This is a genomic window from Pseudomonas baetica, assembly GCF_051216495.1.
GTDB classification, from domain to species: domain Bacteria; phylum Pseudomonadota; class Gammaproteobacteria; order Pseudomonadales; family Pseudomonadaceae; genus Aquipseudomonas; species Aquipseudomonas baetica_B.
Window position 1 is genome coordinate 1 of the sequence record NZ_JBPKAM010000023.1, and the last position, 56,591, is coordinate 56,591.

The window sequence follows — 56,591 nt, forward strand, 5'->3', positions numbered from 1 at the left end:
CCCCCCCCCCCCCCCCCCCCCCCCCCCCCCCCCCCCCCCCCCCCCCCCTCCCCCCCCCCCCCCCCCCCCCCCCCCCCCCCCCCCCCCTCCCACAGGGAATCAGTGGTGTATTGGAGATTGAGGTTCAGCCATAAAAAAGCATCCTGAAGGGCAACCAATAACAAGTGCTCATCAGTCACAAGGCCCGCTGTCCGCTTCAAAGCCCATTCGCCAGCTGACCGCGCGAGTGGCAGACAGCAAGCGTTGGGCCGCCGGGCCATTTTCGTCGGCATGGAACAGCGACGTCGGGCCTACTACCGTCAGTACCGCCACAACACGCCCCATCGCGTTGAATACCGGCGCCGACAAGGCATCCACCCCCGGCATCAGCAAGCCGTGCACATGGTGCAAGCCACGTGTGCGTATCTGTTCGCACAGGTCGGCATAGGCTTGATCGTCCGTCAGCGCGTGACTGGTCTGAGCCTGCAGTTCCTGCTCACGCAACTCGACGGTTTCGCGCTTGGGCAGATACGCACCAAACACCAGGCCAGTCGAAGAACTGAGCAGCGGCAGCACCGAGCCCAACTGAGTCACCACCGTAACCGCCCGTACCGCCGGCTCGATGTGGACCACGGTCGCGCCCTGATTGCCCCATACAGCCAAAAAGCAGGTCTCGTTCAGGTCGTCGCGCAACTCGGCCAAGGGCAGGGCAGCGACTTTCAGCACGTCCATACTGTTGAGTGCCGCCAGCCCCACGCGCAAGGCTTCGCGGCCCAGCCCGTAATGGTTGGTCGCGGGATTCTGTTCGGCAAAGCCGCTGGCGATCAGTGCCTGCAAATAACGGTGAACCTTGCTGGCCGGCATCTGCACGTGTTCGGCCAGGCGCGAGAGTGAGGTCGACGGCGACAATTCAGCCAGCGCCTTGAGGATGTCGGTACCCACCTCGGCGGAGCGGACTTTCTGTTTACCGGTGCTGTCGCTGGGCTTTTCCATGGTGGCGCCGTCTTTCAAGGGGGAGATCCGGGGATGAGTGGGCGTCTTTATAGCTTGACGGTCAATACCAATCAAATTACGTTATTCGTAATTGAATTACGATAAAAACAACTCCGGCGTGCCAAGACCTCTGATGCAGAGCGACAGGCCACGGCCAACTCCCTGTTCAGGAGGCACCATGAACCTCGATTCAACGGCGCCAGCGCTGGCTTATCAGTCAGGCTTCGGCAACGAATTCAGCAGTGAAGCGTTGCCCGGCGCATTGCCGGTCGGCCAGAACTCGCCGCAAAAAGCCCCTTACGGCCTCTACACCGAGCTGTTATCCGGCACCGCTTTCACCATGGCCCGCAGCGAAGCGCGGCGGACCTGGATGTACCGCATCCAGCCATCGGCCAATCACCCGGCGTTCGTTAAACTCGATCGGCAACTGGCCGGAGGGCCATTGGGTGAAGTAACCCCTAATCGCCTGCGCTGGAATGCCTTGGATGTTCCCGCTGAGCCAACGGATTTCATCGACGGCCTGGTGAGCATGGCCGCCAACGCCGGTGCGGATAAACCGTCGGGGATCAGCATCCACCAATACCGCGCCAATCGTTCCATGGAGCGAGTGTTCTTCAATGCCGACGGCGAAATGCTGCTGGTGCCGCAGCTGGGCCGTCTGCGCATCGCCACCGAACTCGGTGTGCTGGAGCTGGAACCGCTGGAAATTGCCGTACTGCCACGGGGTTTGAAATTCCGCGTCGAGTTGCTCGACCCGCAAGCCCGTGGCTACATCGCCGAGAACCATGGTGCACCGCTGCGCCTGCCGGATCTGGGGCCGATCGGCAGCAACGGCCTGGCCAACCCTAGGGACTTCCTGACGCCGGTTGCTCATTACGAGCACCTTGCGCAACCAACGACCCTGGTGCAGAAATTCCTCGGTCAGTTGTGGGCCACCGAACTCGATCATTCGCCACTGAACGTGGTCGCCTGGCATGGCAACAACGTGCCGTACAAATACGATCTGCGTCGTTTCAACACGATTGGCACCGTCAGCTTCGATCATCCGGACCCGTCGATCTTCACCGTGTTGACTTCGCCCACCAGCGTCCACGGCCTGGCCAACCTCGACTTCGTGATCTTCCCGCCACGCTGGATGGTCGCCGAGAACACCTTCCGTCCGCCGTGGTTCCACCGCAACTTGATGAACGAATTCATGGGCCTGATCCAGGGCGAGTACGACGCCAAGGCCGAAGGCTTTGTCCCTGGCGGCGCCTCCTTGCACAGTTGCATGAGCGCCCATGGCCCGGATGGCGAGACCTGCACCAAAGCGATCAACGCGGATCTCTTGCCTGCAAAAATCGACAACACCATGGCCTTCATGTTCGAGACCAGCCAAGTGCTGCGTCCGAGCCGTTTCGCCCTCGATTGCCCGCAACTGCAAACCAACTACGACGCCTGCTGGGCCACGTTGCCCGCTACTTTCGACCCGACCCGGAGATAACCCATGACGCAGACTTCCATCACTCGCAGCTGGGTTGCCTCCGCCAACGGCCATGCTGATTTCCCGCTGCAAAACCTGCCGCTGGGCGTGTTCAGCGTGAAAGGCTCGGCGCCACGCAGCGGCGTGGCTATCGGCGAACATATCTTTGATCTGGAGGCCGCACTCGATGCCGGCCTGTTCGACGGTGCAGCAAAAACAGCCGTCGAAGCCGCCCGTGGCGGCCAGCTCAATGCGTTTTTCGAACTGGGCCGCGAGGCACGCGTGGCCTTGCGCGAGCGCTTGCTGGAACTGCTGAGCGAGGGCAGCACCCTGCACGGCAAGATCGAGGCCCAGGGTGCAAAACTGCTGCCACTGGCGGCGGATTGCCAGATGCACCTGCCGGCGAAAATCAACGACTACACCGACTTCTACGTCGGCATCGAGCACGCGCAGAACGTCGGCAAACTGTTCCGCCCCGACAACCCGCTGCTGCCGAACTATAAGTACGTGCCCATCGGCTACCACGGTCGCGCCTCGACCATTCGTCCGTCCGGCACCGATGTGCGTCGCCCGAAAGGCCAGACCTTGCCGGCCGGCCAAACCGAGCCGACCTTTGGTCCGTGCGCGCGACTGGACTACGAACTGGAGCTGGGCATCTGGATCGGCCAGGGCAATGACATGGGCGACTCGATCGCCATCGGTGACGCCGCCGATCACATTGCCGGTTTCTGCCTGCTCAATGACTGGTCGGCGCGGGACATCCAGGCCTGGGAATACCAGCCGCTGGGTCCGTTCCTGTCGAAGAGCTTCATCACCAGCATTTCCCCGTGGGTGGTGACCGCCGAAGCGCTTGAGCCGTTCCGCCGTGCCCAGCCTGCGCGCCCGGAAGGTGATCCGCAGCCACTGCCATATCTGTTCGACAAGCGCGATCAGGCCGCCGGTGCCTTCGACATCGAACTGGAAGTGCTGCTGCTGACCGAAGCCATGCGCGAGCAGAATCTGCCAGCCCATCGCCTGACCTTGAGCAATTCGAAACACATGTACTGGACCGTGGCGCAAATGGTTGCGCACCACAGCGTCAACGGCTGTCAGTTGCAGGCCGGTGACCTGTTCGGATCGGGCACGCTGTCGGGGCCGGAAAGCGGCCAGTTCGGCAGCCTGCTGGAAATCACCGAAGGCGGCAAAAAGCCGGTCGAGTTGGCCTCGGGTGAGGTGCGCAAGTTCCTGGAAGACGGTGACGAAATCATCCTGCGCGGCCGTTGCAGCCGAGAAGGTTTTGCCTCAATCGGTTTCGGCGAATGCCGCGGCAAAGTGTTGCCGGCGCGCTAAGGGGAACGGGTCATGGAACTCTATACCTACTACCGCTCGACCTCGTCCTATCGGGTACGCATCGCGCTGGCGTTGAAGGGGCTGGATTACCAGGCGCTGCCGATCAACCTGATCGCACCGCAAGGTGGCGAACACCGCCAGCCACCGTACCTGAGCATCAATCCGCAAGGCCGGGTGCCGGCCTTGCGCACCGATGAAGGTGACTTGCTGATCCAGTCACCGGCGATCATCGAGTATCTGGAAGAACGTTATCCACAGGTGCCGCTGCTATCCACAGATCTCGCTGCCCGTGCCTGTGAGCGCGGTGTGGCGGCGGTCATCGGTTGTGATGTGCATCCATTGCACAACGTTAGCGTGCTCAACCGGCTGCGTCAGTTGGGGCACGATGAAACGCAGGTGGTCGAATGGATCGGTCATTGGATCGGCCAAGGACTGGCGACGGTGGAGCAACTGATCGGTGACGATGGGTATTGCTTCGGGTCGCAGCCAGGGTTGGCGGATGTGTACCTGATTCCACAGTTATATGCGGCGGAGCGCTTCAACATTTCCCTGGAAGCGTATCCACGGATTCGTCGCGTGGCGGCACTGGCGGCCGCGCATCCGGCGTTCATCAAGGCGCACCCGGCTAACCAGCCAGACACCCCTTGATCACCCTCACGATCCATCCCTGTAGGAGCGAGCATGCTCGCTCCTACAGAGATCGTGTTCAGTGAACGATGGAATTGGGCGGCAAATGCCCGAGCCGCTCCGTCAGGCGTATGCGCTGGATCGGGTCGTCGCTGAGCAGCAGGGCATGTTCCAGGTCGAAGCGCTCGGCGTTGGGGCAATCCAGTCGTTGATAGAGGCTGGCCCTGGCCAGGTAGTCGGCGGCGGTGCCGTTGCCCAGCTCCAGCACGCGTTCGGCGTCGACCAGGGCGCCGATGTAGTCATCGTTGGAAAGATGTAATTGGCGCAAGTTACGCGACAGGCGTTGCAGCATTTGCACGGGCTCGGCGGTGACCAGGTGTTCGGCGCTGAGTTTCATGTTCGGGCCGTACTGGCGGTGCAGCAGTTCCCGGCAATCGTTGGGGTAGAGGCGGCGACCGCCGCACGGATCAAGCAGGTGATCGGCGCCTGGCACGCGCAATAGAAAGTGGCCGGGGAAGTTGACCCCGACCAAGGGGATTTCCAGTCTTGCGGCCAACTCCAGTGCAATCAGGGCCAGGGCCAGCGGTTGTCCCCGCCGACGCTCCAGCACGCGATTGAGCAGCGCCACCTGTGGGCGCAACGGGGTGAAGTCGTCCTGGGCGAACCCCAGGTCATTCATGCGCCGCAGCAGGGGTTGCGCCAGTTCACTGACCGGCAACATCGGCAAACTGCCACTGATTCGCTGTTGCAGCGACTTGAAGTTCTCCAGCAACGCCTCGGGGTTCAACTCGCTGTCATGTTCGGCGGCAATCCACAGTCCCGCCTCGAACAGCGCGGGCGGTGAACGTTGCAGGCAGGCGAAGAACGATTGGCGCGGGGTCATCAAAATCTCCGGTCAATGCCTCGTTTTAGCCCGGTCTCTGCCATTCGTCCAGTGCTGCGCAGGGGACTCCTCGGGTTATTTCCGAATACCTGAATGGCCGCTACGCTTATTCCGGTGCGCTTCTGCAATTTTTGGGCGCAAGCCTATACTGGCGACTACAAGAAGTGATTCGGGAGCCTTACGATGTTCGCTCTCATGCAAAGCACTCGCCTTGAATCGCTGCATCTGAGCGTCGACCCGGCCACCGGGTTGAAGGCGGTCATTGCCATTCATAACAGTCGCCTGGGGCCTGCCCTGGGTGGTTGTCGTTACCTTGCCTACCCCAGCGACGAGTCCGCGGTCGAGGATGCCGTGCGCCTTGCCCAAGGCATGAGTTACAAGGCTGCACTGGCCGGTCTGGCGCAGGGCGGCGGGGTGGCGGTGATCGTACGCCCCGCGCATGTGGCCAATCGCGCTGCGCTTTTCGAAGCCTTCGGGCGCTGCATTCAGCAGCTCGACGGGCGCTACATCACCGCCATTGACAGCGGTACTTCCGTGGCGGACATGGATTGCATCGCTCAGCAAACCCAACACGTCACCAGCACCACCTCCGCGGGAGATCCTGCGCCCCATGCGGCGATGGGCGTGTTCACCGGCATTCGCGCTACTGCTATGGCGCGGCTGGGCAGCGATAACCTCGAAGGCCTGCGCGTGGCCATTCAAGGTCTGGGAAATGTCGGCTATGCCCTTGCGGAACAGTTGCATGCCGCCGGTGCCGAACTGCTGGTCAGCGACATCGACCACGGCAAGGTGCAACTGGCGATGGAACAACTCGGTGCTCACCCGATTGCCAATGACGCACTGCTTAGCACGCCGTGCGACATTCTCGCGCCGTGCGGCCTGGGGGGCGTGCTCAACAGCCATAGCGTGACGCAATTGCGCTGTTCGGCAGTGGCCGGTTCGGCGAACAACCAGCTGACTCACCTGGACGTCGCCGATCAGTTGGAGCGGCGGGGCATCCTGTATGCACCGGATTATGTGATCAATGCCGGCGGGCTGATCTACGTTTCACTCAAGCATCGTGGTGAGGAACTGACGACCATCACCGCGCACCTGTCGAAAATCAGCTCGCGACTGACCGAAGTGTTTGCCCACGCCCAGGCGGAAAAGCGTTCGCCGGCGCGAGTAGCGGACGAACTCGCGGAAAAAGTCCTGTACCGCTGATGTACCGGTTTTTTCACTCGGCATGAAAAAGGCCCTGAGCCATTCGACTCAGGGCCTATTCAATTCGGCTGTCGCTTACTTTGCTGCTTTGGCGGCCTTGGCTGGCTTGGCCGGCGCAATCGGCTCGACAATGGCCTCCTCAACAGGGGCGGCGACTTCTACCGGTTGCGGCACTTCAACAGGTGCGTTGAGCAACTCGGACAGGGCGTCCGGCTGGCTCTTGAACGCCTTGGCGAACACATCGCGATTTTTCGCCATGTAGATCCCGGCTTCTTCCACTTGCTGTTCGGTCAGGGACGGAACGGCTTTTTGCAACACTTCAGCCAGCAACTCGGCCAGCTCGAGCATTTTGTCATGACGGTCAGCTTCGGCTTTATCCATGAACAAGCGCTCCAGATCTCGGCTGCTGCGGTATACCACTTCGACGGCCATTCACCACCTCACATGCCTTCACATTGGGTTGTCTGATTCGACTACTGTATTTATATACAGCGAAAGGATAAGCGAATCGCTGGAGTTTGGGTAGTGGCTTTTTAATGTAGCTGCAATCGGGTTTTTGTCAGCCCTACCGAGTCGCCCATTTCGTGAGCAGGCTCGCTCCCACAGGAAAAGGCAGGTGCGACCAAACGCCACGGGGCGCAATGATCAGCGGCTCGCCATGATGGCGTGGCCTTGATTCTGCATGCAGAACAAACGTCACGTCCAACCCGCATTATCCGGTCGAACCGACCTAAGGAAGCATCATCGTGAAAATCAACTGGGCCGAAAACCTGCGGCAGAACGTGCACCAGCTGGCGGAGTCCCTGGGCAACCTGTTCGTCGAGACCTTTCACTACCTGGCACTGTTCGCCATCGGTGCCGTGACCGCGTGGGCGGCGGTGATGGAGTTTCTCGGGATGATCGAACAGGGGCACATCAAGATCGATGACATCCTGCTGCTGTTCATCTACCTGGAACTGGGGGCGATGGTCGGGATTTACTTCAAGACCAACCACATGCCGGTGCGCTTCCTGATCTACGTGGCGATCACCGCGCTGACGCGCTTGCTGATTTCCAACGTGTCGCACCACAACCCGCCGGATCTGGGGATCATTTACCTGTGTGGCGGGATTCTGCTGCTGGCGTTCGCGATCTTGGTGGTGCGTTACGCTTCGTCGCAATTTCCATCGGTGAAAATTGAAAACCCGCATCGCAAGACCGGTACGGGTTCCAGTGAACATCCGGAAGTGGAGAAGGGTGAGATTTAAAGGCCCATGGCGGGTCGGGGGCGGCCTTTGGTCGTCGGTGGCGGCAGGTTGCGCGTGCCGCCGTCGGTCATGGATTCAAGGATGGCCACCGCGCTGTGGCCCTGTTCGATGGCGATGCCGAACTGAATGCTTTGCACCAGGCGCTTGAGGCGCGCGGGGTCATTGCGTTGTTCGGCGCTGATCATGCGTTTGGCCACTATTCGACCACCGTTGGACAGGGTCAGCATGATGCTGCCATCGAGTCCCTGAATGCTCAGGTTGATTTGATAATCCGCTGCAAAAGCATCGGTAATGAGCTGAAAAGGGTTGTCCATGATGCGTCACCGCCTGATTGAACGTGCAGTTGTTGACCGGTCGTGATCGGGATTAGTTCGCAACAGCAGACCATCGGCCTCCATGGCCACATCGCCATCAATGCTTGCAACAGGGGTGAAGCAAGGGGCATGCCGGATAGATTGTCGGACAATAGTCGCGGAGCCCAAAAACTTGTGGGAGCGAGCCTGCTCGCGATAGCGGACTGTCAGACAAGCAGATGTTGACTGTGTAGCCGTCATCGCGAGCAGGCTCGCTCCCACAGGTTTTGCGCCCGTTTCAGGGCAATTAAGCGTGTCGTGCCTCCAAACCGGTCAGCATTCCACCCAGCTCACCGCCAGACCGCCCCGTGATGTCTCTTTGTATTTGTCATGCATGTCGGCACCGGTATCGCGCATGGTGCGGATCACCCGATCCAGGGAAATGAAGTGTTTGCCATCACCGCGCAGGGCCATTTGCGTGGCGTTGATCGCCTTTACTGCGGCAATTGCGTTGCGCTCGATGCACGGCACCTGAACCAGCCCGCCCACCGGGTCGCAAGTCAGGCCAAGGTTGTGTTCCAGACCGATTTCCGCAGCGTTTTCCAGTTGCTCCGGCGTCGCGCCCAGCACTTCGGCCAGACCGGCAGCAGCCATGGCGCAGGCCGAGCCGACTTCGCCCTGGCAGCCGACTTCGGCACCGGAGATCGAGGCGTTCTTCTTGCAGAGAATGCCGACGGCCGCCGCGCCCAGAAAGAACGCCACCACATCATCGTCCGACGCGTCCGGATTGAATTTCATGTAGTAATGCAGCACTGCCGGAATGATCCCCGCCGCGCCGTTGGTCGGGGCCGTGACCATGCGTCCGCCGGCGGCGTTTTCTTCGTTCACCGCCAGGGCGTACAGGTTGACCCACTCCATGGCCGACAGGGTGGAGGTGATGACGTTCGGCTTGCCGATTGCCAACAGGTTGCGATGCAATTTCGCTGCGCGACGCGGAACATTCAGACCGCCGGGCAGGATGCCTTCGTGGTGCAGCCCTTGCTCGACGCACTCGCGCATCACCGACCAGATGTGCAGCAGGCCCTGGCGAATGTCTTCGTCGCTGCGCCAGGCCCGTTCGTTAGCCATCATCAATTCGGAAACCCGCAAACCGTGCTGATCACAGAGCTGAAGCAATTCGACAGCGCTGGAAAAATCGTACGGCAACACCACGTCGCTGGCGGGTGCGACACCGGACTCGGCCTCGGCCGCTTCGATGATGAAACCGCCGCCGATCGAGTAATAGGTTTGTTCGAACAGCTGGCCGGTTTCGCCGAAAGCTGTCAGAGACATGGCATTGGGGTGGTAGGGCAGACTCTCATCGAGCAGCAGGAGGTCGCGGGACCATTGGAAGGGGATCGTTGCCTGCCCGGCCAGGGACAGTTCGCCGGTTTCACGCAAGGTGTGGATGCGACTGTCGATGGTGGTGGGGTCGATACGGTCCGGCCACTCACCCATCAAGCCCATGACACAGGCGCGGTCGGTGGCGTGACCGACGCCGGTCGCCGACAGCGAGCCATAGAGTCGGATTTCTACGCGCCGCACGTCGGAAACCAAACCCTGATCGACCAGTGCCTGGGCGAAGGTCGCCGCTGCCCGCATGGGACCTACGGTATGGGAACTGGACGGACCGATGCCGACTTTGAAGAGATCGAAAACACTGATAGCCATGCTAAAGCCTATGCCTGCAATGGAAGATGAATCGCTGCCATTTTTGTAGGACAAGCGCACTTTCAGCGATACTGCCAACCTCGGTCCTACGTGACCAACGAAACTTCCTAAGACAGCCTTTAGCAGGACTAAACAATGAGCCGTCAATTGCACGCCCAGACTTATGTGTGGTTGCAGGTGTTTTCCTGCGCTGCCCGGCACTTGTCGTTCACCCGTTGCGCCGAAGAACTGCACATCACGCCGGGTGCGGTCAGCCAGCAGATCCGGCAACTGGAGGAACGCCTGGGCTTTCGCCTGTTTCATCGACGTGCCCGGGGCGTAGAGTTGAGCGCTGAAGGGCAGCGACTGGCCATCACTGTCAACGAAGCCTATGGCAGCATCGATGCGGAGTTGCGCAGGCTGGATGCGGGCATGATCAGCGGCACGCTGCGGGTGCGTTCGATTCCGTCGTTCCTGAGCAAATGGCTAACCCCGCGCCTGCCGCGTTTGCAGCAGCGTTTTCCGGATATCCAGTTGCGCCTGGTGGCCGAGGACAGCAGCGTGCCGCTGCATGAGGGCGACTTCGATCTGGCCATCGACCTCAACGACGGCAGTTATCCCGGGTTGTTATCCACAGCCTTGCTCGATGAACAGATCTTTCCGGTCTGCGCACCGGGTCTGTTGCGCGGACGTCCGCCGCTGCATGGCCCCGCGGACCTGATGCATTTTCCGTTGCTGCACGACATTACCGCCTGGCGCGGCAGTTACGAATACGCGGAATGGGAGTTCTATCTAAATGCCATCGGTTTCGAAGGCGCGGATGTGCGACGTGGGCACACGTTCAACCGCAATCACCTGACCATCGAAGCGGCCATCGCCGGCATGGGCGTGGCCATTGCGCGGCGCACGCTGTTGAACGACGAGTTGGAGCGCGGAGCGCTGATCGTGCCGTTTGGCCTGGCGGTGCCCAATCACAAGCGCTACATGGTGCTCTACGCGCCGGGTGCGCTGAGCCATCCCGGCGTGCGCGCCGTGCATGATTGGCTGGTGGAAGAGGCGGGGATTTTTCGCGGTCTGCACCCGCTGGGGGAAGGGCAGATGTGAGAATTTGTGACAAGGGAGCAGGGCGACCCAACTCCCGACCTTACCAGCGCTTTTACCGGTTGTCCGGCTTTTTTTGCGATTACAAATTTATCTTTTTTCAGGGGTTGAATTGTTCAGCGTACAGACCGATTGTGTAACCAAGAGGTCACGGTGACGACGCCCAAGGGCTTAGCTGACCGGCCTCTCGCGAGCTAGCTGAAATAAGGGATGAACTATGCAAATCCAAGTCAATAGCGATAACCATATTCAAAGCAGTAAACGACTGGAGGAGTGGGTACGAACCACCATTGAGAGCACGCTCGAACGTTATGAGGAGGACTTGACCCGCGTCGAGGTTCACCTGCGGGATGAGAACGGCGACAAGCCCGGTCCCCATGATTTGCGCTGCCTACTGGAAGCGCGGCCAAAAGGCCATCAACCGATTTCCGTCACCCATAAAGCCGCCAACCTGGAACTGGCAATTGACGGTGCCGCCGAGAAACTCGAGCATGCGCTTGAGCACCTGTTCGGCAAACTGCGCGGCAAACCGCGCGCCGCCTTGGTGCCATTCGAGCGCAGTGCCGATAGGCAACTGGAAGAAGAGTTTCTGGAAAACCAACAGGCTGCGCAATTCGGCTGAAGCCTGATTTAACCCCCCAATGAAAACGGGCCTGCAATGCAGGCCCGTTTTGTTTCTGGGACTTGCCAAGATCACTCAGAATTCCCTCGCCACAAAAGCTTCCCCGCGCAGAACTCTTCCAACAGCTTTGCGCATGAGAATATTTATCATTACTATCACGCCTCGCTGACCGCCCGATTGCCCTTTGCGCAGTACCGAACCGATGATCATGAGTCCTCCCGAACCCCACGATCTTGCGCACGAAGAACCGCGCGGCGACCGTGCCCATTTTCTTCAGGTGTTTCTCTCGCAACGCTCGCAAATGGAGGCACTGGTGAGCCGTCGCGTCGGTTGTCGGGCGACCGCCGCCGACCTGGTGCAGGACTTGTTCTTGCGTTTCTGGCGGCGGCCGCTGGTGCAGGTCGAGGAACTCAGCACCTACCTGTTGCGTTGCGCCGGCAACATCGCCATCGACCATTTGCGCAGCGAAGGCACGCGGGCGCGGGCCAGCGAAGGCCTGATGGTGGAACCTTCGGACGGCGTTGGCAGTGAACCGCAAGCAGCGCTCGAAGCAGGCAATGATTTGCGGCATGTCGAAGCAGCGTTGCGCGCATTGCCCGAGCGTACGCGGCAGATCTTTTTGCTCAATCGCATCCATGGCCGCAAGTACGCCGAAATCGCCAAGGCCATGGGCTTGTCCCAAAGTGCCGTGGAAAAACATATGATGCGCGCCCTCGAGGCCTGCAAAGCCAGCCTGCGGGAGCCGCAACCGCGTACGCCAGGGACAGCACCGTGAACAACCTTCAAAGCGTCACCCCGACGCCCGCCCAGGAACAGGCCGCGCTGGCCTGGCTGAGCTTGTTGCATGACCAGCCGAGCAGTGGCGATCAGGCCACGTTCAGTCAGTGGTTGCAGGCTGACCCGGCACATGCCGAGGCCTACGCCCGTGCCCAGGTACTGTGGGAGTTGAGCGAAGTGCCGGCGCGGACCCTGGCCGACGAAGACGCGTTGGCCCTGCAGCGTTACCTCAACGTCATGAATCGCTCGCGCGGCAACCGTGTCCGGCGTTGGTCCGGTGCTTTGGCGATGGCGGCTTGCTTGCTGTTGATGATCAGTCTCGGCACGGGCTGGCAGCCCTTGCGATGGATCGATGACCTGGGCGCCGACTACGTATCGGCACCGGGGGAAATTCGCACCGTCACCTTGGCCGACCAATCGCAAGTCACCCTCGACGCCGACAGTGCCATTGCCGTGGATTTCAGCGGTGGTGAACGGCATGTGCAGGTGCGACGCGGTGCCGGATTCTTCAGTGTGACCCACACCGGCGAGCCGTTTGTAGTCGATGCCGAGAAGGGCCAGGCGCGGGTACTGGGCACACAATTCGAAGTGCGCCTGCAACCCCGTGGTGCGCAGGTCACGGTGTTGTCCGGTCGGGTCGCGGTGACGGCGGATAAAAACGCTACACAACAAATCCTCACCGCCGGCCAGCAAGTGGCGTATGGCGAAGGCGCGGCGCAACCGCTGCACGGGGTGGACAGCGAGGCGCAATTGGCTTGGCGTCAGGGTTGGCTCAATTACTACAGGGCGACATTGGCCGATGTGGTTGAGGATCTGCGGCGGTACTACCCAGGGCGCATTGTGCTGCTCAATGATGAGCTGTCGCAGCGAAAAGTCAGTGGCAGTTTTCCGAGCAAGGATCCGCAGGCGGTGTTGAGTTCGCTGCAGGGCGTTTTGGGGTTTGAGCAGCATCAGGTTCTGGGGCATCTGATTATTTTGCGGTGACGGTGCCGGCCCTTTCGCGAGCAGGGGGAATGCATTCCAAAATGTGGGAGCGAGCCTGCTCGCGAAGGGGCCTGATCAGACACCACTTTCGTCTGAGCAGAAATATTTTCAACTTTCTGCTGAGGTAAAACCGAACGCCATTCGTGTAGTGACTGAAACTGCGAGTCATTCGCATCCGTTGCGGTTCTACACAGGTCATGAGTCATGAAGTCCAGGGCAAAATCGGGTTCGGTCAATCAGTGGTTGGTTGCGTCTACATTCAAGGTTTCTGCGCTGAGTTTTTCGGCGATGGTCATGCTGCCGCTGAACGTGGCGATAGCCGCACAAGGCAGTGCCCAGCAACCGGCGCAATTCAGCTTTTCAATGGCCGCCAAACCGCTGCCCCAGGCCCTGAGCGACTTCAGCCGCGTCACCGGCATCAGCGTGGTCTACACCGATGAAGCGCCGTATGGCCTCAATGCGCCAGCCATCAGCGGCCAGATGAGCGCCGAACAGGCGTTGCAACGTTTGCTTGCAGGTTCCGGTTTTACTTTCCGCCGAACCAACGACCACACCCTGGTGCTGGAACCGCTGCCCACCGAGGGCGCTCTGAACCTGGGCGCGACCACCATCACCTCGACGGTGGATCAGTCCACAAGCTACCAACCACCGCCCACCAGTTCGGTGATGCGCAGCTCGGCACCCATTCAGGAAATTCCGCAAACCGTTAACGTGGTCGCAGCCCAGGTCATTCGCGATCAGGCGCCGCGCAATCTGGACGATGCCCTGGCCAATGTCAGCGGCATCACTCAGGGCAATACCTTGGGCAGTACCCAGGATTCGGTGATGACCCGCGGCTTCGGCGATAACCGCAACGGCTCGATCATGCGCGATGGCATGCCGATCGTGCAGGGGCGCGGCATGAACGCCACGGTGGACCGGGTCGAAGTGCTCAAGGGGCCGGCCTCGCTGCTCTACGGGATTCAGGACCCGGGTGGCGTGGTGAACATGGTCAGCAAGAAGCCGGAATTGGAGCAATACAACGCCTTGAGCCTGCGCGGTTCCACCTATGGCGATGGCAAGAACGGCAGCGGCGGCACCTTCGACAGCACTGGCGCCTTGGGCACTTCCGGGTTCGCCTATCGCATGGTGCTGGACCACGAGGACGAAGATTACTGGCGCAACTACGGCGTGCACCGCGAGACCCTGGTCGCGCCGTCGCTGGCCTGGTTCGGCGAGAGCACCAAGTTGCTGTTCGCCTACGAACACCGCGAGTTCCTGACCCCGTTCGACCGTGGCACGGTGATCGACCCGCGTGACAACCACCCGCTGGACATCCCCCGTGAGCGGCGGCTCGACGAACCCTTCAACAACATGGAAGGGCGCTCGGACCTCTATCACTTCGAGGCCGATCACGAGCTCAACGACAACTGGACAGCCCATTTCGGCTACAGCTGGAACCGCGAGACCTACGACGCCAGCCAGGTGCGTGTGACCGCCATCGACACCAAGAAAGGCACGCTGACCCGAAGCATGGACGGCACGCAGAACGCGATCAGTACCGACCGCTTCACCACGGTCAGTCTTGAAGGCAACATCGACGTCCTGGGCATGCGCCATGACCTGGTGTTCGGCATCGATGACGAGTACCGCAAGATCTACCGCGAAGACCTGATCCGCCAGAAAAGCCTGACCACTTTCAGCTACCTCAATCCCGTGTATGGCCGGGAAATCGAGGGCACCACTGTCAGCCCGGCGGACAGTGCGCAGACCGATAAGCTGCGCAGCGACTCGGTCTTCCTGCAAGACTCCATTCACCTCACTGACCAGTGGATTCTGGTGGCGGGTGGACGTTTCCAGGAATACGACCAGTACGCCGGCAAAGGCGTGCCGTTCCATGCCAACACCGACAGCAACGGCCAGAAATGGGTGCCGCGCGCCGGCCTGGTGTATCGCTATACCGATGCGCTGTCGTTCTACGGCAGCTACACCGAATCGTTCAAACCCAACTCGACCATTGCGCCATTGAGCGGCAGTACCGTGGTGCTGGACGGCAGTGTCGCGCCGGAGGAAGCCAAGTCCTGGGAAATTGGCGCCAAGCTCGATCTGCCTGGGCGTGTAACGGGCAACGTCGCACTGTTCGATATCAAGAAACAGAATGTGCTGATCGCCAACTCCGAAGGCCCGGTGACCCTCTACAGCGCTGCCGGTGAAGTGCGTTCCCGTGGCCTGGAAGTGGATGTGAGCGGTCAGCTCAGCGACCGCTGGAGCATGATCGGCAGCTACGCCTATACCGATGCGGAGGTGACCGAGGACCCGGACTACAAAGGCAAAAAACTGCAAAACGTGGCGAAGAACAGCGGCTCGCTGTCGGCGGTGTATGACTTCGGCAGGATCATCGGCGGCGATCAACTGCGGGTTGGCGCGGGAGCGCGTTATGTCGGTGAGCGGGCGGGCAATGCGGTGAACGATTTCGAGCTGCCGAGCTACACCGTCGCCGATGCCTTCGCGACCTATGACACCCAACTCGACGGGCAGAAGGTCAAGTTCCAGCTCAACGTGAAAAACCTGTTCGACCGCACGTACTACACCTCGGCGGCGAGTCGGTTCTTCGTATCGATGGGGGATTCGCGGCAGGTGATCCTGTCGAGCACCCTGGAGTTCTGACGGGACACCGCGTCATCGTTCATCGCTGGCAAGCCAGCTCCCACAGGGTTTTCGACACCCAAAAACTGTGGGAGCTGGCTTGCCAGCGATGACGGTCTGACTGGCGCCGAAAATGTTGGGGCTACCGCAAAAACGCCTGCCGATACTCCCCCGGCGTCCCGCCCAACGTCTGCCGAAACCGATTGGTAAAGTGACTGGCACTGGCAAAGCCGCAGGCCAGCGCAATCTCCCCCAGCGGCTGCGATGTCGAGCGCAACAAATCCCGCGCCCGGTTCAACCGCCGCGCCAATACATACTGATGCGGCGGCAAGCCGAAGCTTTCGCGGAACATCCGCGCAAAGTGGTACTCCGACAGCGCACACAGCGCCGCCAGTTGACCCAGGCTTATCGCATCGGCCAGATGAGCGTCGATGTACTCCACCAACAGCCGTCGCTGATGCGCCGCTAACCCGCCCTTGAGGCGCAGGCCCGGTCGAGCGCTGACCTGGCTGAGCAGGGCATGGCCGAGCATTTCGTGGGCCAGGCTGCTGGTGAGCAGGCGCTCACCCGGTTCGTCCCAGTTGAGGGCGATCAGTTGTCGAAAACGCATCGCCTGCTGCGGGTCCTCCAGGAAGGTTTGCTCGCGCAACTGCAACTCCCGTGGTTCACGATCGAGCAGTGTGACGCAGCCAAGGGCAAACTGTTCGGGGCTGAAATACAGGTGAGCCAGGCGAATGTCGCCGTTGATCACCCAGCCGGACTGGTGATCCGCCGGCAGAATGCACAACTTGTCCGGACCGCCCTTGGTCCCGGGCTGGTCGCGACGGAAGGTGCCGGTGCCACCGGCGATGTAGCACGACAGCGTGTGGTGGCTCGGGGCTTCGTAGTCCTGGGCGTCGTGATGGTTGCTCCACAAGGCTGCAGAGAGGCCGTCACCGAGCTCGGCGCTGTGCTCCAGGCGAGCATTGGGCGAGCGGTTGAGGGCTTGAAAAACTTGCAGGGTTTCCAGTGCGGACATGTTCGGTGCTCTCTGATGCCTGCATCCTACTCCGTAGGCTCTCGCCTGCCAGCCTGTCGTGCGACAAAAGCGCAAGTTTATGCAAGTGCGCCAGGTTGCTGCGCGGGACACTGGGCCCCTATCGAGGAGCCTTTGCCATGAACCTTTCTTTGTACCTGCTGACCGTGCTGATCTGGGGCACCACCTGGATTGCCCTCAAATGGCAATTGGGTTTGGTGGCGATTCCCGTATCGATCGTCTATCGCTTCGGCCTCGCCGCGCTGGTGCTGTTCGTGATCTTGCTGCTCAGCCGAAAACTGCAAGTGATGAATCGGCGTGGGCATCTGATCTGCCTGGCACAGGGCCTGTGCCTGTTTTGCGTGAACTTCATGTGCTTCCTGACTGCCAGCCAATGGATTCCCAGTGGACTGGTCGCCGTGGTGTTTTCCACCGCTACGCTGTGGAATGCGCTGAATGCGCGGGTGTTCTTCGGCCAGAAAATCGCCCGCAATGTATTGATGGGCGGTGCGTTGGGCCTGCTCGGCCTGGGTCTGTTGTTCTGGCCCGAACTGGCTGGCCACACCGCCAGCCCGCAAACCTTGCTCGGCCTGGGGCTGGCGCTGTGCGGTACCTTGTGTTTCTCGGCGGGTAACATGCTGTCGAGTCTGCAACAGAAAGCCGGCCTTAAACCGTTGACGACCAACGCCTGGGGTATGACTTACGGCGCGGCAATGCTGTCGGTGTGGTGCCTGGTCAAAGGCATTCCGTTCGACATGGAGTGGAATGCCCGCTACATCGGCTCGCTGCTGTACCTGGTGATTCCAGGTTCGGTGATTGGTTTCACTGCTTACCTGACGCTGGTCGGTCGCATGGGGCCGGAGCGTGCCGCCTATTGCACCGTGCTGTTCCCGGTGGTGGCGCTGAATGTCTCGGCGTTTGCCGAAGGTTACCAGTGGACCGCTCCGGCGCTGGCGGGATTGGTGATGGTCATGCTGGGGAATGTGCTGGTGTTCCGCAAACCAAAGCCGAGCGTGAGTTCGGTAGCAGGCAAGTTGGCATGAACAAAAAGCTATTCAATTGTCCTTCGCCACTAATAGATATATGAGACCAAGGAACATGTATTCAATGTTGGTTCTTGCCCACTCAAATGCATTGCGTTGGGCAGAATACTCCATGTCGAACCACTCGTTGAGAATGATGACGTATAAAGTCTGGTAAACAAAAAGTGCGGTACTGAAACCAATAATGGCAAACTTTTTGGCTTCATGAAACTCACGGCGTGATGCTGTGAGTTTCCGATAAAGCTGATAAGTGCCTGCCAGGAAACTGAACGTGAAAATGATCTCGAACGTGATGATTGCCCAGTAAAAGCGGTGATGGAAAATCGTGGAGGTGACGGCCCGGTAACGTCGGGAATCGTTGCCAATGGTATCGCTCATGCTGAGTATTCGCCCGATGTAGTCGGAGTATGCCGCGTAATCGGTAAAGTTGTTGATGAGTGTCATGAGTCCGAACAACGCCGCCATCGAGACAATCAACACTTTGCTCCGCCTGATGACGCCGGCGGTGGTGAAGTTATTCATGCAGGTTTTCTCCGAGTGCACGATCGGTGCTTTTGTTTGTCGGAGTTTATAGACGTTTTTTGTAAGCCTGCCGAAGACTGAGTTGCAAGTTATGTATTGCTTGACGCCCCAGTAGGAGCTGCCAAAGGCTGCGATGTTTTGACCTTAAAAACAAGATCAAAAGATCGCAGCCTTCGGCAACTCCTACAAAGAAATAAGTCTTTTGGAAATCAGCCTTTCCAGACCTGTGGGTTGACCAGGTCCTGAGGTCGTTCGCCCAGCAAGGCGCTGCGCAAGTTGCTCAGGGCACGGTTGGCCATCGCGTCGCGGGTTTCCTGGGTGGCCGAGCCGATGTGCGGCAAGGTCACGGCATTTTTCAATTGGAACAGTGGCGACTCGGCCAGCGGTTCCTTTTCGTACACATCCAGCCCGGCACCGCGAATCCGATTGCTTTGCAGCGCTTCGATCAGCGCCGGCTCGTCCACCACCGGGCCGCGTGCAATGTTGATCAGGATCGCACTTGGCTTCATCAACGCCAGTTCGCGGTGGCTGATCAGGTGTTTGGTTTTCTCGCTGAGCGGCACCACCAGGCACACGAAGTCGGCTTCGGCCAGCAGTTGATCCAGGCTGCGGAACTGCGCACCGAGTTCCTGTTCCAGCTCGGTCTTGCGACTGTTGCCGCTGTAGATGACTGGCATGTTGAAGCCCAGGCGGCCACGGCGGGCGATGGCCGCACCGATGTTGCCCATGCCGACGATGCCCAGGGTCTTGCCATGCACGTCGCAACCGAACAGCGGGGCGCCGACCGTGGCTTGCCATTGGCCGGCCTTGGTCCAGGCATCGAGTTCGGCCACGCGTCGGGCGCTGCTCATCAACAGGGCGAAGGCCAGGTCGGCCGTACTTTCGGTGAGCACGTCAGGTGTATTGGTCAGCATGATCCCGCGTTCGTTGAAGTACGCGACGTCGTAGTTGTCGTAACCCACCGAGACGCTGGAGACGACTTCCAGTTTGGCGGCGTTCTCCAATTGCGCACGACCGAGTTTTCGGCCGACACCGATCAAGCCGTGGGCATGGGGCAGGGCTTCGTTGAACTGGGCATTGATGTCGCCGTTTTTCGGGTTCGGCACGATGACGTCGAAATCCTGTTGCAGGCGTTCGACCATTTCAGGCGTGACACGGCTGAAGGCGAGGACGGTTTTTTTCATGGGTGCAGGCTCGTCGGGCGGAGGAGAATGCTTAGCAAGCTACAAGTTTCGAGCGGCAAGCTGCAAGTTTTAAAGCGTCCGACTTGTAGCTTGCCGCTTGAAGCTTGTAGCTGCCCCTCAGCTATACTGGCGCCTTTCGCGGCTCGCTGACCGGGCCCGACACTTTACGTATCACCCGGAGCTTTCATGACTTCCCCGAAACAACCGCCGGTTGCCGAAACCTTGAGCGACGAGCAGTCCGCGCTGCCGGATGGCGTCGAGTCCAGCGCCGATAGCGAAACCAAGGCCGTGATCCCGGCGTTCAAGTTCCCGTTCAAACCGGGTGAGCTTCAAGGCGCCAAAGGCTCCAGCCAGCCCTGGTACAAGAACGGCGCCAAGAACGGCCACACCAAGACGCCGGGCATGGCACCGCCGGGGACTCGGCGGTCGATGGGCAAGCGCTGAGTTTTTTACAAGGTGTCTGATCTACCGCTTTCGCGAGCAGGCTCGCTCCCACAGTGGATCCAAGTCGTACACAGCATCTGTGCTCACTGGAGATTCCTTGTGGGAGCGAGCCTGCTCGCGAAGAGGCCATCAGAGGCAGCACCTCTTCTGAATCAAGCCGCCCGTAACGAAATAAACCCATAGTTCACAGGCGCCTCTGTCACTACCTGCGCGCCAGCCGCCACAACCTGCTCGGCGATATCCTCACCCGAGACGTGAAACTGCCATTCGCTGCTCCACTGCGGCAAGGTCTGCCCATTCAATTCGTCGAAGATCGTGACGAACTCATTCATGTCCGGCAGGTAGGCGGTAAACCCGTCACCCTTCAGCGCAGTCGTGCGAATACCCAGCAACGCGCAAATTGCATCCTTATGCAAAATGTCATCGCGATCCGCCTGACGGGAGCGCTGGATCAATTCCGAGAGTTCCCGATCAACCAGTTCACCGCCGACAATCAGGTCCGGACCTTTTTGCCACGACTCGGGCGGACATTCCTTCACCGCCGTGTTCAGGGGGATGTGCGGATTGATTTCCATCGGATAAATACGGCACACCAATGGCCGACGTTCGTAGATGCGGCAGCGATTGTCTTCGTCAAGATTTCGGCAGGCGCCAGTGTTGTAGGCGGCGAAGGTAATGGCGACGAATGCCTCGGCATCGGCGCTTCGAACCAGCGCGGAACGGCGTTGGGCGTGTTCACGTTGTTCTGCCGGCAGACCCAGGCCGTTGCTCAAAAAGGCTTCCACCAGCACGATCAGCTGACCACCGTCGGCGGCCCACATGCGGGCTTCGGACAGGGTCAGCGAGACATTGTGGTCATTGCAGCATTTGCCGCAGCCTACACAGGAAAAGGTTGTATTCATTGAGCGGTCAATCGCATTCGAGGGCGTGAAACGGCGACAGAAAGTTGCCGCAAAGGCTGCTAACGAAGCAAGTTATGCGCCACTCACTGCGCCTTGGCGGCCGGGCGGATGGAGTCCCATTCGGTCACGTACGCGGTTTTGCTTTGCTTGTTGTAAAGGCACAGCTCGGTGCCCTGGGCGCCTTTCATGTGTTTTTGCGGGTACTGGCCTTGGAGCAGGACGGCGGTGTAACCGACACGATCATCGAACTGCGCCGCGTTGCCGACGGGGCCGGCGTTCTTCAGGCCGCTGGCTTTGGTGCAACTGGCCAGGACGGTTTTGTCGTAGGCGGCCCAGGCATCGGGGCTGGAGGCGTGGGCCAGGGTGGTGAGGGCGGTGAGGCAGAGGACGGTCAGGGTGGCGGCTTTCATGCTTAAGGATCCTTGGGTGATGTCCAAGGTTGGAGTATGCCAGACGGTTTGATGGGGTTTGTATGGGCCTCTTCGCGAGCAGGCTCGCTCCCACAGGGGGAGTGCATTCCAGATGTGGGAGCGAGCCTGCTCGCGAAAGCGCTGGATCAGGTTGGCACAAGTTCCCGGCGGACCTCATACATCCCGACACTTTCGTACAACCGCCGCGCCCGGAGGTTGTCTTCCAGTACCTTCAGATCCACAAACCCTTCCCGGCGCTGCTGAAACACGTTGAACGCATGCAACAGCAACGCACGTCCCAGTCCTTGTCGCCGGGCCCGCGGGTGTACCACCAGGTTCTTGATGTAGGCACTGGTCCAGCACTGGCACACCGCAACCAGGCCTTCGGCATCCACGAGAACAAAGCACAGGTCCGGGTCGTGTTCAGGATCGGTTTCATATTGCTGCTGCCAGACTTCCAGCGACGGCACGCGCCCGCCGCCCTCTTGGTAACCCAGTTCCATCAGTTGATGCACGGCAGCAGCGAGTTCGGGGCGGTAATGGGTCAACTGATTGCCGGTTGGCCAGTGGATGGCCGGCACAACCTTGGTGAGGTCGCGCCGCATTAGCCAGCAATAGGCCCCGGCCAAGGCTTAATGTCCTTGTTCGGCCACAGCCTTGGCCGCGGTGATCAGGCACTGGGTCAGTTCCGGCGATGAGAACTTGGTGAGCACCGCGTTCGCGCCGGCCAGGCGTGCCTTCTCGCTGTTCATCGCACTGTCCAAGGAGGTGTGCAACAGGACATAGAGATGCGCGAAGTCCGGGGTCTCACGCAAGGTGCGGGTGAAGGCGTAGCCATCCATCTCGGACATTTCGATGTCGGAAACGATCAGGTTGATTTGCTGGGCGGTGCCTTGCAGATCCAGCAGGCAGTCGATGGCTTCCTTGGCACTGCGGGCCGTGTGACATTGCAGGCCGAGGTTGCGCAGGGTGTGCACCGATTGCTGCAACGCCACCTGGCTGTCATCGACCACCAGAATCCGCGCATTGCCCAGTACTTCGGCGTCTTCCATGCTCAGTTCGGTCGGTGCCGTTTCGATTTGCACGGGGGCAATGCCATGGATGACTTTTTCGATGTCCAGCACTTGCACCAGGGTGCCATCGACCGAAGCCACGCCGGTGATGTAGGCGCGCACGCCGCCGGAACCGAAGGGCGGCGGACGGATGTCGGTGGTCAGGCAGTGGACGATCTTGCTGACCGCCTGGACGTGCAAGCCCTGCTTGGAGCGACTGACGTCGGTGACGATCAGGCAACCACCGTTCGGATCCTCCAGCGGACGCTCGCCGATGGCACGGCTCAGGTCGATCACCGACAGCGAGGCACCGCGCAACGTCGCGATGCCTTTTACGTGCGGGTGCGACTCCGGCAGCTTGGTCAACGGCGGGCAGGGAATGATTTCACTGACTTTGAGCAGGTTGATCGCCATCAGCTTGCCACTGCGCAAGGTGAACAGCAAAAGCGAAAGTGAATCCGCGCGGGCTTTGGTGGTGGACATAGAAACCTTCTTTGGAAAAAGGTGAGGGGCAACCACAAGGATCGCCAACCGCTATCGATGCCGGGTTATCGACTTGTTGGGGGCAGGCTTTAGAAAATCGGTTGAATGGTAGTCCGTCTTCGCGAGCAGGCTCGCTCCCACAAAGGCAACGACAATCCCTGTGGGAGCGAGCCTGCTCGCGAAGGGGGCCTCACTTCATGCCCAGTCTCTTGGCCATCCGCCCAAGATTCGCCCGATCCAGCCCCAACTCCCGCGCCGCACTGGCCCAATTGTTGTTGTGCCGCTCCAGGCATGCGCCAATCAACTGCCGTTGATAGTTTTCGGTGGCCTCGCGCAAATCCCCGGTCACCATCGCCGCAGCTGCCACGGCCGGTTGTTCGGCGGTGATTTCAATGCTGCCGTCGGGCAGGTCGAGGTCGGCAGCGCTCAAGCTGAGGATTTTCGGCCGTTCCTTGCAATTGCCCAGAGCCTTCAAGGCGCTGCGACCGATCAAGTGTTCCAGTTCCCGCACGTTGCCCGGCCAGTCGTACGCCAGCAAGGCCACTTGGGCATCGCTGCTCAGGCGCAGGCTGTTGAGGCCCATGCGCGAGCGGTTCTGCTCCAGGAAGTAACCGCTGAGCAGCAGCACATCGCGACCACGGTCACGCAGGGCCGGAACCCGCAACGGGTAAACGCTGAGGCGGTGATAGAAGTCGGCGCGGTATCGGCCGCTGCGTACTTCTTCCGCCAGGTCGCGGTTGGTCGCCGCGATCAGCCGCACATCGACCTGATGCTCCTTGTCCGACCCCAGGCGCTGCAACTGGCCGCTTTGTAGCACACGCAGCAATTTGGCCTGTACCGTCAGCGACAGTTCACCGACTTCATCGAGAAACAGCGTGCCGCCGTTGGCCAGTTCAAACTTGCCGCGTCGTTCGTTAAGCGCTCCGGTGAAGGCGCCGCGCACATGGCCAAACAACTCGCTTTCCACCAGCGTATCGGGCAGCGCCGCACAGTTGAGGCTGATGATCGGTTTGTCGGCCCGGGGCGAGGCGGCGTGGATGGCCTGGGCCACCAACTCCTTGCCGACCCCGGTTTCCCCGGTGATCAGCACGGTCAGGTCGCTGCCGCCCACCAGACTGATTTCTTCCACCAGCCGTTTGTGGGCCTTGCTCTGGCCGATCATTTCACGGTTCTGCTGGCCGCTGGCCTGGCGGTACACCTCGGCGCGCTGGTGTTCGTCCTCGACACGATTGTTCAGGCGTTCGATGCGTTCTGCGGCATTGACCGTGGCGGCGGCAAGGCTGGCGAAGGCTTCCAGGGCATCCAGTTCGATCGGTTCGAATCGCTCGGGATCGAGGGCGTCGAGGGTCAGCAACCCCCATGGACGCTCGTCGATGAACAGCGGACAACCCATGCAGTCGTGGACTTCCAGATGGTCTTCGAGACCGTCGACCAGGCCATCGTAAGGGTCCGGCATGTCGCTGTCGGCAGCGAATCGGGTCGGGCCGGGGCTGCTGAGCAAGGCCTTGAAGCGGGGGTGTTCACTGACCTTGAAACGTCGACCGAGGGTGTCGGTGCTCAAACCGTCGACAGCCAGTGGCACCAGCCATTCGCCATCGAGACGCAGCAGGGCGGCGGCATCGCAGGGCAGCAGGGCGCGCATGGCTTCGAGCAAGCGTCGATAACGCTCGCCTTCGGGGAGTTCGCGGGACAGGTCCGAGACCAGTGGCAACAGGGCGGTAAGCAGGGATTTTGCAGTCATAGTGACTCCGTGTAGTCGGTATGACTATAAGGCAAACTGTGTCGATATGACTATAATGTTATTAAGTTATTGATTTATAAGAAAATAAATTTTGGCACGGAACCTGATAAGCATAGGGCAATAGTTAAGAAACCCTCGTTACTCAGGAGTCACTTTATGCTTAGCGTCCAAGACCGTGCCATCGTCAAATCCACCGTGCCGCTGCTGGAAAGCGGCGGCGAAGCCCTGATCACCCATTTCTACCGGATGATGCTGTCCGAGTACCCGGAAGTGCGCCCGCTGTTCAACCAGGCCCACCAGGCCACGGGCGATCAGCCACGGGCATTGGCCAACGGCGTACTGATGTATGCGCGCCACATTGACCAGCTCGACCAGTTGGGCGATCTGGTGGCCAAGATCATCAACAAGCACGTGGCCCTGCAAATCCTGCCGGAACACTACCCGATCGTCGGTTCCTGCCTGCTGCGTGCCATCGCAGAAGTCTTGGGCGAAGAAATTGCCACCCCGGAAGTGATTGCGGCTTGGGGGGCGGCTTACGGCCAACTGGCGGACATCCTGATCGGCGCTGAAGCCAGCATCTACGACCAGAAAGAACAGGCACCGGGCGGCTGGCGCGGGGCGCGGGAATTCATCGTCGCGGCGAAAGTCGAGGAAAGCGCTGAAATCACCTCGTTCTACTTCGAGCCGGTGGACAAAGGCCTGATTCTCGAGGCAGAGCCAGGTCAGTACATTGGTATGAAACTGATCCTCGATGGCGAAGAAATTCGTCGCAATTACTCGCTGTCGGCCCTGGCGAACAAAGGCCAGTACCGCATCAGCGTCAAACGTGAAGAAGGTGGCCGGGCTTCGAACTTCCTGCACGATCAATTGCACGTGGGTTCCAGCATCCAGTTGTTCCCGCCGGCAGGTGATTTCACGCTGGCTGCCAGTGACAAGCCACTGGTGCTGATCAGTGGCGGCGTCGGCATCACCCCGACCCTGGCGATGCTTGAAGCGGCGCTGGAAACCAAGCGTCCGGTGCACTTCATCCACTGCGCGCGCAACGGCAAGGTCCACGCGTTCCGCGATTGGATCGACGGTCTCGCCGAGCGTCATCCGCAACTCAAACGCTTCTACTGCTATGACGAAGACGACGGCGTGAGTCCGGCGGCGCACAAGGTTGGCTTGCTGAGCCAGGAACAATTGGGCGAGTGGATGCCTGCCGAGCGCGACGTGGATGCCTACTTCCTTGGGCCGAAAGGTTTCATGACAGCGATCAAGCGTCACCTCAAGGCGCTGGGTGTGCCTGAGAAGCAAAGCCGTTACGAGTTCTTCGGGCCGGCTGCGGCGCTGGAGTAAACGATCAGGCGCGGTGAGTCAGGCTCACTGCGTCGCTTTCATCGCGGTCTTGACCTGAAAAACGCTCGAAAGTTAATCCCTTCTTAACCCGCCTATCGTCTATTCCCCCGATATCCCCCGGCTCTCTCCAAGAGCAAACTCAGCGTGTAGACTGGCGGGCAATCGATACTTTGAAGGGAAACGCGATGAGCGAGGAAACAATGCGGTTGGGGCGTGAGCGGCGCTATCTGGTGTTGCTGGGCATTATCTGTCTGGCGCTGATCGGCGGCGCGCTGTACATGCAAATCGTGCTGGGCGAGGCGCCATGCCCGCTGTGTATCCTGCAACGTTATGCCCTGCTGTTGATCGCGATCTTCGCCTTTATTGGCGCAGCCATGCGCAGCCGTCGCAGTATCACGGTGTTTGAAACCCTGGTGGTGATCTGCGCCCTGGCAGGCGTCGGGGTGGCGGGGCATCACGTCTATACACAGTTCTATCCTGCGGTCAGTTGCGGCATCGATGTGTTGCAGCCGATTGTCGATGATTTGCCGCTGGCGAAGATCTTCCCGCTGGGCTTCCAGGTCGATGGTTTCTGTTCGACGCCGTACCCACCGATCCTCGGTTTGTCCCTGGCGCAATGGGCGCTGGTGGCTTTCGTGCTGGTAGTGATTCTGGTGCCGCTGCTCACTGTGCGTAACCGCAAAGCGCTGCGCTGAGATCATCGGCAAGCGCTTAAAGGCATCAAAAAACGCCCCGGTCCTTCAGCAGAGGACCGGGGCGTTTTGCGTTTTCAGAGGCCAGGTAAAAAGTCCGTGATATGCGGCAACGAAGGGTGCGACAGGTGTGCGACATGTTGTCACATCTTGAGTGTCGCACCGACTTTCACGGCGCCGGATTGGCACGTGATCAAGCAATGAAATTGGCCTGTTTTTCAGCGAGTCCATTTCACCGTCGCCAGGCTGGAGCAGGCAGTTTTAACAGGGCCTGGCGATTTGCCAGAGCCCTTGTCATATGGGGACTTTAGCCAGGTTTGGAGCAGGCGCTCGGCGCTCGATGCTGTCTGAAATGCGGACGGTAGGCCTACTATTTTTGGTGTTTTTGTTGAGAATCAATTTCGTTAAGATGCGCCACTTTTACACGTTCGGCGAAGCATTGTTGCCGCTTGGGATATAAATTATTTCGGGATGAGACATGGTTTATAAAACGTTACATATCTACAATCGCCCGCACTGAAAATCCCGACGCTGCTCTTCCTCGCTGAGGAGCATGAGCAGATGCAGGGTGTCGAGAGGCCAAGGTGGCTTCATGCGACTCCAGGTGTCGGTGCCTCCAACTATCCGCACCAAATGGAATTGGTCTGTAACAAGGCCTTTGACCACGAATTCGAATAAGAACTCAACGCTAGCCCAGGATTTGTCGAAACGCGTCTGACGCACGACGGGACAGCCCTTATTCAATCCAAGAAAAATGCCAACCCTTGGCAGGGTGAAGTGTTGGCGATCAAAACCCAACTGCATGGCGCAAGCTGCTTTAGAGGTCGTGAGATGATTAAAAACAGGTACCCCAGACTACTAGGCTTATTGCCGCTGATCGGCACGCTGTTGCTGTCAGGCTGCAACATGACCTTGCTCAATCCCAAGGGCCAGGTAGGCCTGGACGAGAGAAACCTGATCATCACCGCAACGCTGCTGATGCTGTTGGTCGTGATTCCGGTCATCGTGATGACCTTCCTGTTCGCCTGGAAATACCGCGCATCCAACACCAGCGCCACCTACACGCCGAAGTGGAACCACTCCACCAAGATCGAGATCGCGGTGTGGGCGGTGCCAATCATGATCATCATTGCCCTGGGTTACGTCACCTACAAGTCGACTCACGCCCTGGACCCGTACAAGCCGCTGGAATCCGACGTCAAGCCTGTGACCATCGAAGTGGTCGCACTGGACTGGAAGTGGCTGTTCATCTACCCGGAACAAGGCATCGCCACGGTCAACAAGATCGTGTTCCCGGCGCACACGCCAATCAACTTCCGCATCACCTCTGACGCAGTGATGAACTCGTTCTTCATCCCGGCGCTGGGCGGCCAGATCTACGCGATGGCGGGCATGCAGACCAAGCTGCACCTGATCGCCAACGAAAACGCTGAAATGGATGGTATCTCTGCCAACTACAGCGGTGCCGGTTTCACCGGTATGAAATTCAAAGCGATCTCAACCACTCAGGAAGAATTCGACGCCTGGGTAAGTGAAGTCAAAAAGGCACCTAAAAAGCTTGAACAGGCTGAATACACAGAGCTTGCCAAGCAGAGCCAGAACAACCCAGTCGAGCTCTACTCCTCGGTTACACCAAACCTGTTCCAGATCATCGTCGACAAGTACGAAGGCATGAAACCGGGTCCGAAGGTGCACCACGAGAAGAAAGAGAAAGAGAAAGAAGTGGCCTCTACGGACATGACTTCGCATTCAGCTGCCGGGGCAGAGGAGTAAACGATGTTTGGTAAATTAAGTTGGGAAGCGGTCCCGTTCCACGAGCCGATCGTAATGGTGACCATCGCCATGATCGCGCTCGGTGGCGTGGCACTGTTCGCGGGTATCACCTATTTCAAGAAGTGGACCTACCTGTGGACCGAGTGGTTGACGTCGGTCGACCACAAGAAAATCGGCGTGATGTACATCATCGTCGCCATGGTCATGCTGCTGCGCGGTTTTGCCGACGCCATCATGATGCGTTCCCAGTTGGCCATGGCCACCGAGGGTTCGCCGGGCTACCTGCCTCCTGAACACTATGACCAGATCTTCACCGCTCACGGTGTGATCATGATCATCTTCATGGCGATGCCATTCTTCACCGGCCTGATGAACCTTGCAGTGCCGTTGCAGATCGGCGCGCGTGACGTTGCCTTCCCGTTCCTGAACTCCCTCAGCTTCTGGCTGCTGGTGTCCGGCGTGGTGCTGATCAACCTGTCCCTGGGTGTTGGTGAGTTCGCCAAGACCGGTTGGGTTGCCTATCCGCCTTTGTCGGGCCTGCAATACAGTCCGGGCGTGGGTGTGGATTACTACATCTGGGCGCTACAGCTATCCGGGCTAGGTACGACGCTAACGGGGGTCAACTTCCTGGCCACCGTGCTGAAAATGCGTACCCCTGGCATGAAGCTGATGGACATGCCGATCTTTACCTGGACCTGCACCTGGGCCAACGTCCTGATCGTGGCTTCGTTCCCGATCCTGACCGCTACCCTGGCACTGCTGACGCTTGACCGTTACATGGATTTCCACATTTTCACCAATGAACTTGGTGGCAATCCGATGATGTACGTCAACCTGTTCTGGGCGTGGGGTCACCCTGAGGTTTACATCCTGATTCTGCCGGCGTTCGGTATCTTCTCCGAAGTCGTTTCGACTTTCTCGGGCAAGAAACTGTTCGGCCACCACTCCATGATCTACGCATCGGGCGCGATTTCGATCCTGGGCTTCATGGTTTGGCTGCACCACTTCTTCACCATGGGCTCGGGTGCCAGCGTTAACGCCTTCTTCGGTCTGGCGACGATGCTGATTTCCATCCCGACGGGTGTGAAGCTATTTAACTGGCTGTTCACCATTTACCAAGGCCGTCTGCGCTTCACCAGCCAGGTGATGTGGACCCTGGGCTTCATGGTGACCTTCGCCATCGGCGGCATGACCGGCGTACTGCTGGCCATCCCGGGTGCCGACTTCGTTCTGCACAACAGCCTGTTCGTGATCGCGCACTTCCACAACGTGATCATCGGCGGTGCGGTATTCGGTTACATCGCCGGCTTCGGCTTCTACTTCCCTAAAGCGTTCGGCTTCAAGCTGCACGAAGGTTGGGGCAAGGCAGCGTTCTGGTTCTGGATCACCGGCTTCTTCGTTGCGTTCATGCCGCTCTATGTACTGGGCTTCATGGGCATGACCCGTCGTCTGAACGCCACTACCAACCCTGAGTGGGTGCCGTACCTGTACGTCGCCATGTTCGGTGCGATCCTGATCGCCGTGGGTATCGCTTGCCAGCTGATCCAGCTCTACGTGAGTGTGCGTGACCGCAACAAGCCAGAGAACATGTGCGAACACGGCGACCCGTGGAATGCACACACCCTGGAATGGTCGACCTCGTCGCCACCTCCGTTCTACAACTTCGCCGTGCTGCCAAAAGCCGATGGCGTCGATCCGTTCACCGAAGCCAAGGAAAACGGTACCGCGTACCAGACTCCGGCCAAGTACGAACCGATCCACATGCCGAACAACACCGCGACCGGTGTGGTCATGGGTGCACTGCTGACCGTGTTCGGTTTCGCGATGATCTGGCACATCTGGTGGCTGGCAATCGCGAGCCTCGCTGGCACCGTGATCTATTTCGCGATCCACGCGGCCCGTGATGATCAAGGCTACTACGTGCCGGTCGACGTGATCGAGCGCATCGAAGCCGAGCAGCACAAGCGTCTGGTAGCGGCCGGTAAAGTCCGCGCCACCACCACCCGTGTTGAAAAATCGTTGGAACAGGCTTAAACCATGTCGAACTTAGTGACCAATGTTGGACACGCCCATGGTCATGACCATGGGCACGATGACCACCACCACGACTCGGGCGAGATGACCGTATACGGTTTCTGGCTCTACCTGATGACCGACTGCATTCTGTTTGCGTCGATCTTCGCGGTGTACGCGGTGCTGGTTAACAACGTAGCCGGTGGCCCGTCGGGCCACGACATCTTCGAACTGCCTTACGTACTGGGCGAAACCGCTCTGCTGCTGTTCAGTTCGATCACCTACGGCTTCGCCATGCTGGCGTTCTTCCGTGGCAACAAGAAGCAGGTCCTGGGCTGGCTGGCCATGACCTTCCTGTTCGGTGCCGGCTTCATCGGCATGGAGATCAACGAGTTCCACCTGCTGATCTCCGAGGGCTTCGGTCCTAGCCGTTCGGGCTTCCTGTCCGGCTTCTTCACCCTGGTCGGTACCCACGGTCTGCACGTGACCAGCGGTCTGATCTGGATGGCGATCATGATGTATCAGGTCAACAAGCATGGCCTGACGGCGACCAACAAGACTCGCCTGAGCTGCCTGAGCCTGTTCTGGCACTTCCTGGACGTGGTGTGGATCTGCGTATTCACCGTTGTTTACCTGATGGGGACTATGTAAATGGCTAACGCTCATTCCCACAATGGCCACGACGACGGCAGCCACGGCAGCGTCAAGTCCTACGCCATTGGCTTCATCCTGTCGGTCATCCTCACCCTGATTCCGTTCGGTCTGGTGATGTACCCGACACTGCCGAAGTCGATCACGCTGATGATCGTCCTGGCTTTCGCCGTGATCCAGGTGCTGGTGCACCTGGTGTACTTCCTGCACCTGGACCGTTCGGCCGCGCAGCGTAACAACGTGATTGCGTTTGTCTTTGCCGCGATTGTGATTGTCCTGCTGGTTGGCCTGTCGATCTGGATCATGTTCAGCATCCACACGTTCATGATGGCGAAGTGAGGTAAGTCCGGATGTCCTTTAAGCACTTTATCCAAATCACCAAACCGGGGATCATTTTCGGTAACGTGCTTTCTGTGGCAGGCGGATTTTTCCTGGCCTCCAAAGGGCATGTCGATCTGGCCATCTTCCTGGCCGCCATGATCGGCACGTCCCTGGTGGTTGCCTCCGGTTGCGTGTTCAACAACTGCATCGACCGCGACATCGACCTGAAGATGGAACGCACCAAGAACCGGGTGCTGGTCCAGGGCCTTATCTCCCTGAAACTGGCCCTGGCCTATGCGACCGTCCTGGGTGTCGTCGGCGTTGCGCTGTTGTACAAGGTGGCCAACCCGTTGGCCGCGTTGTTCGCGGTGATCGGTTTCGTCATCTACGTCGGCTTCTACAGCCTGTACCTCAAGCGCAAGTCGGTTCACGGCACGCTGGTGGGCAGCCTGTCGGGCGCCATGCCGCCGGTGATCGGTTACGTCGCGGTGAGCAACACCTTCGACATGGCCGCGCTGACCCTGCTGGTGATGTTCAGCCTGTGGCAGATGCCGCACTCCTACGCCATCGCGATCTTCCGCTTCAACGATTACCTGGCCGCATCGATTCCGGTGCTGCCAGTGAAGCGCGGAATCCAGGTGGCCAAGAAGCACATCCTGATCTACATCCTGGCCTTCCTCGTGGCGACCTTGATGCTGACCTTCAGCGGCTACGCCGGCATGAGCTACCTCGCCGTCGCAGCGGCCATGGGCATGTACTGGCTGTACATGGCCTGGACCGGCTACAAGGCAGTGGATGATACGGTCTGGGCACGCAAGCTGTTCGTGTTCTCGATCTTCACCATTACCGCGTTGAGCGTGGCGATGTCCCTGGACTTCAAAGTGCCGACCGAGTTGCTGCTGACGTACGCGCCTTAAGCGTCGGATGCTGAAAAGAAAAACCCCGCCCTTCGAGAGAAGGTGCGGGGTTTTTTGTTGGGGGATTTCTGGAGGACCGAGTTGCCAAGACGGTTCGTCAGGTAGGTGACTCCTCAGTTGCTTGACTATAGGCAAATTGCATATAGTTTGCCGATGCGAACTGTATTCTTTGAAACCTCCTCCTTCACTGCCACCGTTGGCAATTATCTGACGGACGATGAGTATCGTGCACTGCAAACCCATATGCAGCTGAATCCACAGGCGGGGGATGTCATGCCTCGCACTGGTGGCTTTCGAAAATTGCGCTGGGCGGATGGGCGTAGAGGTAAAGGTAGGCGAGGTGGCTTGCGGGTTATCTATTATTGGCTTATGAATGATGGCCAGTTCTGGATGTTTGCAATTTATGACAAAGATGAGCTTGAGAATTTGACTGCTGACCAAGAGAAAGCGCTCAAGAAAGCCATAGAAACAGAGTTGAAAGTACGAGGTACCCCATGAAAAAACGCGACCTGTTTGCAGAATTGATGCAGGGCGTTGATGAGATGGCGGCTCAACGCGAAGGCAAGATTACGTTGCGCAACACGTCCATTGAGGACATTCCTGCGCCAGAGGTGGGGGCGCAAGAGATCGTTGCATTACGAGAAAAATTACACATGTCCCAAGCTGTTTTCGCCAAGCGGATTCGAACGAGTCCCAGCACCTTGAGAAACTGGGAGCAGGAAAAATCCAAGCCTAATGCTCAGGCTGCCTTGTTGATCAGGCTGGTAGAGAAATTCCCGGATATGGTTGATCGCTTGGCAGTCGTCTAGTCGAGCATCGAAGACTTGCAAGACCCCGCTCTTCGAAAGAAAAGCGGGGTTTTTTATTCGGTTTTTCCGGTGGGTCGAGTCACCGCCTTTGCGAACAGGCTCGCTTCCACAATGATTTGTGCCGTGCACGCCCCAGGCAACGACACGTAAGCCCTGTAGGAGCTTCCGAAGGCTGCGATCTTTTGATCTTCGGCAATCTCAAATGCGCCAAGAATGCAGAGCAGAAGATCGCAGCCTCGTTGCACTCGACAGCTCCTACAGTGGGGCAGTCGGTTAATTGAGTGGGGTATCAAGCAACCGCAAAAACCGTTCGCGCACCAAGGTGTTATCGCTGTGGCCGACGTTGAAGCGCAGAAACTGACTGGCATTCGGGGCTTTGCTCAGCAAGGTGCCGGGGGCCAGTACCAGGTCGATGTCCAGGCCTTTTCTGGCCAGGGTTTCGGCGTGAAACCCTTCGGGCAATTGCGTCCAGATAAACAGCCCTTCGTGGGGCAGCGATGAAACCGAGCAACCGGCCTCCACCAGCCAGTTCGTCACCCGGCTGCTCGACTCGTACAGCCGATCCACCGTGCGCCGGGTGTGCTTGGCGTAGCTGCCATCGCTGAGCATGGCGCAGATGATCTGCTCCGCCAGTTCCGAGGTCATGCCGCCGCAGGCCATTTTCAGGGTGACCATGCGGGCTGCCAGTTGTGGTGAAAGCACCGCGAAGCTGACTCGGCTGTTGGCCGTCAGGGTCTTGGAGAATCCGGAAACGTAGCTGACATTGTCCAGCCCGCCCGCGGCCAGGCGTGGTGTCATTCGTTGTTGCAGGTCGCAGTACAGATCGTCCTCGACGATGTGGAAACCATAGCGGTGGCTCAGCTCCAGCAAGCGATAGACCTGCGCCGGTGAAAACGAATGTCCGGTCGGGTTGTGCAGGACGTTGTTGGTCATGTAGAGCACCGGGCGATGGGTGTTGACCAATTGCTCGAAGGCTTCCATGTCCATGCCATCAGCGCCACGGGCAATGGTGATGACCCTGGCGCCATGCAACGCCAGATTGGTGTGCATGGTGAAGTAGCATGGGTCGTCGAGCAGCACGGTGTCGCCGGGTTTGACCAGCAGGCGCATCAGCAGGTCGATGGCCTGTACGGTGTTGGCCGTGGTGACGATCTGCTCCACTGGCACTTCGATGCCCAAGGCCGATAGCTTGACCCGCAGCGCCTCGCGCAGTGGCAGGTAACCGGCGGCAACGCCGTATTCGCCCATTTGCAGCGAGGCTGCGCGCAGGGTGCCGCGCACAGCCTTGAGCAGCTCTTCGGCGGGCAGCCAGGAGGAGGGCAGGAAGCCGGCGCCGGGACGCAGTGCCCCCGTGTCCTGCAGCACCGCGCGACGGACCACGCTGAGGGTGTCTTGAGGTTGCAGGTCCGGGCCGCTCTCGGTCTTGAACGGGGTGCTGGAACGGTGCACGAAATGCCCCGACCCCTGGCGTGATACCACCAGGCCCTTGGCCCGCAAGCGGTCCAGGGCATCCACCACCGTGGACTTGCCCACGTTCATCAGCTCGGAGAGTTCGCGGATCGGTGGCAGTCGCGAGCCGTGGGGCAGGCCGCCCTGGCTGATCGCCGTCGACAACTGATCAACGATTTGCTGGACCAGCGGCACTCCCGGCTGGAACTCGATGGCGGCGATCACTGCGCGCTGAACCTGCATTTTACTGGTCTCTCCGGCAGTAAAGTTCGTTTGATTCTATACGAACTTGCTCTGATGAAATCAAGCGTCCCTCTCTACCATCACCTTACAGACTTTCCTGATTGTTCGTGCGCAACGCCCGGACAATCGCTGGTTCCAGAGGTGCTGCATGAGTGTTCAAACAACGGCCGCCGTTGCCAAACCGGTGATCAACATCCGCCTGTTCATGATCCGGATCATCACCGCCGTGTCGCTGTTCGCGGTATTGGGCAAGGCCAACGTCTGGCTCGACACGGCGACCAACAGCATCCTCGCCCTCGGTTATCGGGCCTTGCTGTTGCTGCTGCCGCTGACCTTGCTGGTGCTGGGGCGTCGCTCCTTGAGCGTGACCTTGCTGTGCGCCGCCCTCGGGCTGGTGTTGCTGGCGGTCACCCACAATCAGGGCGTGGTGATGTTTGCCGCGGCGTTGTTTGCCTACGGCATCGCGATTGCCGGTTACCTGATCAAGAGCGAAGCGGCGCAGACCAAGGAAGGCGCAGCGTACAACCGCGTCGCCATGAACATGGGCAGCCTGATTGCCGGCTTGATTTTGCTGTCGCCGCTGTTGACCCCGACCATGTTCTTTCTCGGTGCCGCGAGTTTCGTCCTGCTGTGCCTGCCCATCGCCATGGGCGCGACCTTCACTTCGGAACCGGTGGCGGCCAGTCCGGTCAGTCACGACGGCAGTGGCTGGCGCAACAAACTGCCGTGGGTGATCGCCGGGGTCATCATGGGCATCAAGTTGTTTGGGGTGTTTTCGATCCTGCCGCAAGCGATCCTGCTCGAGACCGGTGAATTGCCCGCCTGGTACGGCCTGATGCTGATCCTCAACAGCGCCGTGGTGGTGTTCGCCCAGGTGCCGGTGATGAAACTGATCGAGCGCACGGGGCGCTTCAAGGTGCTGGCGGTGATCGGGATTATCGCCGCAGGCTTTGCCGTGCTGTCGTCACCGGCCGCGTTCCATGTCGACACCCTGGTCGGCGCGCTGATCTGGGTGGCGTTGCTGTCCATCGCCGAATGCGCCTTCAGCTACCTCGATTACTTCTCGGTCAAGCAGAACAACATGTTCGTCAAGGAAGTGTCCCTGGGCGTCGGTGCCGGGCTGACCGTGTTGCTCATGCGGGTCGTGCCGCCACCCTATAACGCCTTGGTACTGGCTGCCATCGGTGCCGGCGGGATCCTGGCCTGGTACTGGTTCAACCGTAAATCCATTGCATCGCTACACGATTGAGATATCGCAACTTCGGTTTTCACTTTGCAGGTCGGGGGCATCATGAATACGACTTCTTGTGTCGTAGTGGTCGGTTACAACGGCAGTCGGGTCAACGACATCCAGAAACTGCGCGACCTGTGCAAGTCGCTCTACAACGCCCGGCTAATCTTGCTGGTCGAGCAGATTCAGCCCCATGACGATCAGGTGGCCGATCACGTTTGCAGCACGTCGTTCGCCGAGAAAGACGTGGCGGCTTCTCTTGAATTGGTGGTCGGTTGCCTGAACGCTGACCGCTGGAAATTGATCGGCGTGCTGCCGTTTTCCGACCGCGGCGTGTTGCTCGGTGCGGCCCTGGCCACTCATTTCGGTTTGCCCGGCATTACCCGGGCCGAGGCGCGGGCGGGGCTGGACAAGCAGATTTTCCGTCACCTCGAAGCGACGGCTGAAACCTCGCCGGAGGATTACCGCCGGGTGTATTCCGAACGGGTCGAGAGCCTGTCGCAATTGCGCGAACGGGTGGTCGAGCTGGGCGGCAAGGCGTTCATCAAACCGGCGTGCGAAGGGGCCAGCCGTGGCTGTCGGGTGATCAATCACCCCTCCGAATGCGATGAAGTCTGGCAAGCACTCAAGCCTTACCGCGAGGGCGGCATCGTCCTCGAAGAGTTGATTCAGGATGCCCGGGAATACAGCTGGGATTGCGTGGCCGGCAGCACCTGGGTCACCGAAAAGACCACCACCGAAGGTGCTTACCGCGCCGAGATCCAGCAAGTGGTGCCCGCACCGTTGGCGCCCGATGTGCAGCAGCGACTGATGTCCGCCGGCCGGCACATGGCCGATCTGGTCAGTGAGACCAATGGTGCATGGCACAACGAAGTGTTCCACAGGGCCGACCAACTCACCTCGGCCGTGGAAACCAACATGCGCCCTGGCGGCATGCACATCTGGGATCTGGCCAAACGCGCATTCGTCGATTTCAACCCCTGGGAGCGCTGGGTGCGCTGGGCCGTGGAAGGCCGGATCGAGCACCACGAACCGGTGGCGCGCGGCTATTGCGGCATTCGTCTGCTCAGGGCGCCGGGAGGCGGAATCCTGCGCTCTACACCCGATATCGAAGCACTGGCCCGCGCGCTGGACATCGAGGTGGTGGAAGCCACCTTCGCCAAGCGCATCGGTGATTCGGTCAGCGCGTTGGTGAAAGACAACTTCTCGTTCATCGGCCACATCGTGCTGTTCAACGAGCACTACGGGCAACTCAGCAATGACCTGTTGCGCCTGGCCGAGGCCGTCGAGTCCAGGGTCGGGATCAACGCACCCGTGAGGGCCGTGGGTTAAGTCGGGTGCTGGGTAGCGGCGATCGAAGTTTTTTGCAGTATTGATCTAGAGGATTCTGACAATGATTGAACCCATGACCTGTGATGAGCGCTTCATCGCCCTGGCGAAGGAATTCGGTTTCGACATCTACGGCGAGAACACCGTTGGCGGGCATTACGCACCTCTGATTCGCCACCACGATGAACTGTACATCAGCGGCCTGGTGCCGCGCATGGAAGGCAAGATCCACTACCCCGGCCGGGTCGGGCTGGACCTCAGCCTGGCGGATGCCCAAGCGGCCGCCAGCATCAGCGCGTTGCGCGGTCTGGCGCTGATCGTCGATGCCATCGGTTCGCTGGATAAAATCAAGGCGTTGATCCGGATAACGGTGTATGTGAAATCCACGGCGGACTTCGTTGATCTCAGTGAAGTGGCCAACGGTGCCTCGGATGTCTTCAGCCATGTATTGGGCGACGTCGGCAAACATACTCGCACCACTGTGGGAGTCTATCAGTTACCGAAAAACGCGGCAGTGGAAGTTGATATGATCGCGGCGTTGCGACCTTCGGCTGTATAAACATGAATAGCCTGGCTTTACAGTTTTTAATTGTTCGCCTAGTGTCTGCTGACTTAAATCGCCAGGCAGTTGGAATTTGCGGATGAATAACATTCAAGGTGGTTTTTTTTCCTATAAGGGTTTTCGCCAGAGTTTGCAGCAACCCACTCCAAGTGCCCGGGTATGGAAAGACAGTGAACTAACGGATATGCGTCAGCGCCTGTCGGCCAGCGAGGTGGATATTGTCGCGCTGGCCCATGACAACAGCCTCGAAGGTTGCCGGCTGACCCCTGGGATGGCGGTGTCCATGCAATGGTTGATTCCGGGTGCAGTGCTCAATGGCCATGCCCATTCCTGGTGGCATTTGTTCATCATTCAGTCCGGCTGCGGCGAGTTGACCCTGGGCGATGCCGATGCGGTCAGCGTGAGCCCGGGCGACGTTTTGCTGGTTCCAGCCTGGACCCGCCACGGCTTCGTCAACACCAGCACCACCGAGCCACTGGCCATGCTGAACATGAGCAACATGCCGCAAATGGCGCAGCTGTCCAACCTGGCGACCGCCCCGGACTGATCTCCTTTTCCCAATATTCCCCTCCCCCTGTAGGAGCGAGCACGCTCGCGATGGTCGTTAACGATAACGCTGGGTGCCTGATACTCCGCGGCGTTATCGGTTCCATCGCGAGCGTGCTCGCTCCTACAGGGACGCAGGTTTTCCTGCGTCATCAACTTTCTGTATCCGTATAAACAGATAATTTCTGTATCTGTTCAGCGTTTAAACACCTAACTACGATCGCTTTCAATGCAACGGATTAGTGTGGTTAATGCAAGGGAGCGTTCTATGGAAAGTACGAAAATGCAATTGTACGTGGGTGCGGATTTTGTCAGTGCTTTTGCAATGTCGGCATTTGTGGCATTGAAAGAAAAGAAACTTTCATTTGATTTGGTAAAGGTGGATTTGAAAACGCGGGAAAACTACCAAGGTTTTTATCGTGATCTTTCTCTGACTTGCAAAATTCCAACGCTGGTTCATGAAAGTTTCGCGCTGTCGGAGTCCTCTGCCATCGCCGAATACTTGGATGAACTCTCACCAGGGCATAAAAAGCTGTTCCCCCAAGACATCCAGCAACGCGCCCGTGCCCGTCAACTGCAGGCCTGGTTGCGCAGTGATCTGCTGGTGGTGCGCAAGGAGCGTCCATTTGACCTGGTGTACTTCGGCAAGAAAGACAACCCGCTGTCCGATGACGCCAAGGCGGCGGTCGACCGTTTGTTCTTCGTGGCGGACCGCTTGCTGGAGGAGGGCGCCGAGCATCTGTTCGGCGACTGGAGCATCGCCGACACCGACCTGGCAATCATGCTCAACCGCCTGGTCGCCAACGGCGATCCGGTACCTGCGCGACTCGCGGCGTATGTGCGCCGGCAATGGGATCGCGACAGCGTTCGGGCATGGATGGACATAGAGCGCGTAGCGCCAGCCATCCTGTGATAACTGCCAGCCAGCACCAGGAGCGCTGCCATGCAAGGAATGTCGGAGCAGGAACGCTACAAGCCCTATAACTCACGCACCATCCGCGACACGCCGTACTGGCACAGGCTGACACCGGCCTTGCAGGAAGCCATGACGGTCGTGGCCCGGGTCATGCCGTTTCGCACCAATGAATATGTACTGGGAACGCTGATCGACTGGAACAACATCCCGGACGATCCGATGTTCCGTATGACCTTTCCCCACAAAGACATGTTGCTGCCGGATGAATATGTATCGCTCAAGCAACTGATCGAAGAGGATGACGCCGCGGCCATCAAGCGTCGGATCGAGGCGATCTGGCTGCGCATGAACCCGCATCCGGCCGGACAGCTGACGCACAACAACGCCATGCTCGACGGAAAAATCCTGCCGGGCCTTCAGCACAAGTACCGCGAGACCGTGCTGTTTTTCCCCGGTGCCGGTCAGACCTGTCATGCGTACTGCACCTTCTGTTTCCGTTGGGCGCAGTTCATCGGCGAGGAAGAACTGAAGTTCAACGCCCGGGAATCCCAGGAGTTGGTGAGCTACCTGCGGGTGCACTCGGAAGTGACCGATGTGCTGATCACAGGCGGCGATCCGCTGATCATGAACAGCCGTTCATTGGCCGGTTACATCGAGCCGCTGCTGGAGCTGCCCCACCTGAAAAGCATCCGCATCGGTACCAAGTCCGTGGCGTACTGGCCGCAGCGGTTTGTCAGCGACAAGGACGCGCCGGAGTTGCTCGAGCTGTTTCGGCGGATCGTCGCAGCGGGGAAAAACCTGTCGATCATGGGGCACTACAACCACCCGGTGGAAATCCGCCAGGACATCGCCCGGCAAGCGGTCGAACGCATTCGGTCCACAGGCGCGACCCTGCGCATGCAGGCGCCGGTGATCCGTCACATCAACGAAAACCCTGCCGATTGGGCCGACTTGTGGGCCGAAGGCGTGCGGCTCGGGGCGGTGCCGTATTACATGTTCGTCGAGCGCGACACCGGCCCCAGCCATTACTTCGCGATGCCATTGGCTCGGGCGTTCGAGATCTTCCAGGCGGCCTACCGCACGGTATCCGGGCTGGCACGCACGGTGCGCGGGCCGTCCATGAGCACCTTCTACGGCAAGGTGTTGATCAACGGCATCGAGACCGTGGCGGGGGAGAAAGTCTTCGTGCTGCAGTTTCTCCAGGCCCGGGATCCGCAGTGGGTGTTGCGCACCTTCTATGCGCGATTTGATCCGCAGGCCACCTGGTTCGACCAGTTGCGCCCGGCCTTTGGCGAGAGAGCGTTTTTCTTTCAGAACGAACCTGAGCTGTTGCTGGCTTCAGCGCCGGAATTGATACCGGTCCTGCTGCAAACGGCGTAGGGAGCTATTTGGAAACTGAGTCATGAAAACTGGGGAGACAAGGACATGAGCGGTATCCCGTTTGATCAACGCGAAGGATGGATCTGGCTCGACGGCGAGTTCGTCGAGTGGTCCCAGGCGCGCCTGCATGTACTGACCCATGGTTTGCATTACGCAAGCACGGTCTACGAAGGGGAGCGTGTGTACAACGGCAAGGTCTTCAAGTTGCGCGAGCACACCGAGCGGCTGTATCGCTCGGCGCAGTTGATGGATTTCGCCATCCCGTTCGAACCCGCGGAACTGGAAGCGGCCAGCCATGAACTGTTGCAACGTAACGATGTGGTGGAGGGTTATTTGCGGCCGGTGGCCTGGCGCGGCAGCGAGATGATTTCCACCTCGGCGCGTTTCAACAAGGTGCATGTGGCGATTGCCTGTTGGCAATGGCCGAGCTATTTCGACCCGGCGGCGCGAATGGCCGGCATTCGCTTGAAGACGGCGACATGGCGCCGTCCGCCACCGAGCAGCAGCCCCTTCGAAGCCAAGGCGTCAGGGCATTACCAGATCGCCACGCTGAGCAAGCACGATGCGGAAAACAACGGCTACCACGATGCCTTGATGCTGGACTGGCGCGGGCACGTCGCCGAAGCCACCAGCGCCAACGTGTTCTTCGTCAAGGGTCGGAATCTGTACACCCCGGTGCCCGATTGCTTCCTCAACGGCATTACCCGGCAGACCGTCATCGAACTGGCCAAGGCTCTGGATTACCAGGTGATCGAAACCACGATTCTGCCTGCGCAACTGGGGGACTTCGACGAGTGTTTCCTGACGGGTACCGCCGCCGAAATTACGCCTGTACAGAGCATCGACGAGCAGCACTACCGACCGGGCAACGCTTGCCGCGAACTGATTGCCGCTTACACCTCCACCGTCAACGCCTGATAAAAACAGCCAGGAATCTCACCATGCCAAATCAAGGGATTGTTGCGTCCACACCTTACGTTTCGCTGGGCCATCGTCATGAAGAATTATCGAGCCGCGGCTGGACTGTGCTGACCCCCGGCGAATTCGCCCACGATGTTGTCGGCACACTGCGCGAGTTCGGCCCGGTCATTCCGCAATTCAACGGCCAGACCGCTTTCGCCATCACCCGCAAGCCGGGCTATGAAGACCTGCCGTACTCCCAGAGCATGAACGGCATCGGTCCGCATACCGAAGCGCCGGTGTATGGGCCGCCACCGCGTTATCTGGCGTTGCATTGTCATCATCAAGCCACGTGCGGTGGCGGTCACACGGGATTGGTAGACGGCTATCAGTTTTTAAAGTCGCTGGAACGCAGTGAACCTGAACTGCGCGAATGGCTCGATGACACGCCGGTGGAATTCGTTGCCACCGCCAAACCCGGCGAACCCGACCAGACCCGGGTCAAGGAATACATCCTGACGCCTACCGAGGACGGTGACATTTTCCGCTTCAGCTACAACCAGTTTCACTACGGCGACGTGAACCCGTCGAAGGATGACCTGCAGCAATCCCGGGTCGAAAACAGCACCTCGCCGCTGGCCAAATTTGCCGTGCTCGGTGAAGCGTATTTCGTCGAGCACAACATCCCGATTCTGATTCCCGATGGCTGCATGCTGATTTGGGACAATTGGCGAATGATCCACGCCCGCAGTCGGTACACTGACCCGGCGCGCCACCTGACCCGCTACTGGCTGGCCTGATTCTTCTCCCTTCATTTCATTGGCGTACCCGGCAGCGGGTACGCGTTCAACAGGTATCGCGTCATGCAAACAGCAATCGAGATCGCCAAGGTCGATCATCAACTGGTCGTGCGGCTCAATCAGGCCTGGACCCGGCGCGCCACGGTTTGCTCGCCGGAAAAGACAGCGGTCGATGACGTGTTCGACCCGTCGCGCCCGGACTACCCGGAGCGCATGGTGCCGTTTTTTAACCACCCGAAATTCCAGGCCTTGAGCGAAGAGCTCAAGAGCAGCGTGGTGACCTGGGGCTGGATCGGTTACAACCTGCGCACCGTGACCGCTGAGGAACACGTGGTCAATCCGGCGCTCAGTGTCATTGCCAATCAGTACCTGGGCAAGGACGACTGGCATTTCCGCGAGGCCATGCAACAGACCTTGATCGACGAGCACTACCACACGCTCATGCACCTGCGGGCCATCGAACGGACCAAGCTGGAGCGCGCCCTCGATCAGGATCTGGACTTGCCGCCGTCAGTCACGTACCTGCGACTACTGGCCTTGCGAGAAACCCTGGCCGAGCAATGGCAGAAGGACCTGGCGGCAATCACCTTTGCGGTGGTGGCCGAGATCAGCGTCAACGCCTATCTGGATCTATTGGCCGATGACCAGAGCATCCAGCCGCAAAACCGCCGTGTCGCCGAGCTGCACAACCGCGACGAATATGCCCATAGCAAAGTGCTCGCCGAAGTGGCCAAGGTCATGTACGCCAACATGCAGCCCACGCAGCGGGAATTTTTCGCACGTACCCTGTCGGTGGCGCTGAGCGCGTTTGTCGCCCAGGACTACTCGATGTGGGAAGCGATCCTGACGCAGCTCGGGGTGGCGGACGCTGCGCTGATCATGGCCGACACCCGCGAGAGCAACAAGAACGCGACGATCATGCGCGACTACAGTGGCCTGCATAAATTGGCGCAGGACCTGGGGATCAGCGAACTGATCGATTTCGATTTTCGCCCGACCCTCAAAGCCAACGCGGCGGCCTGAATCAGGAGGTGGCTATGTCAGTTCCCGTGTACGAAGTGTTCGCCATCCGTGTCGGCGCCAATGCCCAGCGCACCGCGAAGGAGAATTTTCTCTATGACGCCTGCTGCGGTGATCCGAATGCGCCGATGCCGCTGGATTACTATTTCTGGGTCATACGCAACGAGCAGCAAGTGATTGTCGTCGACACCTGTTTTCAACCCGCCACGGCAGATCGACGCAACCGCCAGATGTATCGCCTGCCGGAAGAATCCCTGCGCCAGTTGGACATCGATCCGACGCAAGTCGAGCACCTGATCCTCACGCATTTGCACTGGGATCATGCCGGTAACCTGGGGTTGTTTCCCAAGGCCACGGTGCATTTGCAGGAAGCGGAACTGCGTTTCTGCACCGGGCCGAAAATGACCCATCGCGCGGTGAACAAAACCTACGAAGTCGAGGACGTGATGTCCGCGCTGCCACCGCTGTTCGAAGGGCGCATGCGCTTGCACAACGGCACGGCCCAAGTGCTGCCGGGCGTCACGGTGCACGGGGTGGGTGGTCACACGCCCGGCAGTCAGGTGGTGCGGGTCAACACCGAACGTGGCTGGATCGTGCTTGCCTCGGACGCTGCGCACCTGTGGGTCAACATCCGTGAACGCAGTCCGTTTCCGATTCTCGATGACCTGGCGCAAACCCTCGAAGCGTTCACCGAAATCGATCGCCTGGCCGACAGTGAAGAACACGTCATTCCCGGTCACGATCCGCTGATCGCCGAGCGCTTCCCGCATTGGAATGATGACCCGCATATCATCTGCCTGCACCAATCCCCCTGGTAAACCCCTGTAGGAGCGAGCTTGCTCGCGATGGTCGTCAACGATAACGCTGGTAGCCTGATGCCCCGCGGTGTTCTGTCGTCCATCGCGAGCAAGCTCGCTCCTACAGGGAATGGGGTCAGCTTTGGTGTTTGAGGATTTGGCCAAGGGTTCGCAGCGCCTCGTCGATACGAGGCGAATACGGCGCCCCGCACCCAATCCGCACACAATGATCAAAGCGCTTGGCATTGGAAAAGATATCCCCAGGCGAGATCAGAATGCCGGCTTTTAGGGCGTCGTGGAAAAGGGCCATGGACGAATGTTCACGGGGCAACTCCACCCACAACAACGTCCCGCCCTGGGGATGGTTGACGCGTGTGCCTTGGGGAAAGTGGTGCAAGATCGCGGCGCTCATCTGCAGGCGCTGTTGCGTCAGGGTGTTCCTCAAGCGCCGTAGGTAACGTTCGTAGGACGGTGTGCCCATGAACGCGCTGACCGCCAGTTGCGACAAGGCTTCGCAGCCACGGGACTGGGTGTGCTTGAGCATTTCCACGCGTTCGTGCCATTTGCCGGCGCTGATCCAGCCCAGGCGCATGCCCGGCGCCAGGGTTTTGTTCAGCGACGCACAGTAGATCAGGCTGTCGTTGCGGTCCCAGTGCTTGAGCGTGGACAAGGGTTGCTCGGTGTCCACCAGGTCGCCGTAGGTATCGTCCTCGATCAGCACGGTGTCGTGGTCGGCACACAGTTGCACCAGTTGTGCCTTGTTGGCGTCGGGCATGATGCTGCCCAAGGGGTTGTGCAGGTTGGGCATGACGATCAGCGCCTTGATCCGTCCCGGACCTTGCAGCAATTGTTCGAGAGCCTGCAGGTTGATACCGCTGTGGATCGAGGCCGGGATCTCCAGTACCCGCAGGTTCAGGCTTTCGAGAATCTGCAGCAAACCGTAGAAGGTCGGCGACTCCACAGCCACGGTATCGCCCGGACAAGTCACCGCGCGCAACGCCAGATTGATCGCCTCGGTCGCCCCGTTGGTGATCACGATGCGTTCGGCGCTCAGATGGGTTTTGCTGGTCAGCGCTCGGCGGGCAAGGATGTTGCGCAGGGCGAGGTTGCCGCAGGTCGGCATCGCCGCATCGAGCAGATGCGGATCCTGACGCAGTGCCTTGATCATGTTGTCCTGCAAGGTCTTGAGCGGGTACAGCTGCGGCGCACAGTAGGCGCTGGCGAGATTGACCTTGATCGCTGCACGCTGACTGGCCTTGAGCACCGATGACACCTGCTCGTGAAGGCCCGCGTAGACCCCGTTATCCAATGGTGGCGGCGGGGCAATCAAGACAGGTTTGGCTGGTGTGTCGGGCTGACGAATGTAGTTGCCCGAACGCGGTCGGGCCTCCAGCACGCCATGGTCCTCCAGCTCCCGACAGACCTGCACGGCGGTCGACAGGCTGACCGCATGTTTCTCCATCATCAGCCGAATGGAAGGAAAGCGCTCGCCGGCTTTCAGGGTGCCGCTGCGGATGGCGTCCAGGTAGTGGTTGGCCAGCTGACGGTAGAGCGGAGTGCTGTTCATGATGACCTCGGCAGTCGCACCACTGAGGTCATTGGCTGGAAAGTGAGTAGGCGCTCCCCAACTTCATTCAGAGCAGGCTGACCCGTGGTGCTGTTGGGTGAAGGGAAGTACTGCCGTCGATACTGGAAGATTAATCGCCGATTTGCCCGAATCGCAGGCAATAAAAAAGCCCCGCGCTGGGCGGGGCTCGATGTTGGGTGCTTCGGAGAAATTAGTGGCGAGGGAGCTTGCTCCCGCTTGAGTGCGTAGCACTCACAAAAATCGGTAATAGCCGTCAGATTTTTGGGGCCGCTTCGCAGCCCAACGCGAGCAAGCTCGCTCGCCACAATTTGGCGTGCAGTCTGTTATTGAGCCGCAATGCTGTACCCATCAAACGCCGTCTGCTGTTGCAGCGCGGTGATGATGTTCTTGCGGTTGACGGCTTGTTCGGCGCCGCTGTTGTCCAGGAAGGTTTCGCTTTCAAGCTCGGCTTCTTCGCCTTCGCCAACAAAGCTAAACCCGAGGAACTCCAGGGCTTCGCGGTCAACGTTCAGGCGCGAACGCGGTGTGCGCAGGGGCAGGGTGACGCTGATGCCGTCCTTGCTGATGGTGAACACTTCGGCTTCTTTCTTGGCACGCGCCGCCTTGCTCTTGCCGCCGCCCGGATTGCTGATCGCCTGGTGCGTCTGGTTCAGCACCTTCAGCGCCAAACCGTAAACGATTTCCTGAAACGCCGGGTCGTCCTTGAAACTGGAGAGAATACGGCCAATGGAGAACTTGCTGCTCAAGTCTTCCAGGGCGGCGGTGTCGGCCGCTTCGGCATCCTTGAGTTGCTTGAGCTGACCCATCAGTTCATAGGCCTTGTCATCGTCGAAGCTGTCATGCGCCTGGCGGATCGCGGCGCGCAGCTCGCGGATCTGGTCGCTTTCGCGGCTGGATTGAAAGGCGTCCAGCACCATCTCGCTGATGGTTTTCGCCTGGGGTACGTGTTGTGAAAGATTGATGGAGTTTTCGTATTCCGCTTTGGACGACAGGGTGACGATGGTTTCAGCGGTGTTGGAATCGGACATTGAAATTTCACTACTTCGTTGAGCTTGAATAGGGGGAAAAAGCGTAGGGGCTTTTTCGGGCCGACTAATCTATTGGACCGGGGCGGCAATGTCACGACCCGGCTGGCCGCCGGTCAAGATTTTGCCTTTCTGTAGGAGCGAGCATGCTCGCGATGGACGAAAGAACAACGCGGGGTGTCAGGTTGCCAGCGTCATCGTTGACGACCATCGCGAGCATGCTCGCTCCTACAGGTTTTCGGTGTGCAAAAAAAGCCCCGCGTTCATGACGAAGCGGGGCTTTGTGTTGAGACCTGATCAGGAGTGCTGCAGCTTCTGCGCCCGCTTATCCGCCAGATGCTGAACCACCAACCGCCCGATCAGCACCAGCAGCGTCAGCGAGATCAACAACACCGAAATCGCCGCGACACTCGGGTCGACGTTGTCGCGCAGGCCGCTCCAGATGCGTTTTGGCAGGGTGTCGACGTCGACGCTGGTGATGAACAGTGTCACCGCGACCTCTTCCCACGACAGCGCGAAACTCAGCAGCGCGGTAGAGGCCAGGCCCAGTTTCAGGTTGGGCAGGATCACCATGAAGGTGGTCTGCATCAGGCTGGCGCCGAGGTTGCGCGAGGCCAGTTCGATGCGTCGGTCAATCTGGCTCAGGGCAACCAGCATGGTCACCACGCCGTAGGGTACGACCATGATCACGTGGGCGATCACCACGCCGGTCAGGGTGTCGTAGCCCATGCCCGGTGCCAGGCGACCGAGTTTGGTTTCCATGAAGTACAGCACCAGCGCGGAAATCACCGGCGGAATCGCCATCGGCAGCAGCACCAGGCCAATCAGCGCCGTGGCCAGTTTCGAGCGCATGTACCAGATGCCGAGGCTGAAGCTGGCTGCCAGCAAGGTGGCGATCACGCTGGTGGCGAAGGCGATGGTCAGGCTCTGGCTGATGGCATGGAACCAGTCAGGGTTGCTGACCAGCGCTTCGTAGTGACGCAGCGACCAGTTGCCTTCGGGCATCGACAGGAAGCGTTTGCTGGTGAACGACACCGGAATGACCGTCAGTAGCGGGAACAGCATGAAAGCCATGGCGACCACGGCCAGCAGCCGGGTGCTCAGACTTGTGCGATGAGTATTCATAGTTGTCTCAGCCTACCAATCGGTTCACGCGGGTCATTTTCAGCAGCACCCAGATCAATGCGCTGACCAGGAGCAACAGCACCACGCTCAATGCAGCCCCCAGGCCCCAGTTGCTGGTCTGGAACATTTGCAGGAACACGTACTCGGCGATCATCACCGTTTGCCCGCCGCCCAACAGCACCGGGGTGATGAAGAAGCCCAGGCAGAACACGAACACCATGATGAAGGCGCCGAGCATGCCCGGCAGGGTCTGCGGCAGCAGCACTTGCCAGAAGGTCCGCAACGCGCCGGCGCCCAGGCCGCGAGAGGCCATGAGCACGCGAGCATCCAGTTGACGCATGGTCGACAGCAGCGGGAACACCGCGTATGGGATCATCACGTGGAGCATGCCGATGACCACGCCGATTTCGTTGCGGCTCAGTTGCAGCGGCTGATCGATCAGGCCCATGCCCATCAAGCCGTTATTGAGCACGCCGTTGCTGCGCAGGGCGATCAGCCAGCCGAAGGCCCGCACCAGCACGGAAATCCAGAACGGAATGAAGATGCAGATCTCCACCACACGCTGCCAGAACGGCGGGCTGAACACCCAGCAGTACGCCAGCAGATAACCGATCACCAGGGCCAGCAAACTCACCGTCAGGCACAGGCGCAGGGTGCGCCAGAGCATTTCGATAATCGCAGGGTCCGTGGCGATGCGTTGGTACTGCTCGATGCCGGGGGTCGGCAGCGTGAAGCTCCAGCCGACCACGCCGAGGAACGGCAATACGTAGAACACCAGCAGCAACACCGGCAGCGGAAACAGCAGCAAGCCGCGCTCCAGGCCCGCCGAACTGAATCGGTGCTTGGGTTTGCTTAAGGTGGAAGTCATTGTCATGGTCATGATCGATGGCTCACTTGGACAGCCGCGTCAGATACTCTTCCAAGGCTTTGGAATAGTTGTCGGCGTACCACTGGGCATTGAGGGCGATCTGTTTTTTCAGGTTTTCTTCGGAGGCGCAGTTGGCTTCCAGCTGTTTGGCCGACATCAGCTTCTCGGTGGCACTGTTCGACGGGCCATTACCCAGCAATTCAAAGAGCTTGAGCTGGCCTTCCGGCTGCAACGCCTGCTGGATGAACTGCATGGTCGGTTGGGTGCCCGCCGGGTTGCCTTGCAGCACGGCCCAGCTGCTGGAGTTGATGAAGCCGTTGTCGAAACTCCAGCGCACACGGTTGTCAGTGTCTTCGCTGAGCAGCTTGGCGCGGGTGTGCCAGATCGCGCCCACCGACACTTCGCCATCGACCATCAGCTGCTGGCTCTCGGCGCCCGAACTCCAGAACGACAGCACGTGGGGCTTGATCTCGTCGATCTTCTTCATAGCCCGTGGCACGTCCAGCGGGTAGAGCTGGTCGGCCGGTACGCCGTCGGCCAACAGCGCCGCTTCGAGCATCCCGTTCATCCATTTGTACAGCGTGCGCTTGCCTGGGAATTTCTTCACGTCCCAGAAGTCCGCCCAGGTTTTCGGACCGTTGTCGCCGAACTTGCCACTGTCCCACGCCATCACGTAGCTGAACTGGTAGCTGGCGATGCCGAAATCGGAGGCCAGCGCCGGGGCCACCTGATCGCGCTTGATCACGTTGTAGTCCAGCGGTTGCAGGATCTTTTCCCGGCCCAGCACGATGGCGCTGTAGCTCTCGACATCGACCACGTCCCAGCTCGGTTGGCCGCTGGCCAATTGCGAGCGGATCGCGCCCTCGGTGGGGCCGGCGCCGTCGATGCGCACCTGGATGCCGGTGTTCTTGGTGAAGGTGTCGGTCCACGCCGATTTGAAGGCGTTCAGGGCGTCGCCACCCCAGTTGACCACGACCATCGGCTTGTCCGCCGACCAGCTGATGCCGCTGCGCAGTGCCAATGGCACTGCCGCCAGCAAACCCATGGCCTGGATGAAGGTGCGACGGTTGATCTGGCCGTCGCGGGCCTTTTCGATAAGCACTTCGATGCAGTCTTGTTGATGATCCTGGCGCATGGGGGCAAGTCCTCAAGCGGCGGGTGCCTCATTGGACACCGGCCTTTTTGTTGTCATTGGAAGAGCGCTTTGTGAGGCAAGTTGTTCAGGGCTTCAGGCCGGCAGCAGGAAGCTTTGCTGTACCGGCCAGCTCAGCCATACCGGCGCGCCGCTGGGCATTGAGGCGCCAGGATGATTGCCGTGTACGGACAGGTTGATCGGCAAGGTATCGCCACCGACCTTGAGCGCCAGATGGGTGCTGGAGCCCTGGTAGACCTTGTCGGTGAGCTGGGCGGGCATCACGTTGTAGCCATCGCGGGTCGGGCACTCGCTGTGCAATTCCATGTGCTCGGGACGCACCGCCAGCACGATCGGCTCTTTGCCCAGGGCGGTCGGGGCGACGGCGTGCAGCACGCTGGTGCCGCAGCGGCCGCTGGCGGTCGGGCCGTTGCGTGTCAGGCTGTCGAGCGGGAACAGGTTCATCTTGCCGAGGAACTCGGCAACGAAACGGCTCTCCGGGCGGTTGTAGATGTTTTCCGGGGTGTCGACCTGGGTCAGCTTGCCGTGGTTGAAAATCGCGATGCGCGAGGACAGCGCCAGGGCTTCGTTCTGATCGTGGGTGACGAACACGAAGCTGGTGCCAACTTGACGGTGGATGCGTTGCAACTCGGTTTGCAGTTGTTCGCGCAGGTTTTTGTCCAGCGCCGACAGCGGCTCGTCGAGCAACAGCAGTTCCGGTTCGAACACCAGCGCCCGGGCAATCGCTACGCGCTGCTGCTGGCCACCGGACATTTCGGCGGGCTTCTTGTGCATGTGTGCACCAAGACCGACCACCTCGAGGATGTGCTTGACCCGGCGATTACGTTCTTCCACCGGCACTTTGCGGATGCGCAGCGGATAGGCGACGTTGTCGGCGACGGTCATGTGCGGGAACAACGCATAACCCTGGAACACCATGCCGAAGTTCCGTTGCTCGGCTGGGCGCCTGATGATGTCGACGCCTTGCTCCATCAACTTGCCCGCCGTCGGGCTGAGGAAGCCGGCCAGGATCATCAGCAAGGTGGTTTTGCCCGAGCCGGAGGGGCCCAGCAGGGTAAGAAATTCGCCTTGGCGAACGTCGAGATCGACGTTATCCAGCGCCGCGAAACGACCGTAATACTGGCTGATACCTTGTGCGCTGAGCTGAATCGCTGAACGGCTGGACACTATCTGGTTCCTCTTTTTATTGCCCATCTGACGTACGAGGACGGATGCAAATCCGAAACGGGCTTTGGGCTTATTATTGTTAAAAATATCGCTACATCAATGGAATTATTTTGCAGGTATTGGTTAGTTTTATTACTCAATTTCCAATGGTTAAACGCCACCCTGTAGGAGCGAGCTCTGCTCGCGATGGTCGTCAACGAAAACGCGCGAATCCTGGCTCCCCGCGGTGGCCCAGCGTTTTTCGCGAGCAAGCTCGCTCCTACAGGTTTTGAGGTGTCAGAGGGTGTCCTGCCAGGTTTGGTGGGATGACTGTAGTTGGGTCTTGACCCAACTGCTGAACGCCTGCACCACCGGGCGCTCGGCCTTTTGCGGGTCGGCGGCCAGGTAGTAGCCGCGGTGCAGGTCGATGGTGATGTCGAACGGACGCACCAGCAGGCCCTTGGACAGCGCATCGCCGCTGATCAGGTTGTCGCCGATCGCGATGCCCTGGCCGGCAATGCACGCCGACTGCGCGCAATGCGCATCGGAGAACAAAATGCCGCTCACTGCGTTGACCCCCGAAGCCCCGGCAGCGGTCAGCCAGACGCGCCAGTCCGAATAGTCGGTCATGTGCAGCAACGGGAAGTTGCTCAGCTCCTGCGGATTCTTCAAGCCGCTCAGGGCGTTGATCAGCCGCGGGCTGCACACCGGGAAGAAGCGCAATGCGACGATTTCTTCAACATTCATTTCTGGCCAGTCGCCGATGCCATAGGCGATGAACAGGTCTGCGTTGGGGTTGTTGATGTCGTCCGGTGTGCGCGGCGAAATCAGCTGTAACTGCACCTGCGGGTACTGGCGCAAAAACGCACCAATGTGGTGGCACAACCAATAGGTGGCAAACCCCGGCGCGCAACTGACGCACAGCCGACCGGAGATTTCCTGGTCGTCGATCAGCTGACCGGCGTCGAGCAGGTTCAACAAGATCCCGTGCACTTCTCGCGCATAGCGTTCGCCCTGATACGTCAGGCCGATACCCCGGCCAATACGCTCGGTGAGCGGGAAGCCCACGCATTCCTCGAGCTTGCTGATCTGGTGGCTGATGGCGCTGCGGGTCAGGTTCAGTTCACGGGCCGCGACCGAGACGCTGCCCAGTCGGGCAACCGCGTCCAGGGCGCGAAGGGCTGTCATCGAGGGAAAACGCATAACTCATTCCGCTTAAAGGTTGGAAAAGACAGTTCGGTTCGAACGCAGTCCCTGTGGCGAGGGAGCTTGCTCCCGCTCGACTGCGCAGCAGGCGCAAAGCTCGACGAGCGATGCAAATGGGGCCGCTGCGCGACCCAACGGGAGCAAGCTCCCTCGCCACAAGGTTGTGTTTGATCTTACGTATGGTGACGTAAATCGAACAGTCAGGCCAAAAAAAATCGATTGTTGTATCGGTTGATTCAACAATACTAGCCCCACTTGTCATCGGGCCGGTTGGCCCATCTGCAAAGAGGTGCTGCATGACCACGTGTGCCCAGGCGCTTGTTCAGTTGCTGGAAGGCTATGGCGTTGAACACGTCTTCGGCATTCCCGGCGTGCACACCGTCGAGCTTTACCGTGGCTTGCACGGCAGTCGCCTCACGCACGTCAGCCCGCGCCATGAACAGGGTGCCGGGTTCATGGCCGACGGTTACGCCCGTGCCAGTGGCAAACCCGGCGTGTGTTTCATCATCACCGGCCCCGGCATGACCAATATCCTCACCGCCATGGGCCAGGCCTATGCGGACTCGGTGCCGATGCTGGTGATCTCCACCTGCAACCGCCGCGAACACCTGCGTTTGGGCCATGGTCACCTGCATGAACTGCCTGATCAGCGCGCCATGGTCGCCGGCGTCTGTGCCTTCAGTCACACCGTGCAGCACCCGAATCAATTGCCGGAAGCGCTGGCGCGGGCCTTTGCCCTGTTTGGCTGTACGCGACCACGCCCGGTGCATATCGAGATTCCGCTGGATGTGCTGGAGATGTCCGCCGACGGTCTGGACTTGAGCCCACGTCCATTACCGGCCGCGCCGGCTCCGGCACCCGAGGCCATCGATGCGGCCATCGCGTTGATCAACCGCGCCAAACGCCCATTGATCCTGGCCGGCGGCGGTGCCCGTCGCTCCAGTGAGGCCCTGACCTTGCTCGCCGAACGCTTGCAGGCACCGGTGGCGTTGACCACCAACGCCCGCGGCTTGCTGGCGCCGGAGCATCCGTTGCTGCTTGATGGCGTACAGTCGTCGGCCCACGGTCGCGAACTGTTCGCCGAGGCCGATGTAGTGCTGGCCATCGGCACGGAACTGGGTGAAACCGACTACGACTTTTTTGGCCTTGGGCCCCTGGCGTTCAAGGCGCCGTTGATTCGTCTCGACATCGATCCATTGCAGGTGCTGGGCGTGCAAACCGCCGCCGTGGGTTTGCTGGGAGATGCCGAGCAAGGTTTGCGTGCACTGCTGGCGCGCCTGCCGCAACGTCAGGCCGATCCCGAGTGGGCGAGTGAGCAGGTCACGCGAGTCAACGCGGTCGAACACGCTGGCTGGAGCGCGAAGCAAAGCCGCCTGCAGGCGCTGCTCGATACGGTTCGCGACGCCTTGCCGCAGCCGCTGATCGTCGGCGACTCAACCCAACCGGTGTACCAAGGCGCGCTGGGTTACCGGGCCCCAACACCCAACAGCTGGTTCAACGCCGGCAGCGGCTACGGCACCCTCGGCTACGGTTTGCCCGCTGCCATCGGCGCCAAACTGGCCCGGCCGCAGCGCCCGGTGGTGGCGTTGGTGGGCGATGGTGGTTTGCAGTTTTCCAGCGCCGAACTGATCGCCGCCAAAGAGGCCAGCGCTGGCGTGATCCTGCTGCTGTGGAACAACACCAGCTACGCCGAAATCCGCGATTACATGAATGCCCGAGCGGTGCCGTTGCTCGGTGTGGACATCCTCACCCCTGATTTCGCGGCCCTCGCACAAAGCTGCCACGTCGCTCATCACCGGGCGGGCGATCATGCCGGTTTGCGTGATCTGCTCGGCCGGTTAGGCAGCAACAGCGAGCCGGTGATGATCGAGCTGGATGCCGCGGATTTCCTTAAGGATTGAGCTCTGCTCGTTAGAACAACAAAAAATTCAGGTTCCGAACAGCGCAAAGCGCGAGGGACCTTTCAACTGCCCTGAACTCGAAGGTGGCTTACATGGCTGAGTCCGACAACTTTTCCTCGACCCATTCCACGCAAGGTCGCTACGCCGATCTGATCCTCGCCAACGGTCGCATCTATACCCAGGATCCGGCCAACCCGTGGGCCGAGGCCGTGGCGATCCGTGACGGCAAGTTGATCGGTGTCGCCAGCCTGGACGCGCTTCAAGCGTTCAAAGGGCCGAACACCGTGGAGCATGATCTGCAAGGCGCGTTCTGCATGCCGGGCCTGCATGACATGCACACTCATCCCGACCTTGCCCTGGCACCGCGCTACGCCGACGACCTGGACGTGGGCATCGAAGACCCGACGCCCGAACAACTGCGCGAAAGCATCCTCGCCTATGCCGACAGCCATCCTGGCGATGGCTGGATCTACGGCCAGTACTGGGTGCGCTACACCTTCCGCGAAGCCGGCCTGACCCCGGGCCGCGCCTGGCTCGACAGCGTCATGCCGGACCGTCCGGTGGCGCTGCTGGACCGCATGTGGGGCACCATGATGGTCAACTCCAAGGCCCTGGAACTGGCCGGCATCGACCGTCACACGTCCGACCCGCGCAATGGTTATTTCGAGCGTGACGAACTGACCGGCGAACCCACCGGCCTGATGATCGACGGTGCCTACGCGATGATCCACGCCGCGATGCCGCCGACGCCGGTCAGCGTGTTGCGCCGTGCCTATCGCGATGGCGTGCATTTCCAGAGCTCCCGTGGCGTGACGGCGAGCAAGTACGTGCACGTCTGCGAACAGCGCCTGCAAGCCTTGAAGGAACTGGACGACAGCGGTGAGCTGACCGTGCGCATCGAAGCGGCGATCAGTTGGCAGGACGATATCTTCCCGGTGCGTCGTCGTTGGGAGCTGCTGGCCGGCGAGCGTCACTACTACCGCAGCGCACGCCTGAGCGCCAACGCGGTGAAATTTCACTTCGACGGCACGGTCGAGCCGAAATCTTCGTACCTGCTGACCCCATGGCCAGAAGAGAAGAGCTGGCGCGGCAAGCTCAACCTGACCCCGGAACACATCACCGACATGGTGGTAGACATGGACCGCAAGGGCATCCGTGTGATCGCCCACTGCACCGGTGACGGCGCCTCGGACGTGTTCCTCGATGCCGTGGCCGAAGCCCGTCGTCGCAATGGATTCAGCGGTGTGCGCCACCAGTGCGCCCACAGCACCTTGCTGCATCCGGGCAACCTGCCGCGCTTCAAGGAACTTAACGTCATCGCCGAGTTTTCCCCGGCCGCGTGGTATCCAACGCCATTCGCCAGCGGTGCGCGTTCGGGCTATGGCCAGGAACGCCTCAAGCGCATCTATGACTTCAAAGGCGTGCTGGAAGCGGGTGGCACGGCGGTGATGGGTACCGACTGGCCGGTGGCGTCCATCGACCCGTGGCTGGCGCTGGAAACCATGGTCACCCGGCAGAATCCGTGGAACGACGACCCGGCGTGCTTCGGCGAGCCGATCAGCCTTGAACAGGCGCTGAGCGTGATCACCCGTAACGGCGCCGTGGCCATGGGCCTGGAAAACACCACCGGCAGCCTGGAAGTCGGCAAGTCGGCGGATCTGATCGTCATCGACCGCGACCTGTTCGCCGAGCCTGCGCGCAATTACATCCACCAGACCAAGGTGCTGCTGACCTTCGTCGAAGGGCAACTGGTCTACGACCGCCATTCGACCCTCGAAGCGTCGGGGCTCAAGGCGGTCTGGCAGGGTGAACCACCGATGCTGGAGGGTAAGGATCAATGAGCACGCCACGCATCGCCGTGACCGTCGTCTCGGGATTTCTCGGCGCCGGTAAAACCACCTTGCTCAACCGCATGGTGCGCCGTGCGGAGGGCAGCCGACTGGCGGTGATCGTCAACGATTTTGGCGAGCTGAACATCGACGCGGCCATCGTCTCGGAAGTGACCGACGCGGTGTACAGCCTGCAAAACGGCTGCATCTGCTGCACCGTGCAAGAGGATTTGCTGGCGCAGCTCACCACAATGGCGCAGTTGCAGCCACGGCTGGAGCGCATCGTCATCGAGTGCAGCGGCGTGTCCGACCCGCAACGCATCGTGCAGACCCTGGCTTACCCGCAACTGCGCAGCCAGATGCAACTGGACATGGTGATCACCGTGGTCGATGCCACCCGCCATCTGCAACTCGAAGGCGAATACGCACGGCTGGCCCGGGCGCAGGTGGCGG

Annotated in this window: 54 protein-coding genes and 1 pseudogene (1 of these 55 running past the window's edge); 34 read left to right on the top strand and 21 right to left on the bottom strand. The window is 59.9% G+C overall.

Translation table 11 applies throughout. From position 1 onward, the window contains the following. Positions 1-171 precede the first annotated feature (171 nt). Positions 172-972, bottom strand: coding sequence for an IclR family transcriptional regulator (locus ACSFE6_RS10985; protein ID WP_435427609.1), 801 nt, complete (start codon positions 970-972; stop codon positions 172-174). Between the two features lie 178 nt (positions 973-1,150). Here ACSFE6_RS10985 and hmgA point away from each other — a divergent pair, with 178 nt between their 5' ends. The 3 genes from hmgA to maiA are packed head-to-tail and all read left to right on the top strand — an operon-like array spanning position 1,151 to position 4,411. After that, positions 1,151-2,455 carry a homogentisate 1,2-dioxygenase gene (gene hmgA / locus ACSFE6_RS10990; RefSeq protein WP_435427610.1) on the top strand — a complete coding sequence of 435 codons (1,305 nt, stop codon included), beginning with the start codon at positions 1,151-1,153 and terminating at the stop codon, positions 2,453-2,455. Between the two features lie 3 nt (positions 2,456-2,458). Next, positions 2,459-3,763, top strand: a complete 1,305-nt coding sequence (gene fahA, locus ACSFE6_RS10995) for a fumarylacetoacetase (protein WP_435427611.1) — start codon at positions 2,459-2,461, stop codon at positions 3,761-3,763. Between the two features lie 12 nt (positions 3,764-3,775). Next, positions 3,776-4,411 carry a maleylacetoacetate isomerase gene (maiA, locus tag ACSFE6_RS11000; protein WP_435427612.1) on the top strand — a complete coding sequence of 212 codons (636 nt, stop codon included), beginning with the start codon at positions 3,776-3,778 and terminating at the stop codon, positions 4,409-4,411. A gap of 58 nt (positions 4,412-4,469) precedes the next feature. On the opposite strand, the gene ACSFE6_RS11005 is transcribed toward maiA, so the two are convergent. Beyond that, positions 4,470-5,273 (bottom strand): SirB1 family protein, encoded by an 804-nt coding sequence (locus ACSFE6_RS11005; protein WP_435427613.1) that lies wholly within the window; start codon positions 5,271-5,273, stop codon positions 4,470-4,472. A 183-nt stretch (positions 5,274-5,456) separates the two neighbouring features. Here ACSFE6_RS11005 and ACSFE6_RS11010 point away from each other — a divergent pair, with 183 nt between their 5' ends. Then, positions 5,457-6,476: a Glu/Leu/Phe/Val dehydrogenase dimerization domain-containing protein gene (locus ACSFE6_RS11010; protein WP_435427614.1), complete on the top strand. Its 1,020-nt coding sequence runs from the start codon at positions 5,457-5,459 to the stop codon at positions 6,474-6,476. A 192-nt stretch (positions 6,477-6,668) separates the two neighbouring features. Here the strand turns inward: ACSFE6_RS11010 and ACSFE6_RS11015 are convergent. Then, a pseudogene (locus ACSFE6_RS11015) lies at positions 6,669-6,908 on the bottom strand (YebG family protein); the annotation flags it as partial. Between the two features lie 314 nt (positions 6,909-7,222). Between ACSFE6_RS11015 and ACSFE6_RS11020 the strand changes: the two are divergent. Next, complete coding sequence (locus tag ACSFE6_RS11020) at positions 7,223-7,723, top strand: phosphate-starvation-inducible protein PsiE (protein ID WP_435427615.1); 501 nt, start codon at positions 7,223-7,225, stop codon at positions 7,721-7,723. Here ACSFE6_RS11020 and ACSFE6_RS11025 read toward each other — a convergent pair. Further along, a complete protein-coding gene (locus tag ACSFE6_RS11025; protein ID WP_435427616.1) occupies positions 7,720-8,037 on the bottom strand; it encodes a DUF3509 domain-containing protein in 318 nt (105 codons plus the stop codon). The genes ACSFE6_RS11020 and ACSFE6_RS11025 overlap by 4 nt on opposite strands. A 312-nt stretch (positions 8,038-8,349) precedes the next feature. Further along, positions 8,350-9,726: an L-serine ammonia-lyase gene (locus ACSFE6_RS11030; RefSeq protein ID WP_435427617.1), complete on the bottom strand. Its 1,377-nt coding sequence runs from the start codon at positions 9,724-9,726 to the stop codon at positions 8,350-8,352. 135 nt (positions 9,727-9,861) lie between these two features. Between ACSFE6_RS11030 and ACSFE6_RS11035 the strand changes: the two genes are divergently transcribed. From ACSFE6_RS11035 to ACSFE6_RS11055, 5 genes are all read left to right on the top strand, one after another. Further along, complete coding sequence (locus ACSFE6_RS11035; RefSeq protein WP_435427618.1) at positions 9,862-10,809, top strand: LysR substrate-binding domain-containing protein; 948 nt, start codon at positions 9,862-9,864, stop codon at positions 10,807-10,809. Between the two features lie 214 nt (positions 10,810-11,023). Next, positions 11,024-11,428, top strand: a complete 405-nt coding sequence (locus ACSFE6_RS11040) for an HPF/RaiA family ribosome-associated protein (RefSeq protein ID WP_435427619.1) — start codon at positions 11,024-11,026, stop codon at positions 11,426-11,428. 202 nt (positions 11,429-11,630) lie between these two features. Continuing rightward, a complete protein-coding gene (locus ACSFE6_RS11045) occupies positions 11,631-12,203 on the top strand; it encodes an RNA polymerase sigma factor (RefSeq protein WP_435427671.1) in 573 nt (190 codons plus the stop codon). Beyond that, positions 12,200-13,189 (top strand): FecR family protein, encoded by a 990-nt coding sequence (locus ACSFE6_RS11050; protein ID WP_435427620.1) that lies wholly within the window; start codon positions 12,200-12,202, stop codon positions 13,187-13,189. The genes ACSFE6_RS11045 and ACSFE6_RS11050 overlap by 4 nt, the downstream gene beginning before the upstream one ends. Positions 13,190-13,393: 204 nt before the next feature. Continuing rightward, complete coding sequence (locus ACSFE6_RS11055) at positions 13,394-15,835, top strand: TonB-dependent siderophore receptor (protein WP_435427621.1); 2,442 nt, start codon at positions 13,394-13,396, stop codon at positions 15,833-15,835. A gap of 121 nt (positions 15,836-15,956) precedes the next feature. Here the strand turns inward: ACSFE6_RS11055 and ACSFE6_RS11060 are convergent, their stop codons facing one another. Beyond that, on the bottom strand, positions 15,957-16,832 hold the full coding sequence (locus ACSFE6_RS11060) for a helix-turn-helix domain-containing protein (protein ID WP_435427622.1): 876 nt from the start codon (positions 16,830-16,832) through the stop codon (positions 15,957-15,959). A 137-nt stretch (positions 16,833-16,969) separates the two neighbouring features. Here ACSFE6_RS11060 and ACSFE6_RS11065 point away from each other — a divergent pair, with 137 nt between their 5' ends. Continuing rightward, complete coding sequence (locus ACSFE6_RS11065) at positions 16,970-17,872, top strand: DMT family transporter (protein WP_435427623.1); 903 nt, start codon at positions 16,970-16,972, stop codon at positions 17,870-17,872. Between the two features lie 12 nt (positions 17,873-17,884). Here ACSFE6_RS11065 and ACSFE6_RS11070 read toward each other — a convergent pair whose 3' ends face one another. Both ACSFE6_RS11070 and ACSFE6_RS11075 read right to left on the bottom strand, forming a co-directional pair. Then, the gene (locus ACSFE6_RS11070; RefSeq protein ID WP_435427624.1) at positions 17,885-18,394 is read right to left on the bottom strand and encodes a DUF2165 family protein; all 510 of its coding nucleotides are present in this window, start codon (positions 18,392-18,394) and stop codon (positions 17,885-17,887) included. A 209-nt stretch (positions 18,395-18,603) separates the two neighbouring features. Next, positions 18,604-19,578 (bottom strand): 2-hydroxyacid dehydrogenase, encoded by a 975-nt coding sequence (locus ACSFE6_RS11075; protein WP_435427625.1) that lies wholly within the window; start codon positions 19,576-19,578, stop codon positions 18,604-18,606. Positions 19,579-19,764: 186 nt separating this feature from the next. Here ACSFE6_RS11075 and ACSFE6_RS11080 point away from each other — a divergent pair, with 186 nt between their 5' ends. Beyond that, the gene (locus tag ACSFE6_RS11080; RefSeq protein WP_435427626.1) at positions 19,765-20,022 is read left to right on the top strand and encodes a hypothetical protein; all 258 of its coding nucleotides are present in this window, start codon (positions 19,765-19,767) and stop codon (positions 20,020-20,022) included. Positions 20,023-20,174: 152 nt separating this feature from the next. Here ACSFE6_RS11080 and ACSFE6_RS11085 read toward each other — a convergent pair whose 3' ends face one another. From ACSFE6_RS11085 to norR, 5 genes are all read right to left on the bottom strand, one after another. Next, positions 20,175-20,924: a YkgJ family cysteine cluster protein gene (locus tag ACSFE6_RS11085; RefSeq protein WP_435427627.1), complete on the bottom strand. Its 750-nt coding sequence runs from the start codon at positions 20,922-20,924 to the stop codon at positions 20,175-20,177. Between the two features lie 83 nt (positions 20,925-21,007). After that, positions 21,008-21,334, bottom strand: a complete 327-nt coding sequence (locus ACSFE6_RS11090) for a hypothetical protein (protein ID WP_435427628.1) — start codon at positions 21,332-21,334, stop codon at positions 21,008-21,010. Between the two features lie 146 nt (positions 21,335-21,480). Continuing rightward, positions 21,481-21,939, bottom strand: a complete 459-nt coding sequence (locus tag ACSFE6_RS11095) for a GNAT family N-acetyltransferase (RefSeq protein WP_435427672.1) — start codon at positions 21,937-21,939, stop codon at positions 21,481-21,483. A gap of 27 nt (positions 21,940-21,966) precedes the next feature. Next, positions 21,967-22,869 (bottom strand): chemotaxis protein CheV, encoded by a 903-nt coding sequence (locus ACSFE6_RS11100; RefSeq protein WP_435427629.1) that lies wholly within the window; start codon positions 22,867-22,869, stop codon positions 21,967-21,969. 190 nt (positions 22,870-23,059) lie between these two features. Beyond that, the gene (norR, locus tag ACSFE6_RS11105; RefSeq protein ID WP_435427630.1) at positions 23,060-24,610 is read right to left on the bottom strand and encodes a nitric oxide reductase transcriptional regulator NorR; all 1,551 of its coding nucleotides are present in this window, start codon (positions 24,608-24,610) and stop codon (positions 23,060-23,062) included. Positions 24,611-24,766: 156 nt separating this feature from the next. Here norR and hmpA point away from each other — a divergent pair, with 156 nt between their 5' ends. From hmpA to ACSFE6_RS11150, 9 genes are all read left to right on the top strand, one after another. Beyond that, entirely contained in the window at positions 24,767-25,948 is a 1,182-nt protein-coding gene (gene hmpA / locus ACSFE6_RS11110; protein WP_435427631.1) for an NO-inducible flavohemoprotein, read from the top strand. 185 nt (positions 25,949-26,133) lie between these two features. Further along, positions 26,134-26,643 (top strand): disulfide bond formation protein B, encoded by a 510-nt coding sequence (locus ACSFE6_RS11115; RefSeq protein WP_435427632.1) that lies wholly within the window; start codon positions 26,134-26,136, stop codon positions 26,641-26,643. An 828-nt stretch (positions 26,644-27,471) separates the two neighbouring features. Then, entirely contained in the window at positions 27,472-28,413 is a 942-nt protein-coding gene (gene cyoA, locus ACSFE6_RS11120) for a ubiquinol oxidase subunit II (protein ID WP_435427633.1), read from the top strand. A gap of 3 nt (positions 28,414-28,416) precedes the next feature. Continuing rightward, positions 28,417-30,447, top strand: a complete 2,031-nt coding sequence (gene cyoB, locus ACSFE6_RS11125; protein WP_435427634.1) for a cytochrome o ubiquinol oxidase subunit I — start codon at positions 28,417-28,419, stop codon at positions 30,445-30,447. Positions 30,448-30,450: 3 nt separating this feature from the next. After that, entirely contained in the window at positions 30,451-31,077 is a 627-nt protein-coding gene (locus tag ACSFE6_RS11130; protein WP_435427635.1) for a cytochrome o ubiquinol oxidase subunit III, read from the top strand. Further along, a complete protein-coding gene (cyoD, locus tag ACSFE6_RS11135) occupies positions 31,078-31,416 on the top strand; it encodes a cytochrome o ubiquinol oxidase subunit IV (protein ID WP_435427636.1) in 339 nt (112 codons plus the stop codon). It begins immediately after the preceding gene. Between the two features lie 11 nt (positions 31,417-31,427). Continuing rightward, positions 31,428-32,315 (top strand): heme o synthase, encoded by an 888-nt coding sequence (gene cyoE / locus ACSFE6_RS11140; RefSeq protein ID WP_435427637.1) that lies wholly within the window; start codon positions 31,428-31,430, stop codon positions 32,313-32,315. A gap of 153 nt (positions 32,316-32,468) precedes the next feature. Next, on the top strand, positions 32,469-32,813 hold the full coding sequence (locus tag ACSFE6_RS11145) for a toxin (protein ID WP_175389583.1): 345 nt from the start codon (positions 32,469-32,471) through the stop codon (positions 32,811-32,813). Continuing rightward, positions 32,810-33,124, top strand: a complete 315-nt coding sequence (locus ACSFE6_RS11150) for a helix-turn-helix domain-containing protein (RefSeq protein ID WP_075946541.1) — start codon at positions 32,810-32,812, stop codon at positions 33,122-33,124. The genes ACSFE6_RS11145 and ACSFE6_RS11150 overlap by 4 nt, the downstream gene beginning before the upstream one ends. A 273-nt stretch (positions 33,125-33,397) precedes the next feature. On the opposite strand, the gene ACSFE6_RS11155 is transcribed toward ACSFE6_RS11150, so the two are convergent. Further along, complete coding sequence (locus tag ACSFE6_RS11155) at positions 33,398-34,816, bottom strand: PLP-dependent aminotransferase family protein (protein ID WP_435427638.1); 1,419 nt, start codon at positions 34,814-34,816, stop codon at positions 33,398-33,400. A 148-nt stretch (positions 34,817-34,964) separates the two neighbouring features. On the opposite strand from ACSFE6_RS11155, the gene ACSFE6_RS11160 reads away from it, so the two are divergent. From ACSFE6_RS11160 to ACSFE6_RS11205, 10 genes are all read left to right on the top strand, one after another. Continuing rightward, positions 34,965-36,065: a hypothetical protein gene (locus tag ACSFE6_RS11160; RefSeq protein WP_435427639.1), complete on the top strand. Its 1,101-nt coding sequence runs from the start codon at positions 34,965-34,967 to the stop codon at positions 36,063-36,065. A gap of 42 nt (positions 36,066-36,107) precedes the next feature. Beyond that, the gene (locus tag ACSFE6_RS11165; RefSeq protein WP_435427640.1) at positions 36,108-37,379 is read left to right on the top strand and encodes a biotin carboxylase; all 1,272 of its coding nucleotides are present in this window, start codon (positions 36,108-36,110) and stop codon (positions 37,377-37,379) included. 61 nt (positions 37,380-37,440) lie between these two features. Continuing rightward, on the top strand, positions 37,441-37,935 hold the full coding sequence (locus ACSFE6_RS11170; RefSeq protein ID WP_435427641.1) for a RidA family protein: 495 nt from the start codon (positions 37,441-37,443) through the stop codon (positions 37,933-37,935). A gap of 82 nt (positions 37,936-38,017) precedes the next feature. Continuing rightward, the gene (locus ACSFE6_RS11175) at positions 38,018-38,485 is read left to right on the top strand and encodes a cupin domain-containing protein (protein ID WP_435427642.1); all 468 of its coding nucleotides are present in this window, start codon (positions 38,018-38,020) and stop codon (positions 38,483-38,485) included. Positions 38,486-38,752: 267 nt separating this feature from the next. Continuing rightward, complete coding sequence (yfcF, locus tag ACSFE6_RS11180) at positions 38,753-39,397, top strand: glutathione transferase (RefSeq protein WP_435427643.1); 645 nt, start codon at positions 38,753-38,755, stop codon at positions 39,395-39,397. A gap of 30 nt (positions 39,398-39,427) precedes the next feature. Further along, positions 39,428-40,780 carry a KamA family radical SAM protein gene (locus ACSFE6_RS11185; protein ID WP_435427644.1) on the top strand — a complete coding sequence of 451 codons (1,353 nt, stop codon included), beginning with the start codon at positions 39,428-39,430 and terminating at the stop codon, positions 40,778-40,780. Positions 40,781-40,825: 45 nt separating this feature from the next. After that, positions 40,826-41,698, top strand: coding sequence for a branched-chain amino acid aminotransferase (locus ACSFE6_RS11190; protein WP_435427645.1), 873 nt, complete (start codon positions 40,826-40,828; stop codon positions 41,696-41,698). 23 nt (positions 41,699-41,721) lie between these two features. Further along, complete coding sequence (locus ACSFE6_RS11195; protein ID WP_435427646.1) at positions 41,722-42,480, top strand: TauD/TfdA family dioxygenase; 759 nt, start codon at positions 41,722-41,724, stop codon at positions 42,478-42,480. Positions 42,481-42,543: 63 nt separating this feature from the next. Beyond that, positions 42,544-43,503 carry a diiron oxygenase gene (locus ACSFE6_RS11200; protein WP_435427647.1) on the top strand — a complete coding sequence of 320 codons (960 nt, stop codon included), beginning with the start codon at positions 42,544-42,546 and terminating at the stop codon, positions 43,501-43,503. 14 nt (positions 43,504-43,517) lie between these two features. Then, positions 43,518-44,318, top strand: a complete 801-nt coding sequence (locus ACSFE6_RS11205) for an N-acyl homoserine lactonase family protein (protein WP_435427648.1) — start codon at positions 43,518-43,520, stop codon at positions 44,316-44,318. Positions 44,319-44,433: 115 nt separating this feature from the next. On the opposite strand, the gene ACSFE6_RS11210 is transcribed toward ACSFE6_RS11205, so the two are convergent. The 7 genes from ACSFE6_RS11210 to ACSFE6_RS11240 all read right to left on the bottom strand — a co-directional run bounded on the left by ACSFE6_RS11210 (position 44,434) and on the right by ACSFE6_RS11240 (position 52,405). Continuing rightward, positions 44,434-45,864 (bottom strand): PLP-dependent aminotransferase family protein, encoded by a 1,431-nt coding sequence (locus tag ACSFE6_RS11210; RefSeq protein ID WP_435427649.1) that lies wholly within the window; start codon positions 45,862-45,864, stop codon positions 44,434-44,436. A 344-nt stretch (positions 45,865-46,208) separates the two neighbouring features. Then, the gene (locus tag ACSFE6_RS11215; RefSeq protein ID WP_435427650.1) at positions 46,209-46,913 is read right to left on the bottom strand and encodes a hypothetical protein; all 705 of its coding nucleotides are present in this window, start codon (positions 46,911-46,913) and stop codon (positions 46,209-46,211) included. A gap of 294 nt (positions 46,914-47,207) precedes the next feature. After that, on the bottom strand, positions 47,208-48,035 hold the full coding sequence (locus ACSFE6_RS11220) for an ABC transporter permease (protein WP_435427651.1): 828 nt from the start codon (positions 48,033-48,035) through the stop codon (positions 47,208-47,210). Between the two features lie 7 nt (positions 48,036-48,042). Continuing rightward, a complete protein-coding gene (locus tag ACSFE6_RS11225; protein ID WP_435427652.1) occupies positions 48,043-48,915 on the bottom strand; it encodes an ABC transporter permease in 873 nt (290 codons plus the stop codon). A gap of 10 nt (positions 48,916-48,925) precedes the next feature. Beyond that, positions 48,926-50,038, bottom strand: a complete 1,113-nt coding sequence (locus ACSFE6_RS11230; RefSeq protein WP_435427653.1) for an ABC transporter substrate-binding protein — start codon at positions 50,036-50,038, stop codon at positions 48,926-48,928. Positions 50,039-50,131: 93 nt separating this feature from the next. Beyond that, positions 50,132-51,223: an ABC transporter ATP-binding protein gene (locus ACSFE6_RS11235; RefSeq protein ID WP_435427654.1), complete on the bottom strand. Its 1,092-nt coding sequence runs from the start codon at positions 51,221-51,223 to the stop codon at positions 50,132-50,134. Between the two features lie 276 nt (positions 51,224-51,499). Further along, positions 51,500-52,405, bottom strand: a complete 906-nt coding sequence (locus tag ACSFE6_RS11240; RefSeq protein WP_435427655.1) for a LysR substrate-binding domain-containing protein — start codon at positions 52,403-52,405, stop codon at positions 51,500-51,502. Between the two features lie 299 nt (positions 52,406-52,704). On the opposite strand from ACSFE6_RS11240, the gene ACSFE6_RS11245 reads away from it, so the two are divergent. The 3 genes from ACSFE6_RS11245 to ACSFE6_RS11255 form a co-directional block, all read left to right on the top strand. Continuing rightward, entirely contained in the window at positions 52,705-54,309 is a 1,605-nt protein-coding gene (locus ACSFE6_RS11245; RefSeq protein ID WP_435427656.1) for a 5-guanidino-2-oxopentanoate decarboxylase, read from the top strand. Positions 54,310-54,401: 92 nt separating this feature from the next. After that, complete coding sequence (locus ACSFE6_RS11250; RefSeq protein WP_435427657.1) at positions 54,402-56,150, top strand: amidohydrolase; 1,749 nt, start codon at positions 54,402-54,404, stop codon at positions 56,148-56,150. Next, a protein-coding gene (locus ACSFE6_RS11255; RefSeq protein WP_435427658.1) for a CobW family GTP-binding protein crosses the window boundary here: on the top strand, positions 56,147-56,591 show its 5' portion. 506 nt of this gene lie beyond the right edge of the window; the window shows 445 of its 951 coding nt (coding positions 1-445); its start codon is at positions 56,147-56,149; the stop codon falls past the right edge of the window. The genes ACSFE6_RS11250 and ACSFE6_RS11255 overlap by 4 nt, the downstream gene beginning before the upstream one ends.

Coding starts and splice junctions, on each gene's coding strand:
- ACSFE6_RS11095 (WP_435427672.1), bottom strand. CDS start 21,939: ATGCGGCGCGACCTCACCAAGGTTGTGCCGGCCATCCACTGGCCAACC.
- ACSFE6_RS11005 (WP_435427613.1), bottom strand. CDS start 5,273: ATGACCCCGCGCCAATCGTTCTTCGCCTGCCTGCAACGTTCACCGCCC.
- norR (WP_435427630.1), bottom strand. CDS start 24,610: ATGACTGCAAAATCCCTGCTTACCGCCCTGTTGCCACTGGTCTCGGAC.
- ACSFE6_RS11025 (WP_435427616.1), bottom strand. CDS start 8,037: ATGGACAACCCTTTTCAGCTCATTACCGATGCTTTTGCAGCGGATTAT.
- cyoE (WP_435427637.1), top strand. CDS start 31,428: ATGTCCTTTAAGCACTTTATCCAAATCACCAAACCGGGGATCATTTTC.
- ACSFE6_RS11080 (WP_435427626.1), top strand. CDS start 19,765: ATGACTTCCCCGAAACAACCGCCGGTTGCCGAAACCTTGAGCGACGAG.
- ACSFE6_RS11045 (WP_435427671.1), top strand. CDS start 11,631: ATGATCATGAGTCCTCCCGAACCCCACGATCTTGCGCACGAAGAACCG.
- cyoB (WP_435427634.1), top strand. CDS start 28,417: ATGTTTGGTAAATTAAGTTGGGAAGCGGTCCCGTTCCACGAGCCGATC.
- ACSFE6_RS11245 (WP_435427656.1), top strand. CDS start 52,705: ATGACCACGTGTGCCCAGGCGCTTGTTCAGTTGCTGGAAGGCTATGGC.
- ACSFE6_RS11115 (WP_435427632.1), top strand. CDS start 26,134: ATGAGCGAGGAAACAATGCGGTTGGGGCGTGAGCGGCGCTATCTGGTG.
- ACSFE6_RS11240 (WP_435427655.1), bottom strand. CDS start 52,405: ATGCGTTTTCCCTCGATGACAGCCCTTCGCGCCCTGGACGCGGTTGCC.
- ACSFE6_RS10985 (WP_435427609.1), bottom strand. CDS start 972: ATGGAAAAGCCCAGCGACAGCACCGGTAAACAGAAAGTCCGCTCCGCC.
- ACSFE6_RS11070 (WP_435427624.1), bottom strand. CDS start 18,394: ATGAATAACTTCACCACCGCCGGCGTCATCAGGCGGAGCAAAGTGTTG.
- ACSFE6_RS11165 (WP_435427640.1), top strand. CDS start 36,108: ATGAATACGACTTCTTGTGTCGTAGTGGTCGGTTACAACGGCAGTCGG.
- ACSFE6_RS11210 (WP_435427649.1), bottom strand. CDS start 45,864: ATGAACAGCACTCCGCTCTACCGTCAGCTGGCCAACCACTACCTGGAC.
- ACSFE6_RS11065 (WP_435427623.1), top strand. CDS start 16,970: ATGAACCTTTCTTTGTACCTGCTGACCGTGCTGATCTGGGGCACCACC.
- ACSFE6_RS11175 (WP_435427642.1), top strand. CDS start 38,018: ATGAATAACATTCAAGGTGGTTTTTTTTCCTATAAGGGTTTTCGCCAG.
- ACSFE6_RS11250 (WP_435427657.1), top strand. CDS start 54,402: ATGGCTGAGTCCGACAACTTTTCCTCGACCCATTCCACGCAAGGTCGC.
- ACSFE6_RS11200 (WP_435427647.1), top strand. CDS start 42,544: ATGCAAACAGCAATCGAGATCGCCAAGGTCGATCATCAACTGGTCGTG.
- ACSFE6_RS11055 (WP_435427621.1), top strand. CDS start 13,394: ATGAAGTCCAGGGCAAAATCGGGTTCGGTCAATCAGTGGTTGGTTGCG.
- ACSFE6_RS11190 (WP_435427645.1), top strand. CDS start 40,826: ATGAGCGGTATCCCGTTTGATCAACGCGAAGGATGGATCTGGCTCGAC.
- ACSFE6_RS11100 (WP_435427629.1), bottom strand. CDS start 22,869: ATGTCCACCACCAAAGCCCGCGCGGATTCACTTTCGCTTTTGCTGTTC.
- ACSFE6_RS11040 (WP_435427619.1), top strand. CDS start 11,024: ATGCAAATCCAAGTCAATAGCGATAACCATATTCAAAGCAGTAAACGA.
- hmpA (WP_435427631.1), top strand. CDS start 24,767: ATGCTTAGCGTCCAAGACCGTGCCATCGTCAAATCCACCGTGCCGCTG.
- ACSFE6_RS11010 (WP_435427614.1), top strand. CDS start 5,457: ATGTTCGCTCTCATGCAAAGCACTCGCCTTGAATCGCTGCATCTGAGC.
- ACSFE6_RS11155 (WP_435427638.1), bottom strand. CDS start 34,816: ATGCAGGTTCAGCGCGCAGTGATCGCCGCCATCGAGTTCCAGCCGGGA.
- ACSFE6_RS11060 (WP_435427622.1), bottom strand. CDS start 16,832: ATGTCCGCACTGGAAACCCTGCAAGTTTTTCAAGCCCTCAACCGCTCG.
- ACSFE6_RS11035 (WP_435427618.1), top strand. CDS start 9,862: ATGAGCCGTCAATTGCACGCCCAGACTTATGTGTGGTTGCAGGTGTTT.
- ACSFE6_RS11185 (WP_435427644.1), top strand. CDS start 39,428: ATGCAAGGAATGTCGGAGCAGGAACGCTACAAGCCCTATAACTCACGC.
- fahA (WP_435427611.1), top strand. CDS start 2,459: ATGACGCAGACTTCCATCACTCGCAGCTGGGTTGCCTCCGCCAACGGC.
- yfcF (WP_435427643.1), top strand. CDS start 38,753: ATGGAAAGTACGAAAATGCAATTGTACGTGGGTGCGGATTTTGTCAGT.
- ACSFE6_RS11030 (WP_435427617.1), bottom strand. CDS start 9,726: ATGGCTATCAGTGTTTTCGATCTCTTCAAAGTCGGCATCGGTCCGTCC.
- ACSFE6_RS11230 (WP_435427653.1), bottom strand. CDS start 50,038: ATGCGCCAGGATCATCAACAAGACTGCATCGAAGTGCTTATCGAAAAG.
- hmgA (WP_435427610.1), top strand. CDS start 1,151: ATGAACCTCGATTCAACGGCGCCAGCGCTGGCTTATCAGTCAGGCTTC.
- ACSFE6_RS11225 (WP_435427652.1), bottom strand. CDS start 48,915: ATGACCATGACAATGACTTCCACCTTAAGCAAACCCAAGCACCGATTC.
- ACSFE6_RS11170 (WP_435427641.1), top strand. CDS start 37,441: ATGATTGAACCCATGACCTGTGATGAGCGCTTCATCGCCCTGGCGAAG.
- ACSFE6_RS11085 (WP_435427627.1), bottom strand. CDS start 20,924: ATGAATACAACCTTTTCCTGTGTAGGCTGCGGCAAATGCTGCAATGAC.
- ACSFE6_RS11220 (WP_435427651.1), bottom strand. CDS start 48,035: ATGAATACTCATCGCACAAGTCTGAGCACCCGGCTGCTGGCCGTGGTC.
- cyoD (WP_435427636.1), top strand. CDS start 31,078: ATGGCTAACGCTCATTCCCACAATGGCCACGACGACGGCAGCCACGGC.
- ACSFE6_RS11160 (WP_435427639.1), top strand. CDS start 34,965: ATGAGTGTTCAAACAACGGCCGCCGTTGCCAAACCGGTGATCAACATC.
- ACSFE6_RS11150 (WP_075946541.1), top strand. CDS start 32,810: ATGAAAAAACGCGACCTGTTTGCAGAATTGATGCAGGGCGTTGATGAG.
- ACSFE6_RS11215 (WP_435427650.1), bottom strand. CDS start 46,913: ATGTCCGATTCCAACACCGCTGAAACCATCGTCACCCTGTCGTCCAAA.
- ACSFE6_RS11145 (WP_175389583.1), top strand. CDS start 32,469: ATGCGAACTGTATTCTTTGAAACCTCCTCCTTCACTGCCACCGTTGGC.
- ACSFE6_RS11195 (WP_435427646.1), top strand. CDS start 41,722: ATGCCAAATCAAGGGATTGTTGCGTCCACACCTTACGTTTCGCTGGGC.
- ACSFE6_RS11130 (WP_435427635.1), top strand. CDS start 30,451: ATGTCGAACTTAGTGACCAATGTTGGACACGCCCATGGTCATGACCAT.
- ACSFE6_RS11205 (WP_435427648.1), top strand. CDS start 43,518: ATGTCAGTTCCCGTGTACGAAGTGTTCGCCATCCGTGTCGGCGCCAAT.
- ACSFE6_RS11075 (WP_435427625.1), bottom strand. CDS start 19,578: ATGAAAAAAACCGTCCTCGCCTTCAGCCGTGTCACGCCTGAAATGGTC.
- maiA (WP_435427612.1), top strand. CDS start 3,776: ATGGAACTCTATACCTACTACCGCTCGACCTCGTCCTATCGGGTACGC.
- cyoA (WP_435427633.1), top strand. CDS start 27,472: ATGATTAAAAACAGGTACCCCAGACTACTAGGCTTATTGCCGCTGATC.
- ACSFE6_RS11090 (WP_435427628.1), bottom strand. CDS start 21,334: ATGAAAGCCGCCACCCTGACCGTCCTCTGCCTCACCGCCCTCACCACC.